The sequence below is a fragment of the Clostridioides sp. ZZV15-6388 genome, assembly GCF_020657755.1.
GTDB lineage: Bacteria > Bacillota > Clostridia > Peptostreptococcales > Peptostreptococcaceae > Clostridioides.
The window spans coordinates 1-53,003 of the sequence record NZ_JAGWCU010000026.1; the positions used below are offsets into that span (position 1 = coordinate 1).

General features: G+C 28.8%; 90 protein-coding genes and 2 pseudogenes. 10 read left to right on the forward strand and 82 right to left on the reverse strand.

The features are described from left to right. Positions 1-221 precede the first annotated feature (221 nt). From KGF48_RS14335 to KGF48_RS14350, 4 genes are all read right to left on the reverse strand, one after another. The gene (locus KGF48_RS14335) at positions 222-608 is read right to left on the reverse strand and encodes a BlaI/MecI/CopY family transcriptional regulator (protein ID WP_227850515.1); all 387 of its coding nucleotides are present in this window, start codon (positions 606-608) and stop codon (positions 222-224) included. A 40-nt stretch (positions 609-648) separates the two neighbouring features. Continuing rightward, entirely contained in the window at positions 649-1,026 is a 378-nt protein-coding gene (locus tag KGF48_RS14340; protein ID WP_227850516.1) for a BlaI/MecI/CopY family transcriptional regulator, read from the reverse strand. A gap of 516 nt (positions 1,027-1,542) precedes the next feature. After that, the gene (locus KGF48_RS14345) at positions 1,543-1,719 is read right to left on the reverse strand and encodes a hypothetical protein (protein ID WP_227850517.1); all 177 of its coding nucleotides are present in this window, start codon (positions 1,717-1,719) and stop codon (positions 1,543-1,545) included. Between the two features lie 117 nt (positions 1,720-1,836). Further along, positions 1,837-2,043: a helix-turn-helix domain-containing protein gene (locus tag KGF48_RS14350; RefSeq protein WP_227850518.1), complete on the reverse strand. Its 207-nt coding sequence runs from the start codon at positions 2,041-2,043 to the stop codon at positions 1,837-1,839. Between the two features lie 182 nt (positions 2,044-2,225). Here KGF48_RS14350 and KGF48_RS14355 point away from each other — a divergent pair, with 182 nt between their 5' ends. Both KGF48_RS14355 and KGF48_RS14360 read left to right on the forward strand, forming a co-directional pair. Further along, complete coding sequence (locus KGF48_RS14355) at positions 2,226-2,648, forward strand: hypothetical protein (protein ID WP_227868173.1); 423 nt, start codon at positions 2,226-2,228, stop codon at positions 2,646-2,648. 12 nt (positions 2,649-2,660) lie between these two features. Next, positions 2,661-2,861 carry a hypothetical protein gene (locus tag KGF48_RS14360; protein WP_227868174.1) on the forward strand — a complete coding sequence of 67 codons (201 nt, stop codon included), beginning with the start codon at positions 2,661-2,663 and terminating at the stop codon, positions 2,859-2,861. Positions 2,862-3,231: 370 nt separating this feature from the next. On the opposite strand, the gene KGF48_RS14365 is transcribed toward KGF48_RS14360, so the two are convergent. Next, on the reverse strand, positions 3,232-4,914 hold the full coding sequence (locus KGF48_RS14365; protein WP_022618988.1) for an AIPR family protein: 1,683 nt from the start codon (positions 4,912-4,914) through the stop codon (positions 3,232-3,234). A 247-nt stretch (positions 4,915-5,161) separates the two neighbouring features. Here KGF48_RS14365 and KGF48_RS14370 point away from each other — a divergent pair, with 247 nt between their 5' ends. Beyond that, on the forward strand, positions 5,162-5,671 hold the full coding sequence (locus tag KGF48_RS14370; RefSeq protein WP_227868175.1) for a hypothetical protein: 510 nt from the start codon (positions 5,162-5,164) through the stop codon (positions 5,669-5,671). 40 nt (positions 5,672-5,711) lie between these two features. Here the strand turns inward: KGF48_RS14370 and KGF48_RS14375 are convergent, their stop codons facing one another. The 68 genes and pseudogenes from KGF48_RS14375 to KGF48_RS14700 all read right to left on the reverse strand — a co-directional run bounded on the left by KGF48_RS14375 (position 5,712) and on the right by KGF48_RS14700 (position 45,404). After that, positions 5,712-6,470 carry a peptidoglycan recognition family protein gene (locus tag KGF48_RS14375; RefSeq protein ID WP_227868176.1) on the reverse strand — a complete coding sequence of 253 codons (759 nt, stop codon included), beginning with the start codon at positions 6,468-6,470 and terminating at the stop codon, positions 5,712-5,714. After that, positions 6,470-6,727, reverse strand: coding sequence for a phage holin family protein (locus tag KGF48_RS14380; RefSeq protein ID WP_021425741.1), 258 nt, complete (start codon positions 6,725-6,727; stop codon positions 6,470-6,472). Before KGF48_RS14380 ends, KGF48_RS14375 begins: the two co-directional genes overlap by 1 nt. Before the next feature lie 19 nt (positions 6,728-6,746). Then, the gene (locus KGF48_RS14385) at positions 6,747-6,977 is read right to left on the reverse strand and encodes a hemolysin XhlA family protein (protein WP_021425760.1); all 231 of its coding nucleotides are present in this window, start codon (positions 6,975-6,977) and stop codon (positions 6,747-6,749) included. 67 nt (positions 6,978-7,044) lie between these two features. Further along, a complete protein-coding gene (locus KGF48_RS14390; protein ID WP_021425785.1) occupies positions 7,045-7,602 on the reverse strand; it encodes a hypothetical protein in 558 nt (185 codons plus the stop codon). A 177-nt stretch (positions 7,603-7,779) separates the two neighbouring features. Beyond that, entirely contained in the window at positions 7,780-7,962 is a 183-nt protein-coding gene (locus KGF48_RS14395; protein ID WP_021425742.1) for a hypothetical protein, read from the reverse strand. After that, positions 7,962-8,255, reverse strand: coding sequence for a hypothetical protein (locus KGF48_RS14400; protein WP_021425770.1), 294 nt, complete (start codon positions 8,253-8,255; stop codon positions 7,962-7,964). Before KGF48_RS14400 ends, KGF48_RS14395 begins: the two co-directional genes overlap by 1 nt. Before the next feature lie 13 nt (positions 8,256-8,268). Further along, positions 8,269-9,981, reverse strand: a complete 1,713-nt coding sequence (locus KGF48_RS14405; RefSeq protein WP_227868177.1) for a glycine rich domain-containing protein — start codon at positions 9,979-9,981, stop codon at positions 8,269-8,271. A 17-nt stretch (positions 9,982-9,998) separates the two neighbouring features. Beyond that, positions 9,999-10,778 carry a phage tail protein gene (locus tag KGF48_RS14410; RefSeq protein ID WP_227868178.1) on the reverse strand — a complete coding sequence of 260 codons (780 nt, stop codon included), beginning with the start codon at positions 10,776-10,778 and terminating at the stop codon, positions 9,999-10,001. Position 10,779: 1 nt separating this feature from the next. Next, positions 10,780-11,397: a putative phage tail protein gene (locus tag KGF48_RS14415; protein WP_227854890.1), complete on the reverse strand. Its 618-nt coding sequence runs from the start codon at positions 11,395-11,397 to the stop codon at positions 10,780-10,782. Then, the gene (locus tag KGF48_RS14420) at positions 11,397-12,446 is read right to left on the reverse strand and encodes a baseplate J/gp47 family protein (protein ID WP_227854889.1); all 1,050 of its coding nucleotides are present in this window, start codon (positions 12,444-12,446) and stop codon (positions 11,397-11,399) included. Before KGF48_RS14420 ends, KGF48_RS14415 begins: the two co-directional genes overlap by 1 nt. Further along, entirely contained in the window at positions 12,439-12,867 is a 429-nt protein-coding gene (locus tag KGF48_RS14425) for a DUF2634 domain-containing protein (RefSeq protein ID WP_077710344.1), read from the reverse strand. Before KGF48_RS14425 ends, KGF48_RS14420 begins: the two co-directional genes overlap by 8 nt. Then, positions 12,867-13,193 (reverse strand): DUF2577 family protein, encoded by a 327-nt coding sequence (locus KGF48_RS14430; RefSeq protein ID WP_077710345.1) that lies wholly within the window; start codon positions 13,191-13,193, stop codon positions 12,867-12,869. Before KGF48_RS14430 ends, KGF48_RS14425 begins: the two co-directional genes overlap by 1 nt. A 13-nt stretch (positions 13,194-13,206) precedes the next feature. Beyond that, positions 13,207-14,706: an NlpC/P60 family protein gene (locus KGF48_RS14435; RefSeq protein ID WP_227854888.1), complete on the reverse strand. Its 1,500-nt coding sequence runs from the start codon at positions 14,704-14,706 to the stop codon at positions 13,207-13,209. A 258-nt stretch (positions 14,707-14,964) separates the two neighbouring features. Next, a complete protein-coding gene (locus KGF48_RS14440; RefSeq protein ID WP_227854887.1) occupies positions 14,965-15,207 on the reverse strand; it encodes a hypothetical protein in 243 nt (80 codons plus the stop codon). A gap of 21 nt (positions 15,208-15,228) precedes the next feature. Next, on the reverse strand, positions 15,229-15,510 hold the full coding sequence (locus KGF48_RS14445; protein ID WP_227854886.1) for a hypothetical protein: 282 nt from the start codon (positions 15,508-15,510) through the stop codon (positions 15,229-15,231). 5 nt (positions 15,511-15,515) lie between these two features. Further along, entirely contained in the window at positions 15,516-16,151 is a 636-nt protein-coding gene (locus KGF48_RS14450; protein WP_227868179.1) for a LysM peptidoglycan-binding domain-containing protein, read from the reverse strand. 11 nt (positions 16,152-16,162) lie between these two features. Further along, positions 16,163-16,363: a hypothetical protein gene (locus KGF48_RS14455; protein WP_227868180.1), complete on the reverse strand. Its 201-nt coding sequence runs from the start codon at positions 16,361-16,363 to the stop codon at positions 16,163-16,165. 51 nt (positions 16,364-16,414) lie between these two features. Then, positions 16,415-17,215 carry an SHOCT domain-containing protein gene (locus tag KGF48_RS14460; RefSeq protein WP_077710280.1) on the reverse strand — a complete coding sequence of 267 codons (801 nt, stop codon included), beginning with the start codon at positions 17,213-17,215 and terminating at the stop codon, positions 16,415-16,417. Between the two features lie 74 nt (positions 17,216-17,289). Further along, positions 17,290-20,124 carry a phage tail tape measure protein gene (locus KGF48_RS14465; RefSeq protein ID WP_227868181.1) on the reverse strand — a complete coding sequence of 945 codons (2,835 nt, stop codon included), beginning with the start codon at positions 20,122-20,124 and terminating at the stop codon, positions 17,290-17,292. A 3-nt stretch (positions 20,125-20,127) separates the two neighbouring features. Next, the gene (locus tag KGF48_RS14470) at positions 20,128-20,274 is read right to left on the reverse strand and encodes a hypothetical protein (RefSeq protein ID WP_227868182.1); all 147 of its coding nucleotides are present in this window, start codon (positions 20,272-20,274) and stop codon (positions 20,128-20,130) included. A 26-nt stretch (positions 20,275-20,300) separates the two neighbouring features. Continuing rightward, positions 20,301-20,771, reverse strand: coding sequence for a phage tail assembly chaperone (locus KGF48_RS14475; RefSeq protein WP_227437430.1), 471 nt, complete (start codon positions 20,769-20,771; stop codon positions 20,301-20,303). A 31-nt stretch (positions 20,772-20,802) separates the two neighbouring features. Further along, positions 20,803-21,234: a phage tail tube protein gene (locus KGF48_RS14480; RefSeq protein WP_227868183.1), complete on the reverse strand. Its 432-nt coding sequence runs from the start codon at positions 21,232-21,234 to the stop codon at positions 20,803-20,805. A gap of 14 nt (positions 21,235-21,248) precedes the next feature. After that, the gene (locus KGF48_RS14485) at positions 21,249-22,319 is read right to left on the reverse strand and encodes a phage tail sheath subtilisin-like domain-containing protein (protein ID WP_227868184.1); all 1,071 of its coding nucleotides are present in this window, start codon (positions 22,317-22,319) and stop codon (positions 21,249-21,251) included. Continuing rightward, positions 22,320-22,772 carry a DUF6838 family protein gene (locus KGF48_RS14490; RefSeq protein ID WP_227868185.1) on the reverse strand — a complete coding sequence of 151 codons (453 nt, stop codon included), beginning with the start codon at positions 22,770-22,772 and terminating at the stop codon, positions 22,320-22,322. It abuts the gene before it with no gap. 10 nt (positions 22,773-22,782) lie between these two features. Continuing rightward, positions 22,783-23,193 carry an HK97 gp10 family phage protein gene (locus KGF48_RS14495; protein ID WP_083289659.1) on the reverse strand — a complete coding sequence of 137 codons (411 nt, stop codon included), beginning with the start codon at positions 23,191-23,193 and terminating at the stop codon, positions 22,783-22,785. Further along, positions 23,194-23,544, reverse strand: coding sequence for a hypothetical protein (locus tag KGF48_RS14500; RefSeq protein WP_227854878.1), 351 nt, complete (start codon positions 23,542-23,544; stop codon positions 23,194-23,196). A 1-nt stretch (position 23,545) separates the two neighbouring features. Next, on the reverse strand, positions 23,546-23,890 hold the full coding sequence (locus KGF48_RS14505) for a phage head-tail connector protein (protein WP_227832191.1): 345 nt from the start codon (positions 23,888-23,890) through the stop codon (positions 23,546-23,548). Between the two features lie 28 nt (positions 23,891-23,918). Continuing rightward, the gene (locus tag KGF48_RS14510) at positions 23,919-24,140 is read right to left on the reverse strand and encodes a Rho termination factor N-terminal domain-containing protein (RefSeq protein ID WP_227854877.1); all 222 of its coding nucleotides are present in this window, start codon (positions 24,138-24,140) and stop codon (positions 23,919-23,921) included. Between the two features lie 13 nt (positions 24,141-24,153). Further along, the gene (locus tag KGF48_RS14515; RefSeq protein ID WP_227868186.1) at positions 24,154-25,092 is read right to left on the reverse strand and encodes a hypothetical protein; all 939 of its coding nucleotides are present in this window, start codon (positions 25,090-25,092) and stop codon (positions 24,154-24,156) included. A 22-nt stretch (positions 25,093-25,114) separates the two neighbouring features. Further along, positions 25,115-25,714, reverse strand: a complete 600-nt coding sequence (locus KGF48_RS14520) for a phage scaffolding protein (RefSeq protein WP_227854875.1) — start codon at positions 25,712-25,714, stop codon at positions 25,115-25,117. A 117-nt stretch (positions 25,715-25,831) separates the two neighbouring features. Continuing rightward, on the reverse strand, positions 25,832-26,023 hold the full coding sequence (locus KGF48_RS14525; protein WP_074068367.1) for a hypothetical protein: 192 nt from the start codon (positions 26,021-26,023) through the stop codon (positions 25,832-25,834). 35 nt (positions 26,024-26,058) lie between these two features. Continuing rightward, positions 26,059-26,841, reverse strand: coding sequence for a hypothetical protein (locus KGF48_RS14530; RefSeq protein WP_227868187.1), 783 nt, complete (start codon positions 26,839-26,841; stop codon positions 26,059-26,061). Continuing rightward, the gene (locus KGF48_RS20370; RefSeq protein WP_255642526.1) at positions 26,842-26,976 is read right to left on the reverse strand and encodes a hypothetical protein; all 135 of its coding nucleotides are present in this window, start codon (positions 26,974-26,976) and stop codon (positions 26,842-26,844) included. Positions 26,977-27,088: 112 nt separating this feature from the next. Further along, entirely contained in the window at positions 27,089-27,286 is a 198-nt protein-coding gene (locus tag KGF48_RS14535; protein ID WP_227868188.1) for a hypothetical protein, read from the reverse strand. Further along, on the reverse strand, positions 27,279-28,697 hold the full coding sequence (locus KGF48_RS14540; protein ID WP_227868189.1) for a polymorphic toxin type 50 domain-containing protein: 1,419 nt from the start codon (positions 28,695-28,697) through the stop codon (positions 27,279-27,281). The genes KGF48_RS14535 and KGF48_RS14540 overlap by 8 nt, the downstream gene beginning before the upstream one ends. A gap of 12 nt (positions 28,698-28,709) precedes the next feature. Then, complete coding sequence (locus KGF48_RS14545; RefSeq protein WP_227868190.1) at positions 28,710-30,062, reverse strand: phage portal protein; 1,353 nt, start codon at positions 30,060-30,062, stop codon at positions 28,710-28,712. Positions 30,063-30,081: 19 nt separating this feature from the next. Next, positions 30,082-30,312: a hypothetical protein gene (locus KGF48_RS20725; protein WP_227868210.1), complete on the reverse strand. Its 231-nt coding sequence runs from the start codon at positions 30,310-30,312 to the stop codon at positions 30,082-30,084. Then, the gene (locus tag KGF48_RS20730; RefSeq protein WP_413894813.1) at positions 30,203-30,868 is read right to left on the reverse strand and encodes an HNH endonuclease signature motif containing protein; all 666 of its coding nucleotides are present in this window, start codon (positions 30,866-30,868) and stop codon (positions 30,203-30,205) included. Before KGF48_RS20730 ends, KGF48_RS20725 begins: the two co-directional genes overlap by 110 nt. A gap of 278 nt (positions 30,869-31,146) precedes the next feature. After that, positions 31,147-32,478: pseudogene (gene terL / locus KGF48_RS14560) on the reverse strand (phage terminase large subunit); the annotation flags it as partial. Continuing rightward, complete coding sequence (terS, locus tag KGF48_RS14565) at positions 32,471-33,199, reverse strand: phage terminase small subunit (protein ID WP_227868191.1); 729 nt, start codon at positions 33,197-33,199, stop codon at positions 32,471-32,473. The pseudogene terL and the gene terS, both read right to left, overlap by 8 nt. A gap of 63 nt (positions 33,200-33,262) precedes the next feature. After that, positions 33,263-33,874, reverse strand: a complete 612-nt coding sequence (locus tag KGF48_RS14570) for a queuosine precursor transporter (protein WP_227868192.1) — start codon at positions 33,872-33,874, stop codon at positions 33,263-33,265. Next, the gene (locus tag KGF48_RS14575; RefSeq protein WP_227867114.1) at positions 33,871-34,638 is read right to left on the reverse strand and encodes a hypothetical protein; all 768 of its coding nucleotides are present in this window, start codon (positions 34,636-34,638) and stop codon (positions 33,871-33,873) included. Before KGF48_RS14575 ends, KGF48_RS14570 begins: the two co-directional genes overlap by 4 nt. Positions 34,639-34,640: 2 nt before the next feature. Next, positions 34,641-35,132 carry a ParB N-terminal domain-containing protein gene (locus KGF48_RS14580; protein ID WP_227867113.1) on the reverse strand — a complete coding sequence of 164 codons (492 nt, stop codon included), beginning with the start codon at positions 35,130-35,132 and terminating at the stop codon, positions 34,641-34,643. A 47-nt stretch (positions 35,133-35,179) separates the two neighbouring features. Next, positions 35,180-35,377: a hypothetical protein gene (locus KGF48_RS14585; RefSeq protein WP_227867112.1), complete on the reverse strand. Its 198-nt coding sequence runs from the start codon at positions 35,375-35,377 to the stop codon at positions 35,180-35,182. 404 nt (positions 35,378-35,781) lie between these two features. Then, positions 35,782-36,288 carry a hypothetical protein gene (locus tag KGF48_RS14590; protein WP_227868193.1) on the reverse strand — a complete coding sequence of 169 codons (507 nt, stop codon included), beginning with the start codon at positions 36,286-36,288 and terminating at the stop codon, positions 35,782-35,784. A 153-nt stretch (positions 36,289-36,441) separates the two neighbouring features. Next, the gene (locus tag KGF48_RS14595; RefSeq protein ID WP_227868194.1) at positions 36,442-37,278 is read right to left on the reverse strand and encodes an ORF6C domain-containing protein; all 837 of its coding nucleotides are present in this window, start codon (positions 37,276-37,278) and stop codon (positions 36,442-36,444) included. 101 nt (positions 37,279-37,379) lie between these two features. Continuing rightward, a complete protein-coding gene (locus KGF48_RS14600; protein ID WP_227868195.1) occupies positions 37,380-37,787 on the reverse strand; it encodes a RusA family crossover junction endodeoxyribonuclease in 408 nt (135 codons plus the stop codon). Positions 37,788-37,923: 136 nt separating this feature from the next. Then, positions 37,924-38,154, reverse strand: coding sequence for an ASCH/PUA domain-containing protein (locus KGF48_RS14605; RefSeq protein ID WP_227868196.1), 231 nt, complete (start codon positions 38,152-38,154; stop codon positions 37,924-37,926). 21 nt (positions 38,155-38,175) lie between these two features. After that, complete coding sequence (locus tag KGF48_RS14610) at positions 38,176-38,370, reverse strand: hypothetical protein (protein WP_227868197.1); 195 nt, start codon at positions 38,368-38,370, stop codon at positions 38,176-38,178. A 70-nt stretch (positions 38,371-38,440) separates the two neighbouring features. Then, positions 38,441-38,836, reverse strand: a complete 396-nt coding sequence (locus KGF48_RS14615; protein ID WP_227868198.1) for a hypothetical protein — start codon at positions 38,834-38,836, stop codon at positions 38,441-38,443. 2 nt (positions 38,837-38,838) lie between these two features. Then, positions 38,839-39,558 carry a phosphoadenosine phosphosulfate reductase family protein gene (locus KGF48_RS14620; protein WP_227868199.1) on the reverse strand — a complete coding sequence of 240 codons (720 nt, stop codon included), beginning with the start codon at positions 39,556-39,558 and terminating at the stop codon, positions 38,839-38,841. Between the two features lie 4 nt (positions 39,559-39,562). Then, positions 39,563-39,802 carry a hypothetical protein gene (locus KGF48_RS14625; protein ID WP_227868200.1) on the reverse strand — a complete coding sequence of 80 codons (240 nt, stop codon included), beginning with the start codon at positions 39,800-39,802 and terminating at the stop codon, positions 39,563-39,565. Between the two features lie 109 nt (positions 39,803-39,911). Next, positions 39,912-40,088, reverse strand: a complete 177-nt coding sequence (locus KGF48_RS14630; RefSeq protein WP_227868201.1) for a hypothetical protein — start codon at positions 40,086-40,088, stop codon at positions 39,912-39,914. After that, positions 40,081-40,206, reverse strand: coding sequence for a hypothetical protein (locus tag KGF48_RS20380; protein ID WP_255642527.1), 126 nt, complete (start codon positions 40,204-40,206; stop codon positions 40,081-40,083). Before KGF48_RS20380 ends, KGF48_RS14630 begins: the two co-directional genes overlap by 8 nt. Beyond that, positions 40,190-40,639 (reverse strand): hypothetical protein, encoded by a 450-nt coding sequence (locus tag KGF48_RS14635; RefSeq protein ID WP_227868202.1) that lies wholly within the window; start codon positions 40,637-40,639, stop codon positions 40,190-40,192. The genes KGF48_RS20380 and KGF48_RS14635 overlap by 17 nt, the downstream gene beginning before the upstream one ends. Continuing rightward, positions 40,636-40,773, reverse strand: a complete 138-nt coding sequence (locus tag KGF48_RS14640) for a hypothetical protein (protein ID WP_194150845.1) — start codon at positions 40,771-40,773, stop codon at positions 40,636-40,638. Before KGF48_RS14640 ends, KGF48_RS14635 begins: the two co-directional genes overlap by 4 nt. Further along, entirely contained in the window at positions 40,742-41,098 is a 357-nt protein-coding gene (locus KGF48_RS14645) for a hypothetical protein (RefSeq protein ID WP_227841839.1), read from the reverse strand. Before KGF48_RS14645 ends, KGF48_RS14640 begins: the two co-directional genes overlap by 32 nt. Before the next feature lie 3 nt (positions 41,099-41,101). Next, positions 41,102-41,452 (reverse strand): hypothetical protein, encoded by a 351-nt coding sequence (locus KGF48_RS14650; protein ID WP_227868203.1) that lies wholly within the window; start codon positions 41,450-41,452, stop codon positions 41,102-41,104. Between the two features lie 11 nt (positions 41,453-41,463). Beyond that, on the reverse strand, positions 41,464-41,721 hold the full coding sequence (locus KGF48_RS14655; RefSeq protein ID WP_227868204.1) for a hypothetical protein: 258 nt from the start codon (positions 41,719-41,721) through the stop codon (positions 41,464-41,466). Positions 41,722-41,792: 71 nt separating this feature from the next. Further along, on the reverse strand, positions 41,793-42,047 hold the full coding sequence (locus KGF48_RS14660; protein ID WP_077745234.1) for a hypothetical protein: 255 nt from the start codon (positions 42,045-42,047) through the stop codon (positions 41,793-41,795). Positions 42,048-42,121: 74 nt separating this feature from the next. Further along, positions 42,122-42,529: a single-stranded DNA-binding protein gene (locus KGF48_RS14665; protein ID WP_077745233.1), complete on the reverse strand. Its 408-nt coding sequence runs from the start codon at positions 42,527-42,529 to the stop codon at positions 42,122-42,124. Between the two features lie 16 nt (positions 42,530-42,545). Beyond that, on the reverse strand, positions 42,546-42,719 hold the full coding sequence (locus KGF48_RS14670; RefSeq protein ID WP_021369343.1) for a hypothetical protein: 174 nt from the start codon (positions 42,717-42,719) through the stop codon (positions 42,546-42,548). Positions 42,720-42,778: 59 nt separating this feature from the next. Continuing rightward, positions 42,779-43,729 carry a DnaD domain protein gene (locus tag KGF48_RS14675; RefSeq protein ID WP_227868205.1) on the reverse strand — a complete coding sequence of 317 codons (951 nt, stop codon included), beginning with the start codon at positions 43,727-43,729 and terminating at the stop codon, positions 42,779-42,781. An 8-nt stretch (positions 43,730-43,737) separates the two neighbouring features. Next, entirely contained in the window at positions 43,738-44,337 is a 600-nt protein-coding gene (locus KGF48_RS14680; RefSeq protein WP_227842010.1) for an ERF family protein, read from the reverse strand. Then, complete coding sequence (locus KGF48_RS14685) at positions 44,330-44,611, reverse strand: hypothetical protein (RefSeq protein ID WP_227868206.1); 282 nt, start codon at positions 44,609-44,611, stop codon at positions 44,330-44,332. Before KGF48_RS14685 ends, KGF48_RS14680 begins: the two co-directional genes overlap by 8 nt. An 81-nt stretch (positions 44,612-44,692) precedes the next feature. Continuing rightward, on the reverse strand, positions 44,693-45,007 hold the full coding sequence (locus KGF48_RS14690; protein WP_227864938.1) for a hypothetical protein: 315 nt from the start codon (positions 45,005-45,007) through the stop codon (positions 44,693-44,695). A gap of 11 nt (positions 45,008-45,018) precedes the next feature. Next, positions 45,019-45,246: a hypothetical protein gene (locus KGF48_RS14695; RefSeq protein ID WP_227854850.1), complete on the reverse strand. Its 228-nt coding sequence runs from the start codon at positions 45,244-45,246 to the stop codon at positions 45,019-45,021. Next, positions 45,246-45,404, reverse strand: a complete 159-nt coding sequence (locus KGF48_RS14700; RefSeq protein ID WP_227850566.1) for an Arc family DNA-binding protein — start codon at positions 45,402-45,404, stop codon at positions 45,246-45,248. The genes KGF48_RS14695 and KGF48_RS14700 overlap by 1 nt, the downstream gene beginning before the upstream one ends. A 143-nt stretch (positions 45,405-45,547) precedes the next feature. On the opposite strand from KGF48_RS14700, the gene KGF48_RS14705 reads away from it, so the two are divergent. Further along, positions 45,548-45,718 (forward strand): hypothetical protein, encoded by a 171-nt coding sequence (locus KGF48_RS14705; protein WP_021362432.1) that lies wholly within the window; start codon positions 45,548-45,550, stop codon positions 45,716-45,718. A 140-nt stretch (positions 45,719-45,858) separates the two neighbouring features. Here the strand turns inward: KGF48_RS14705 and KGF48_RS14710 are convergent, their stop codons facing one another. From KGF48_RS14710 to KGF48_RS14720, 3 genes are all read right to left on the reverse strand, one after another. After that, complete coding sequence (locus KGF48_RS14710; protein ID WP_227850567.1) at positions 45,859-46,047, reverse strand: hypothetical protein; 189 nt, start codon at positions 46,045-46,047, stop codon at positions 45,859-45,861. Between the two features lie 101 nt (positions 46,048-46,148). Then, a complete protein-coding gene (locus KGF48_RS14715) occupies positions 46,149-46,478 on the reverse strand; it encodes a helix-turn-helix domain-containing protein (protein WP_227868207.1) in 330 nt (109 codons plus the stop codon). A 136-nt stretch (positions 46,479-46,614) separates the two neighbouring features. After that, complete coding sequence (locus KGF48_RS14720; protein ID WP_227868208.1) at positions 46,615-46,812, reverse strand: helix-turn-helix domain-containing protein; 198 nt, start codon at positions 46,810-46,812, stop codon at positions 46,615-46,617. Positions 46,813-46,885: 73 nt separating this feature from the next. On the opposite strand from KGF48_RS14720, the gene KGF48_RS14725 reads away from it, so the two are divergent. Next, positions 46,886-47,239 (forward strand): hypothetical protein, encoded by a 354-nt coding sequence (locus KGF48_RS14725; protein WP_021385584.1) that lies wholly within the window; start codon positions 46,886-46,888, stop codon positions 47,237-47,239. 141 nt (positions 47,240-47,380) lie between these two features. Here the strand turns inward: KGF48_RS14725 and KGF48_RS14730 are convergent, their stop codons facing one another. Together KGF48_RS14730 and KGF48_RS14735 are read right to left on the reverse strand one after the other, a co-directional pair. Beyond that, positions 47,381-48,133 carry a BRO family protein gene (locus tag KGF48_RS14730; RefSeq protein ID WP_227841849.1) on the reverse strand — a complete coding sequence of 251 codons (753 nt, stop codon included), beginning with the start codon at positions 48,131-48,133 and terminating at the stop codon, positions 47,381-47,383. Further along, positions 48,126-48,305 (reverse strand): hypothetical protein, encoded by a 180-nt coding sequence (locus KGF48_RS14735; protein ID WP_227841850.1) that lies wholly within the window; start codon positions 48,303-48,305, stop codon positions 48,126-48,128. Before KGF48_RS14735 ends, KGF48_RS14730 begins: the two co-directional genes overlap by 8 nt. Positions 48,306-48,440: 135 nt before the next feature. Here KGF48_RS14735 and KGF48_RS14740 point away from each other — a divergent pair, with 135 nt between their 5' ends. Next, positions 48,441-48,620 carry an Arc family DNA-binding protein gene (locus KGF48_RS14740; RefSeq protein ID WP_227868209.1) on the forward strand — a complete coding sequence of 60 codons (180 nt, stop codon included), beginning with the start codon at positions 48,441-48,443 and terminating at the stop codon, positions 48,618-48,620. 3 nt (positions 48,621-48,623) lie between these two features. Here the strand turns inward: KGF48_RS14740 and KGF48_RS20385 are convergent, their stop codons facing one another. From KGF48_RS20385 to KGF48_RS14750, 3 genes are all read right to left on the reverse strand, one after another. Then, complete coding sequence (locus tag KGF48_RS20385) at positions 48,624-48,752, reverse strand: hypothetical protein (RefSeq protein ID WP_255613034.1); 129 nt, start codon at positions 48,750-48,752, stop codon at positions 48,624-48,626. 61 nt (positions 48,753-48,813) lie between these two features. Further along, positions 48,814-49,602 (reverse strand): ORF6N domain-containing protein, encoded by a 789-nt coding sequence (locus KGF48_RS14745; RefSeq protein WP_227838823.1) that lies wholly within the window; start codon positions 49,600-49,602, stop codon positions 48,814-48,816. A 37-nt stretch (positions 49,603-49,639) separates the two neighbouring features. Continuing rightward, positions 49,640-49,843, reverse strand: coding sequence for a helix-turn-helix domain-containing protein (locus KGF48_RS14750; protein ID WP_021423652.1), 204 nt, complete (start codon positions 49,841-49,843; stop codon positions 49,640-49,642). Between the two features lie 165 nt (positions 49,844-50,008). On the opposite strand from KGF48_RS14750, the gene KGF48_RS14755 reads away from it, so the two are divergent. Continuing rightward, entirely contained in the window at positions 50,009-50,383 is a 375-nt protein-coding gene (locus KGF48_RS14755; RefSeq protein ID WP_227850569.1) for a helix-turn-helix domain-containing protein, read from the forward strand. Between the two features lie 34 nt (positions 50,384-50,417). Here KGF48_RS14755 and KGF48_RS20390 read toward each other — a convergent pair whose 3' ends face one another. After that, a complete protein-coding gene (locus tag KGF48_RS20390; RefSeq protein ID WP_255287830.1) occupies positions 50,418-50,546 on the reverse strand; it encodes a hypothetical protein in 129 nt (42 codons plus the stop codon). Between the two features lie 610 nt (positions 50,547-51,156). On the opposite strand from KGF48_RS20390, the pseudogene KGF48_RS20735 reads away from it, so the two are divergent. The 3 genes and pseudogenes from KGF48_RS20735 to KGF48_RS14770 all read left to right on the forward strand — a co-directional run. Beyond that, positions 51,157-51,222: pseudogene (locus KGF48_RS20735) on the forward strand (hypothetical protein); the annotation flags it as partial. Positions 51,223-51,260: 38 nt separating this feature from the next. Beyond that, positions 51,261-51,662 (forward strand): type II toxin-antitoxin system HicB family antitoxin, encoded by a 402-nt coding sequence (locus KGF48_RS14765; RefSeq protein ID WP_074179295.1) that lies wholly within the window; start codon positions 51,261-51,263, stop codon positions 51,660-51,662. Between the two features lie 59 nt (positions 51,663-51,721). Then, a complete protein-coding gene (locus KGF48_RS14770; protein ID WP_227850570.1) occupies positions 51,722-52,840 on the forward strand; it encodes a site-specific integrase in 1,119 nt (372 codons plus the stop codon). Positions 52,841-53,003 lie beyond the last annotated feature (163 nt).

Below are 53,003 nucleotides of genomic sequence, written 5' to 3' on the forward strand. Positions count from 1 at the left end.
TATTTATTATTCCTTATTAGAATAATATCTTTTTTATTTTTATATACTTAATCGTTGATATTTCAGTACTTTAAAATAGAACATTAGCACTTATGTCAGTAAAATGTCAGTAAAATATTTTATCCACAAATTTTACATAAGTTTTCCACAACTTATCCACAAATTTATCCACAGAAATAAAAAGGTAGCTACTAATATAAGTGCTACCTTTTTATCTATTCCTATTCCTCATCATCTTGCCAACTTCTCACCCACTCCTCAAGTGCATCTAATTTGTCATTACTTATTTCTTCTCTACTATGTAGTTTTGAAATTAGATTAGAAATAGGATTATTATGTAAACCTCCAAAGAGTTTTTTAGTTTCTGATTTTAAATATTCTTTTTCTTTTATTAATATTGTATAATGTGTGTGCTTGCCTATTTTTTGAGAAGCTAAAAAACCTCTTTTAGTTAATCTTGATAAAAGTGTTAGTGTTGTAGTTTGTTTCCATCCATACTCTTGCTCCATCCAATCTGCAACATCTTTTGATATTACAGTTTTATATCCAGAATTCCACATATATTTCATAATCTTGAATTCTGAATCCGGCAATTTTTTATTTAACATAATATATCCCTTCTTTCTATTAAGCATGTAAAATTATTTTTTATAAATCTTGCATACTTTCTATAAACGCTTTTATTTCTTCTTCTGTCATTTCGTCTTTTCTATGTATAGTAGTAAATGTTCGTATAAAAAAGTTATCATACTCACTAATCTCTCTTTCTTCTTTTATAGCATTTAAATACTCTTTTTTAGTTACTAATAATTCATAATTAAAATTAAAACTTTCTATCTTCCTTTGCAATATTTTCATTTTCACTAATCTTTTTAGGAGAAGTTTTGTAGTACTTTTCCTCCAACCATATTTTTCTTTCATTACTACTATTATTTCTTTAGATAGAACAGACTTTTCCCTCCACATATATTCCATCAGCATTAATTCCCCTCTGCGTAGTTTGCTAACTACTTCTTGTTGCTCCATTTTATGTCACTCCCTCAAATTCAATTTAGCTTAGATTAATAATAGGAGCTTTTTAACACAAAAACTACAGGTAAAATTTACCATATATTCTACTGTTTTAGTTTGTTTTTATATATAAAAAAGATTATTCATATCCATAAATTTATTCAATTTTCAAACAATCTTGTTGAATAATAATTAATTACATTGTATTATTTTAGTTGTAGAATAAAACTAAATCAGCAGAATTAAAGAAACTTAGTTATGCAAAACTATAAGGATTAGCACTTATAAAATATCTTATAAGTTATGTCATCCAGTTGCCAAAAACATCTACTCTTTTTGTTTTTGTGAAAGTTTTTTAGGTAGGTAATAATATGTATACTTAGAGATAAAATATATCTCTAATATTCATAGTTTTATTTTTTCTTAAAATGCGATATAATAAAGATGTAAATTCGTATCAAAAACAAAAAAGAAACTACAATCTATTGCTCTAGAGCGAAGTTTCAAATTCAAAATAATTTAAGTAATGATTTATTCATTGAAATCGTCTTGATTGCAGTCAGGACGATTTCTTAGTTTATGTAAAGATTCTTTTAATCTATTTATAGAATCTAATAATCTTGTTATAGACTTTACTATTGTTGTAATAGATTTTATTACAATAGTAATATAATACGCTATAACAAGTATAAACATAAGTGTTTTCATATACTCACCCCCTTTCATACGAAGGTGATTTCTGAAAACTTTCGCCCTTAGATTGTAGCCTCTTGCAAGATTATTCTTGCATTTTAATTATAACATAATTTTACAATTATCAAATATCTATTCTCTGTCTTTTTTAATCTCAACTACATCATTTGGAGTACACTCAAAAGCTAAACATATCTTTTCAATTACTACTAATGAAACATACTCATTTTTACTTAATTTTGAAAGAGTTCCATTGCTTATATTAGCTCTTTTTTTAAATTCCATTTTTTTAATATCTTTATCAAACATCATTCTCCATAAAGGTTTATATGACACCATCTTATCACCTCTCTTAATTAAATGATAACATTAATATTTCTATAATGTCAAAATAAATTTCTATTTTATTAGAATTTTTTATTGACATATGCTCTATTTTATATTATATTTATAATAAATTAGAAATTATTTCTATTATATTAGAAATTATTCTAACAATAAAATTAAAGGAGTGTATCAAAATGATAAAATTTGAAGTAGGTAAAACTTATTTTGCAAAAAGTGTGTGCGACCATAACTGTGTTTATACTATAGAGGTTATTAAAAGAACTGATAAAACTATAACTTATAAAGAAGATGATACTGTTAGATGTGCTAAAATCCGTTTCAGTGATGATTATGAATACATAAGAGTAGGCAATCATAGCATGGCACCTAATTTCAGTGCTAAAGACTTAGTTGCAGGAGATAAAGAAAATGTATCTACCACAGAAAAATACTTCGTGATAAATCGCTACTATGATAATGGTAAAACTATTGCTTTTATAGAAATGAATAGCACTAAATATAAGACTGAATATATTAGAAACTTCGACCAATACGTAGATGAATTTTCTACATTAGAAGAAGCAGAAGAATGCTTACAAGAATATCTTAGTGCTTAAGGGGTGGTATAAATGTGTTTTAAAACTTATATACTGAAAAGAGCATTAAATAACAAACAACTAGAGATAACTCGAAGTTTTGACTTAGATAATCTGATTTATACTGCAACAGAAATATTGAAAGAGAATGAGATTGACTTGATAATTACAGATGAAAAAAACAATGTTGTTTGGAGAAGTGAAAAAAGCACTCCCCAGCAAGAGAATGCTTAGTTATAACTATAGAAGTGTATTGGCAGTACACTTCTATTTTTTTATTATATCATTAATTTTGTGTATGAAAAAGAGCTATTTAAATCAATTTTAAGGTGTGTTGAGTAAGGTTCTTGATAGTTTATATGCTAATGAATTTCAAAAAAATAAGCACTCCTTATAAAAAGAGTGCTTTGGTGTATGTTAATGTATATATCTAATACAATTATAACATGTCTTATGTTTTGGTATGATAATTTTCATTCGTTTTATTATTGCAACTTCTACTATAGTTTTCATATTTTAACATCAACTAAATGAATCTAATTAAGATTACTAGTTAATAGCCTTTTTGATTTCTTCATCTTCTAGTTTACAATCTAAAACTTTATTATTTAGGTTCAACAATAGAGTCTAGATAATCCTTAAATTTCTTCTGTATTAACTTTCTAGAATTACTAACAGAAGATTGATGTTTGTTTAATGCATCCTCAAGGATATCAATAGATTCATTTATATCACATCCATATTTTTCAAACATATAAATTATGTAAAATGTTTTTTGATCATAATATTCAATATGTTCTTTTTTGTCTTTATATATCTTTTCAATTTCAAAATAAAGATTACTATATCTTATTGCATTTTCTAATGTGAAATTTTCTCCTCTAAAAATTTCATCATAATATTCTTGAAATAACTTTTTCTTTTGGTTAGACGCTCTATCAGGATATCCATTAACCGAATATAGTATTTGAGCTAATCTTTCTTTTGATATTCTATTTTCATATGTATAATCATCATCTCCAATCATACCTGCTTTTCTAACATATAATATTCCATTTGCTTTGAAATATTCTTCAATTTGAATTTGTATGCTATCTACTGATTTCAAATCGGCTGGTGAAATTGAATTTTGACTATTCGTATACTCTGCTATTTCATTTTTTAATTCGCTATCATCCTCTATTTTAAATATTCTTACTAGAATAGAAGCTTCTCTCAATTTGATAAACTTCAAATCATCTTTTTCATTTTTAAAGAACTCATATATAGACCTTAATGTTTGTCCCCCATTAACAATTTGAAAACTTTCTATTTCAAATAGATATTTCATCCCACTATTTTTAGAATCACAACTTATATTTTTTGCAGTTACTGTTATACCATTATTAAACATAAAAAACTCTTTATGTTTGCTTTTTAATGTTTGTTCTATCTTTACATTATATTCAGTTTCTCCTAAATATCCTCTAACATTGTCGTATAGCAATGAATAGTCTAATTTCTTTTTATCAATTGAATAATCATTTTCTATAGAATAATTATCTCTGAGTTCTTGATCTGATAGTGTTATCCTTATTAAATCAAACAAAGACAATCTTACAATATAAGATTTTCTACTAGATTTCTTGTCTTTTTCATAACACAAAAAATCGTCCCCTGAAATCATAAATTTACAATTTTGATTCTCCTTCTTTACATTGAAAAAACCCATAATATCATCTAAAGAAATGTTAACTACTTTCATTCCATAGTTCTCTTCTAGAGTATTAATATATACATTAGAATTATTAGCATAACCTTTTGCTTCATTAGATACCATATACAATTTAATATTATATATATAATTACTATCCAATAATTCTCTTATTTTTTCTATACGAAATCTTACTTTATCGTCTAAATCACATAGCCTCTGATTATTTTGTATATACTGTAGAAACTTCATGCTAACAGATAAATCATTTTCACTTTTAGTCTTATCTTCATTAAACTTTTCTCTAAATTTAAAATTAAATAATTGTATTTCATCATCTGTTATATGTACTGCATCTATACCAAGATCATTTATTATTTCTCCATTTACAATTTTGTTATAATCAGTATCAATTATTATATCTTTTATATCATCAATATCTCTTAATCCAGTTATGTTTTCTAATATTAAATGATAAAATCCTAGCCTGGTTTTTTCACTTTCTTTTAACGAATCTACTTTTTTTATGCCTATATACTCAAACATTTTTCTACTGTATGTATTTACAATTTTAAAATCATTTATATTTGCCATAAATTCTCCTCTCAATTAACTCCCACTATTTACAACAATATTAAGTATAAGAATTTTATATACTAATAAGTTTTTTAGATCTAACTTCATTATTTTGAACTAAATATCAAATAACCTATAATAAAATTATATAGTTATATTTTATTGATATCAATTTTCTTTGATCTATTTCTACAAAAATCGTTCGACAAAATAATGAAAAAAATTTGATTATATGATATATAGAATATATTGGAGGTGACGAATTATGAATATATTAAAAAAATGGTTTAACTTAAAGAAAGAAAAAAAGGAAAAAGAATACTATTTAAAAAATTCTAACGATATGGATAACTTCAAAGCAGAGTATGAAAAAATTTTTAATTATTATAATTCAATGGAAAATACCATAAATGTTGAATTGGAACAATTAAGACTTGATATATTAATTAAAAAGCAGTCTAATCCTATATTCAGTATAGCTTCTACTTTTTTTGCTGCTATTTTATCATGCTTTTTTACTTTGGCACTTACTTCGTTTTCAGATTACTTTGAGAATATTTTAAAATTGTCTTTGAATTTGAAGCCAACAGTTATAAATGTAATACTTATAATACTTTGTCTTATTCCAGTTCTAATTAGTATATATTTTATAATTAAATTTATTATAGACATTAGTAATATGGGACTAGATATGGAGAAAAAAATCGAATTCTCACTTATTGCTCAACAAGTTCTTAATGATATGAAAATGGAACAATCAAAAAAAAAATGGTAACTATTTTTAGTTACCATTTCATTGAACAAACACCCCCTTCTTATTTATCTATAAAATCTAATGCTTTATAAAGTGTATCAAATCTATCATTACCTTTTATCATTGTGTATTTTTCTTTAGTAATAGAACTTATCTTATTGCATGCCCCTCCCCCTACGACATAAAGATTTTGCGTCTGACCAGGTACATAATCTTTTATATCACATACTCTACATTCTTCTTTCTTATAATTCCAACCAATAACCTCAGCTGATATTCTGTCAACCTCTCCATCATAGACTATTGTGTATTTTATCATACTATTCACACCCCCATCATTTTTTATCTTATCTTTAAAATCTACCCATAATTTTGGATTATCAAGCATCTTACGAGGACAATATTTTCTCTTAGCATCATAATGTCTAATTACTTTATCTGCACTAATATTTAAATCTTTCATGAGTTTTCTAGTTAAGTCTATTGCATTTTGTCTTGCTTTTGTGTAATTACCATCACGATTTACACATATTTCTATATTAATACTATTGTAGTTTGTAACTCCTGCAACTAATGCAGTTCCATAACTCTTGCCAACCGCCCAAGCACCATCCTTGTGGTCTAGTGTTTGATATATCATTTTATCATCAACATAATAGTGTACACTTGCTTCTAAGTTACCATTATTAAGTGCTTGTGCATGTCTTTTGGCATCTGCTCCCTTGTCCTCGTTATCAGTTTCATGGATTACTATAAACTTTGCATTGTTTTTGCTTGGATAACATTTTTTCTTTGTTAACATTTTTATTATATCTACCATTATTTATTTTCCTCCTTCAACTGTTTGTAAGTTTGATTTATACCTATTGATATACCCCAACAAATTACACCTTGTAAGACTGCATCAGCATTTAATCCCAACATCCATATTGAGAAACCTATACCAAGTATCAATAAGACTACTGGAATATACTTATTATCTAACTGATTATACTTCTTACAACCAACCCCTAAAACATAAAGAGCAGCAACTAAAATTAGTAACTGCTCTGGTATGAAACTTATTAAGTTATCCATCTTTTGTCCTCCTAATTAATTAAAATATTCCTCTCTGTATTGCAAATATAAAGAATCCTATTAGTGTTGTAATCATTGTTCCAATCAACCACTTGAGCATACTTGTAAGTGAGTTTAAGTTCTCACACAATGCTTTTAATTCTGCTTTAGATTCTATATTTGCTACCTTTAATTCGTCTATTTCATCATTATGTTTATTTATTGTTACCTCATGTCGTTTCAAATTATCTTTGAAAAGTTCTTCATTCATGAAAACCTCCTAATTAATTGAAATAAAAAAGAATTAAGTTAAAATAAACCTAATTCTTCAAAACTTTTTATAAATTACTTAAATTTGTATTGTTTCCGTCTTTTAATTCTTCAATTTTTAAATCAACTAACTTTAATATAATTTTATATTCTTCTATACTGTTAGTATAATAAGTACAAATAGATAGAGAAATAGTTTTTATCACAAGATAAATAAGAAATAAAACTACAATTGTACATAAAGCCATATAGAGAACTGTTTCTATACTTTTATTTTCAAATATAGTTTCTAATTTTTTATTGATTAGCATAATCCCAAAAACAACAGCTCCAATTGGCAAAAATTTTGAAATAATACTATCAAATATATTTGCGGATAATGTGTTTTCTCTTGACATAATTTTTAGTTCATATTTAAGTCTTATAATTTTTAACTGAAGTATATTTTCTTCGTTTGTATTTATAATATTTAATCCATCCTCTATAAGTTTAAACTCTTCCTTTATCTTTTCTACCCTATTATCTTCTAATTTTATAACTCCATTAGGATATAAATTCTTAATCATATTCCAAATATACTTAACTATATACCTAATACCATTTGCTATATACCGAATTATATTCATAGTATAATTTCTCCTTAACATTTTTATGAATCTTAAGAAAATACTACAATATAAAAGTTTTAAAATCAATAAAATTTCTGAACTATATAGAATAAATTTATTATTTTTCGTATCTGTCATTTTTTATATATTATAATCACTCATTTAATACTGTTTTTTGTATTAAAAAAGAACCACCTATATAGTTAGTTCTACTCCTTCTACTACTCCGCTTTCTCTAATTATATAATCCTCTACAGCTTTTCTGTAATCTGTATTAGTCACGTCATCTAATTCAAACTCTCGATTTTTCAAAGGGTTTAATCCTTTATTTAGGATTCTCTCTGCTAATATTCTTACTACAACATTATTTATATTCATTATAAAATTCCTCCTACTTTCTCATTTTCATTTAGTAATAATTGATTTTCTAACTCTTGTATTCTTTTTTCTTCTTCACTTAAATAGATTGGAATTTCTTTTAAAATAAGTTCTTTTGTTGTTGAGTTTATAGATTCTATATACTGTTTACTATAGTCTATACTTCCATATTCAACATCTAAGAAACTTAACTCTGTTATGCTGTCATGTGGTAATACATCACCTGTTGCTTCTCCAGTTTGTAAAAGTATTTTACCAGTTTGGTCATAAATAATTCTATTTGCTCTATTCATTTAGTCACCTCATTTATTTAAATTTTATCGCATGCCATTTATATGCTCTAAAATTATTTAGAGTGTTTAATGCAGGTACTCTAACTCCAGTATTATCCATCGAAACATGTTTTTTGCCAAGGGTATATAAACTTCCTCGTAAATTAAAAGATTTATCACTATAATTCTTGCCAAAAGCAATATTAACTACAAATCCCGTGTTATTAGAAACTAAAAAAGTATTTTTAATTGCAAAAACAAAATATTTATAAAAAGCATCCGAATGTGGCTCATATTCACATTCAGCAAAAAATATATCAGGAATAAATCCAATTCCATTTAGTTCAAGCCAATATGGATTCTCTTCTTTAATGGTATGAGAAGTATTAGGGTCATATACACATGCAATTAAGGAAGAATTTTCTCTAGCATAAGTAGTCCCATTAGCATATTTATATTTAGAGTTTAACTGACTTATAGTATTATTAGCTTGCATCAACTGGTTCATCAAATCCTGTAAACTAGCATCTCCACTATCAAATGATGCTTTTATTTTCTCTGATAACTCTACTAGTGTATTATTTAAAGATGAATCTATATTCTTTAATGCTAAAGTATTTATAATACTTGTTTTACCACTTTTAAATGTATTTTTAATTTCTATCCATTTGTTTGTAACTTCATCTGTTGTAGAACCACTTGGAAGAGGTGCAATTCCTTTGCTTATACTTAGTACCTTTTCTACTGTAGCATTATTACTGTCTGTAACAACTATTTTAAGAGTGTGTAGTGCATTATCTTCTAATGTATAGTTAATTGTTTTCTCTTCTGTTAAGTCTGTTGTTATAGTTTCTTTTAATACATCATCTATAAAGTATTCTATTTTAGTTAATAGTGTAGGGTCTGTGTGGTCAGCTTTAAACGTTGCTTGTGTGGAGTTATAAGAGGATACGGTTAAAAAAGGTAATGCTTGTAGTAATGTTATTAGGGCATAACCATAAGCACCACTAGTATTTCCACCTGGTGTCATAACTATGTTATCAAAATAATATTCAGATGTTGGTGTGTAGCCAACAGGCTTATAACTATTTTTTGTTAATATATAGCCACTTCCTCCACCAGCTGCACCACCACCATTCATACCCGCACCACCAAACCAACCACCTCCACCACCTTCACCAAACGAATCTTTAACAGAACCTCCTTTTCCAAAACTTCCGTTTTCTGTGTTTACACGACCAATACCACCTTGAAATTGAGTACCGCCAGGACGATGTCTGTCGTTAGCACTATATCCAGCACCTCCTTCTAATCCTCCTCCTGCACCACCAGTATAAGAATATGAACCTCCTCCGCCACCTGCAACAATTATTCTAGATAAAAGACTTTGCTCATTATCCCAAGCACCTCCAACAAGTCTTATATCCGTAGCACCACCACCGTACATAGAATAATAAGTACCCATAACCTGTTGATTTAAGTAACCTTTACCACCACCATTAAAACAACTTTTAGTGTTATTATTCGTAGATGAAGAAGCATAACCACTTTCGCCGACATAAATATATAATGTAGTTTGTTTTTTTAATGTAATTTCACCTTTAGAATATCCGCCTTTAGCATCAGTATACCAAGAAGAATTGTTGATACCTCCAGAAGAACCCCAACATTCAAATTTATATTTACCGGGTTTCAATGTAACATTTTGTGGTGAACCATTATAACCAAAATTCCATACTGTTTGCATTTTCTCACTCTCCTCTCTTATATAGGCAACATATCATTTTGTATAGATATATTAACCTCGTTAAAATTTTCTATCTTTCTAACAACTTCATCAATCGCCCCTTGTACATTTGTAGCAGTAAGTTTACTTGTAGCATTATTATAACTTGTTTTTTCTGCTGTTGTTTCTATACTATCTACACTAGTTTTTACCTCATTCAATGCACCAACAAGACTAGTTTTATCTGTTGTAGTAAGTTGTGTTGTATCCCCTATTTTTCCATTTAACTCTGTTTTAGCAGTTTCTATGTTGCTTGTTAATTCTGTTTTGGTTGTATCAATTTTAGTGTCTAACTCTTGTATGTCTTTTAAAGTTGCTAAAATTACTGTTGGGTCTACTTTCAAATTTACACTTGAAGTATTAGAAACTACTAAAATAATTTTTATAACTAAGTCTTTTACACTCCCTGAGTCAGCAGTTGGTTTGTATGTTTCTGGATATTTAGATACTGCAATTAGTTGTTCTTTTGAATCAAATATCCCTACTTCTCTTATCATAAAGCCACCCACACTACCTGGGATTACAGTTTCTATTACTATCCAGTTTGGATTTTCTTCGTCTATCTTTACATTATTTATAGAACCTTCCCAAACTACGTTTTTTAGAGAAGTTTGTTCTTCCGTTGGATTATATTCTGCCCCTGCTCCGTCACCAAGCTGTAATTTAACTAAATCTACTTTATTGCCTAAAGCTGTCGCATTTGCAATAGATGCCTTTCCTATCGTTGTCAAAAGTGTATAATATTTTTGTTCTGCCAACCTATACCACCTCCTGTCTAGGATATAATGTTACTTTTTCCATACTTCTATCATTACCTGTAGCTATTGTTAATTCTCCAAAACTTTCAAAGTTTGTTGGAGTATATGGATATATAGTAACTGTTTCACCTGTATTCATTGTAGAACCTGTAAACATAGAGTTTTGGTTAAATAAAACCATCTCAAACCTATGTTCTAAATGTGCAGGTTTTATTTCTTCTATTTTCTTGTCTAATTCTAAAATAGTGTTATAACTACAATTATTTGTTATAAAGCTAAGTGTAAAACTAAATAGATTACTAAATACTTCTACATCAACATTAGTCTTTGTATAAGCCTCTCCTATAGCTTTTATAACTTCTATAGTAGTTGTACCCTTACCACGCATTTTCGCTTTTATATTACTTCTTCTATCTTCTATACTTAAATCAAATCTATTTTTAATAGATAAAATATTTTCCCAGTAATCAAGTCCCCAGGTGGCTGTATCAACAAAGAATTGGTCAAAAGTATCGTCATACGTTTCTCTAAGCGTCTCCAGTTCTATGTCATAAGCTTCTTGTATTTTTCTAGTAATATCATTGTTATAAAAAGAAGGTAGCTTATCAATTAATTTCATTAAACCACCTCGCTAAATTCTAAAGTTGTCACACTTGGTACTTTGTCCTCTTCAAATACTATATTTTCAGCTTTATTATTTAAAATTAAGTTGCTAAAGTCATGTAGACCTTCAATAGATGCAAGTATTGCACTTACTTTAGTGTAAATTATTTCTTTATTAACATTTATTAAATAGCCATTAATGCTTTCTAAAAAACTTTCTTTTACAAAATCTAGTGTGTATCCTGCTTCTAGTTTTATAGTTGCACTTATGCTTATATTAAGTGGCGAAGGTGTTGCGACTGTTAATGTACATCCTATTGGCATTTCTGCCTCGATATGTTCTCTACATCTCTCGATTATTTCTGCGTCTACTGCTTGATTATTTTGACCAAATAAAAGAACTTTAACTGTCCCAGCACCATTCCATCTTGGATATACCTTTGCATTATATACACCTTCAACTTCTAAAGCCCACGCTTCATAATGTGCCTTATTTCCACTTGTAGCTTGATTTTTCTGTATTTTATAGAATCTCTCTTTTAATTCCTCATCTGTTTCTATTTCTGTACCACCTTGAAATGCTAAATTATTATAAATTCTTGTTACTCCAGCTATTTCGTCTTGTAACTTAAATTCAGTACTTGCAGGCATATTATATCTAATACCAATTTCTAAAGCCTGTACAGGGCTTGTATTTTGTTCGATTTCCGAACTAATTTCTATATCTTTGATTACTACAAATAATAACTCATTGTAAGAAATTATTGTTCCGTTTGGAATAATTGTTCCAGTTTTTCCTTCAAATATTACCTCACCTATTGCCTCTGTTCCAAGTTTTCTATATACTCCAAACTCATTTACTCTCTTATCAAGAAAATCATCGAAGTTATCTTCTATAAAAGCTTTCTTATGAAGATATGAAAGTTCTATATAGAATTTTGCTAATTCACTATTAACAGGAGATATCATATCACTTAAAAAAGAGCCTTCGCCCTTATAAACATTTAGGTCTATATTGGATAGAGTTCTGTTTTTAACAACATCATATGTTTGACTACTATACATTAACTTCCACCTCCCCATAAATCGTTGAAATTTGTATATCTACACTTAGTAAATCATCTATGAATTTTGTATTTGCAACACTAACATCTAATATATATGGATTAACTAATAAAGACTCTTTTATATATCTACTAGCTTCACTTTCTGTAAGACCTTTACTATATTTCTGCCCTATTAGTTCAGATAATTCAGTTCCATAGCCCCAGCTATAAATTTCATGTTCATACCTATTGGTTTTAATACATTTGTACACCCAAACTTTAATAGCTTCATTTCCTTCAACAATCTTAAAATCTCCATTTTCTAAAACAGGCTCATCTTTTTCAAAATTCCAAGCCACTTCACGAAAAATCGGTAATTCTTCAGTTTTAGGTAAGATATAATCCTCTGGAACACCTATAAAAGGAAATATTGTACTCATTATAAGCTCACCAACTTACTTACAACAGCAAATTTATCACCTATTTTAAACATTATAACCATGTTATCTTCCTCAAAGGTATCTATAAATGGATTTTTTACTTTATGTTGGTGTTCTTGATTCGTTTCTGTGTTAAATGTTTCTATCTGTCTATCAAGCATCCAACTATCTATCAAAATATCTTCTTTTTCTAATATGATGCTATTTGTCTCTATTTTTAAATCTGGTAATTTACTTTTAATTTTTCCAATAAAAAAAGAAGGTTGATTGTGATATTTTCCTTCTTCTCTTATTATTCCTATAAATTCATTTATTGGATTAGCCACTATATCACCATCCTTATAATACTCTCCTTGCTGTATTAAAATCTTTTCTACTGCTTAATTTTCGTATTCTAACATTTTTTCCGGTTTCTGGAGCCTCAATAAACTCTCCGTTTCCAATATAAAGTGCAACATGGCTTATAGGATTTTTAAAGAATATTAAATCTCCCGCTTGTAGATTATTTTTTTCTACTTTTTTACCTTTTGTTGCTTGCTGTCTTGATGTTCTTGGCAGATTAACATTAACTTTCTTAAAGCAATATACCATTAACCCCGAACAGTCAAAATTACTAGGTCCATTTCCACCCCATTTATAAGGCTTCCCTAGGTGTTTTTTAGCTTCTGCTATTACTGTACCTGCTTTTCCTGTCGCATTTGTATATCCTGTGCCATCTCCAATTATTATGCTTCCTTTTCTTCTTCCAAAATCATAACATTCTTTTTCGCTAGACATTAGTATATCTATTTTATATACTCCATTAACTACTTTAATGACTCCTCCTCTATCCGTTACTGTATAGGTTTTACCATCTATTTTTGTCCCTGCACATTTTGCTTGAATTTTTGTCTTAAATTTAAGTTGGCTAGGTGCAGCACAAGTGTTATTACTTGGTACAAGCTTTTTATTGTCCATTGCTTGATAATAACCGCCTTGAAGCGGGTCATTTGAAGGATAATAAGCTGTAAATTCTGCTTTTACTTCTTTTCCATTCAAAGTACCTTCGCCACTACTAAAATCTGAACTTTCTTCCTTTTGCTCGTCTTGTCCTGCTGTCTTTTCATCCATAATATTTTGGAAGTTTAAATCTAAGTCTATCTCATAATTTCCGTTGCTATCCCAATTATGTTTATCTGTGTCTATATAAAATAATCCAACTAAACCAGTATAAGAATCTTTTACTTTTACCCCTCTACCAGTTATACAACTTACGTCACCATATCCTTTCAGATTGCAAGTCTGCTCTATTCCTTTAAATTCGCTTTCTATATCTACAGTACTATTTTCTTGTTGCTGTATAACTTTTTGCATGATTACTCCAACATCTTTAAAGATTTTATCGTCTACCTTTTCACTAATCTTATTACCATACTGGTCTACAACTAATACCTTGTTTTTTACATTCTCCATACTTTCTGAGAAGCTTGTGTTAATAAGATTAGCCCCTTCTTCAAACATAACATTTAGTGTAATAGTCCCTTTTTCAATGACATTAAATTTATCTATATTAGCTTCTATCATGTACTTTTTCTTAGTTGTCTTACTAGCTTCTGTATATGCACTCATTATAGTGTCATAACCAGTTACACCAATAAACATCTTAGTGTATTTAACATTAGTCTTAGGTATGTTTCCGACTGCAAGTTTATTGTCATTAAATACTTGTTTCGCAATGTCTTCAACTAACTTGTCTTTAAAGTTATATGACACTTCGCTTTGAGTAAGTAAAAACCCCATATCTTTAGATACAAAACTAATACTATTGTTGCTAGAGTCTTTAGACCTATTAATTATCATTCCTCGATAGATTTCTTTCTCATCTACGTAGAAACAAACTGTACTAGCTATAGGTATATTAATTTGCTGAAAGTTAACATCAGAAGCTGACTGTACTATAGAAAACTCTAATGTCCTTGATGGGGACTTATAATCACCTGACCAAGTTACCTTTTCTACTATGTCAGTTATATTATAGATAGCTCCATTTTTTATATGGACCTGTAATTTTATATTATTAATCTAAATCACCTTCTTGTCTTTTCGATTTATAAGTGATTAATTTATGTTAAAACCTTTAAATGGAGATAATTTTAAATCAGTCAATTTACTTAACTTTAAAAAAGTATCCCAAAAATCTGATTCTCTATTATCTCCAAAACATTTATCTAAGTATTTGCAATCTGTACAAGGGAAATCTAAGTCTTTTTCATTGTGCATGAAGCTTTTTATAGCTCCAATTTGTATAAACTTACCTATGCAATACAAGTCTTTTTCTGAAAGTTTTATTTCTTCTTGCATAATAACACCTCTTTCACATTTCTAATCTGTAAAACCTGTACCTGGACATATTCTTACTCCTGTAATTTTTGATAATTTTGTGAATGTGTCCCAGTGCGCATAACCATATCCACTTTTAAAACATTCTCTTTCATACTTGCAAGTTTGGCAAGGGTCTAATATATCATGTTCTTCTCTAAAACATCTCTTTATAACGTTTATTTGAATATGTTTTGCCATACAATATAAGTCTTTTTCTGTTAAATCCTCTTTCGTTAGACCATAGTTTTCTGGTATTATTCTTACTTTCTGCAACTCTATCACCTCGCTTAAGGAATTGTTAACACCCAACCGTCCTTTATTAAGTCAGGATTTTTAATTAACTTTTTATTAGCATCATAAATTTTCTTCCACAAATCCCCATTTCCATAATATTTTTTTGCAAGTGACCAAAGACTATCTCCTTTACCTACCTTATGAGTTTTTTGTTTATTTTTAACTTCAAATCCTTTTGTAAGCGGTACATCTTTTGATGATGATAAATCTGTATTTGTACTAACTTTAGGTATCTGTATTCTTTTATATTCTTTTAAACTTAATGTAAAATACACATCCCCTGTACAATCTTTTTCTTCATATTGAAAATCTGTTATAATACATTCAAAATTTATATTCGTTTCTGTAATTGTAAATCTTAATATAAAACCTTCATTCATCCATCTTTGAATTTTATTTACACAGTCATATGGTGATGGGAAGCCTGTATAATCACAGTAACTAGCTTCATTCTTAGGAAAGAAACTAGATATTTCTGTAGTTCTTAAGCCTACACCTCCAAACACTGCAATTTCCCCTGTTTTCAAGACATTTGAGGTATTTACTATTGCTTTACTGTTTATTTCAAAAGAAGATGGAAAAACAGGAAATCTAAAGGTGTCATTTGCTTGTCTAATCCATATTTCCAATTACATCACCTCTATATCTTTTCTAAAGATATTAAAAACTTAGCTTCATCAATTATAGTTTTTTCAAAAGCTTTATCCAAATTTTCATACCTAGAAATATCTTCTTCGTGGTTTGAATACTCATGTATATCTTCAATTAAATCTTCTTTTGCTTGTATTAAAAAACTTAATCGTTTTAATGAGTTAATAAACTCTATATCTTTGCCTATCATAATCACCTCATAATAAAAAGCACTTACATGTTTGCAAGTGCTTTCTGTATATTATAAATTTAATAATTCTTTTTTCTTAGCATTAAATTCTTCTTCTGTTATTGCTCCCATGTCCAACAATTCCTTTAATGTTTTTATTTGCTCTAATGAACTATTACTTTCTGTATTTTTTTCTATACTATTTTCATTATTTCCATTTTGAATTATAGATAACATAGATAATATTTGTTGTGCAGAATCATATGCATTTTTATATATAAAAGAATCTGTTTTTGTTTGTGTTGTAATCAAATTGATATATACATTTGGATAATTTAAGTTATTAAGTGTTATTTTTATTTTGAGACTATTTACAACTGTCTTTGTCTTCTTTTTCCCTGTTACACCTCCAACTACAGCTCCTACTCCTCCAAATAACACTCCCCCTGCTATTGCTTTGCCTAAACCACCTTTTATTATACTTTCTTCATCTTCTACTAGTTCATATTCTACAATCTCATCAAAAGAAAAAATTTTAGGGTTTATTTTTTTCCCTATAGAACCATCTGGTATTAGACATTTTCTTTGTACTTCATCAATTTCTAAATAAACAGATACTTGTTTTGTAGTGTTGAAGTTATCTAACTCATCTAGATTATTACCTCTTTTTTCAAGAAGACCTAGAATGTCCTCCTTTGTAACTTCTTTATTTTTTTTATTTAAAAATGCTGAACCAAAAGCAGGATTAAGGACATACTCTATTCCTGTACATCTTTGCAAACATTTTTTACATACATATCCATCTTTAATTTTCAGATTTTTAGTTTTTTCTCCACATATTACACAATTTTCTTTAGAACTAAATAATGCCATATATTTATCCCCCTAAAATATAATGATATACTACGATTATAGCACATACTCACATATTTTAGAGTTCTATGTTTCTATACACCACCTGCTAAATTTAACTTTATTTCATTAACTAACATCTTAGTTAATTTAGTCATATCAGCTTCTTCTTTAACTGTAACACCACCCCAATTTATATTTATGGTAATATTATTACTTTCTTTATTATTAGTAGTTTTACTATCAGTTTTATTGATGGTATTTTGCTGAGTTCTTTGTGTTATAGCTTCTTTATACTTACTTGTATAGTCACTTTCTTCAATTTCTTGTGGTTTATACATTCTCTGAGTTAAATTACTAACTACATTGTCAATATTGCTCTTCAAACTTGGTAATTCTACTTTTATACCTTCCCAAATTCCTAAAGGAAGGAATCTACCTACTAAATCTCTTAATTTCCAAGAAGGGGAATGTACTCCAAATCCATTTTTAAATCCATCTATTACACCCTTTGCAAAATCATTTACTTTTCCTTTTAACCAGTCACCAGCTCCAGTTATACCATTCCACAACCCTTTAACAACATTTTTCCCTATGTCCAAAACTTTTTTAGGTAGTGATTTTAAAGTGTCCACCACTGTGTCAACTAACTTTTTAGCTCCTTCTCTGCCCTTAGTAGCCATTTGACTTCCCCAACTTGCTACTTTTTGTACTGTGCTTACTAGCCAAGTCCAGATACGGCTAGGCAAAGTTTGGAAAAATACTACTATATTGTTAATAATCATTCTAGCGTAGATTTGAGCATATGCTATCATAGCCATACCCCATTGACCTATTTTTTGTACTGTGCTTACTAGCCAAGTCCAAATTTTATTAGGTAATTGTGCAAAAAATGTGCCTATATTATTAATCCATATAGGCACATTTGTAACTAGGTAAGTCCAAACAGAAATACCCCAAGATATTATTTTCCCTAATGCAAATCCTAATCCATAACCAATTTTTGCAGGTAATTGTCCAAACCACACTCCAATGCTATTAATCCACATTGGAATTGTTTGCGTGAAGAAAGCTACAATAGCATTCCAGCCATTTATAAATGCTTGTTTTATATTATTCCACATTTCTCCAAACCATTGTCCTGCATTTGAAAAACTGGTACATAAATCATTCCAAGCTTGTGGAATAGTTTGTGTAAAGAAATTACATATACCACCCCAAACTTTTGTGGCTGTTTCTTTTATATTATTCCAAGCATTTATAACAAAATCTCTAAAACCCTTGTTTGTATTCCACAAGACTACAAGACCTGCAACTAATGCGACTATAGCAATTATAGCAACACCAACTGGTCCTCCTAGTGTAGCTAAAGTAGCACTCCAAACTTGTGTTACACCTTGAGCTATAGTCATCTCTCCAGTTAAAACTCCAACTAAAACTTGAAATCCACTTAATACTGTGCCTGCTTCTGCCATGCCAACCATGTAAACCCGCACTGCCAATTTAGCCGCAACCCAAGCTTTTTTTAATGCTACAATACTTTTAACTGCACTAGTCATAATGGAAGCTGTTTTTATACTAACAAAAATACTAGCGATAGTAGGTCCATTTTTAAGAACCCAACTAAGACTCTTAATCATAGTTGGCAATGCCTTTGTCGCAACTTTTATAATCGTAGATGTTAAATCCCCAAAAGATTGTGCAATTTGAGAAACACCCGCTTTAAGTGACCCACTTGAAAATTGTTTATCTAAGTCACTTAAACATTTTATTCCTGTTTCAGTAGCATTTTTAAGAGGTTCTTTTAGTTTACTATATATCTCTATACCTAGATTTTTAAAACTTTCTTTTAATATTCCCACCTTAGATTCTAATGTATTAGACATCTTTGCATATGCACTTCCAACAACATCAGCTTGAGTGGACATAGCTTTTAAATTGTTCGTATATTGTTCTGAATTTTGACCACTAAGTGCAAGTGCAGCTTTTCCTGCTTCAAGGCTTCCAAACATATCTATTAAAGACTTTTTGTTCTTTTTAGCACTATTATCCATTAAATCAAGCACTGTGTTAAGTGGAACTCCTGCTTGCATCAAATCTTTGAAAGATTTACCAGCATATTTAGTTCCTTTTGCTGCTTCTAAAAGTGCTTTATTCCCAATTGTGCCACTCTTTCCAAGTTCAGCAATTAACCCATTTAGTTGTGTGACAGCTTCGGCTGTTGGTGTTCCTTGTGCTGTCATATTGGCAAGTGATGCTCCTACTTGCTCAAAAGAAACACTCATAGCCGAAGAAGTTGGTGTTACGCCCGCAAGTGCGCTTCCTAGCTCATTTACAGTAGTAATACCTTTATTTTGTGTCTGCATCATAATTTTGTGAACTCTATCAGTTTCAGATACATCCATCTTGTAAGCATTTAATACTTTTGCTGTTGCTGTTAAAGCTGTATCTATATCTGTAAATCCTGCTTTAGATAATTTAGCATTTTTAGTCATAAAGTCCATTGCTGAACCCATATCTTTTGTCACAGGAATACCTGAAGATAAAGCATTATATAAACTTTCGCCAATAGAAGATGCCGCAATTCCTGTATTTTTAGATAACTCTAATACTTTATTATTCAAGTTTTCTGTATCTACTTTAGTGTCTCCAAACATTGTCGAAGTTTTTGTCATTGCAGTTTCAAATTCTGCACCTGCTTTAGATGCAGAAACTAATCCTGCTCCTATTCCAGTCACAATCCCTACTCCTGCTATTTTAGCTGCATTGCTTACTTTTCTAAATTGTTCTTGTAATCTTTCTTGTGCTTGTGATGTAGAATTTGTTTGACTTTGAAGGGCTCTAGTAGCATCTCTAACTTGTCTTAGCGTCCTACTAGCTTCATCTCGCATTCTTATAACAGCTTCTAAAGCTCTACTACCTGCTGACATACTCTACAGCCCCTTTCCAAAACTCTCTATTTCTTCTATTTTTTCTTCTATTTCTTGGTGCATAAAAGCTTTAACTATGTGTTTTTCTCCATATTTAACTCTATAAAAAACAGATGGCATCATTCCTTTGTACTTAAATAATAAGTACATTAAATTAACTTCACCATCTGTTTTTATTAGTTTTTTATTTTTTCTTCTATTCTTTTATCTTTTTCAGAATTAGATTCGCTATATCCGTTTAACTCACATATTTTGTTATATAAATCATTTATTTCACCTGCTAACAACATTTTTCTTAACAACTCTCTTGGTGTTGGAGATTTAAAATGCTTTAATAATTCTTTATCTTTAAATGTTTTGCAAGAAGCTAATATAATATTTGTTTTCATTTTAAAATTATCTAAATCCTTTAACGAACCATTCTCTATTTTCAGTCCACTTGACTGTAATTCGTCAAAAGTTTCGGGTTCTAATGCTGTGCATTCAAAAGGTAACTCTATACCTACTTTTTTACAAAATATTTTATATGTCATGCTTGGCATTTTAATTTCGCCTGCATCCATTTTGAGTAATAATTCTACTATATTTTTTACTTCTGTTACTTCTTTTTTATCTACTATTTCCTTTTCTAATTTATTTTCGCTCATATTAATTCTCCTTTTTATTATTAATTATTTTTTATGCTGCATCTAATATCTCAAAATCTTCAAAAGTGAAAGATGCTTCAATTTCTCCTTCTTTCCCATTTTCCCAATCTATAATTGACAACCCATCAAAGGAAACTCCTGTTAAGGAAATTCTTTCCACTCCTTTAGCATCAGGGTCAGCTAGTTTACTTATAATAGTAAATTTAGGCTCTCTACCTTCTTTTATAATTTGAGTTATATACTTTAACATGTTTGAATCTACATGATATAGAGTTATAGAGCCTTCCGCACTAGCACCTATCACTTTTTGACCTTTTATCATTTTTCTAGGTCTAACTATTTCAGCTTTATCTAGTTTTATTTCAGCTTTCAATGCTTTACACTCTGCTATTTGTATCTCATTTAACCAACATTCTCCGAATGTTCCATTTATTACGTTTTTACTTTCAAAACTTGTAGCCATATTTTCACCTCTTTCTACATTTGAACTCTTATATTTATATCTTCCATTGCATCAACTAGTTTTAGATTTATTAGGTAAAATCCGTTTGAGCCAGTATTAGCTTCTTTTATTTCATTCTCTTTCATTTTACTAACATCTACTTTTTTGCTTTCTAAGTATTCTTTTTGCTTTTCTATATCAATTTCGACTGTAAAATTAGAGTCAATTAATTCTTGTTTTGCTAATTCAGTTAAATAAGATTGCACCGCAACAATAAATAAACATTTGTTGTCATAAGTGTTTGGACATTTACGCAAATACTTTTCTACATAAATATTTTTTATATCTTTGCTTATTAAATCTTTTATATCAACAAGTTTGATTTTTTGAAACATTTCTCCTTTTTCTGCTGTTAGAGTTGTAAGAGAATTTACACCTCTAGCAACCCTTATAGCCCCTGACAATCTTCTTAGTATTAATTCTCCCGATTGTACTTTAGCGTCTGCACTAGCTTTGTCTATCTTTGTAATAGATTCAACTTCATCAAGAGGTGCATAAGTAATTGACTGCGTACTTGGAGTAGATGCTATAAGAGAAGCGATACGTGGTGTATATTTCTCTGCTGTTATTTCCTCCCCACTAATTGTTACATTTTCAGTAAAATTTATGACTGCTTCATTATCAGCTTTAATATTTGCTAATACTGCCTTAGCTTCTGTACTTTCTTCTTCTCTTATCTTCTTTATCCAAGTTACAATTTTTGTTTTTTCTGCTTCTTCTGACTCGGGCATACATAAGTAATTAAATTCTACAGATTCTAATTCTTCTAGTATATCCTCAACTTTTCCATCCTCTGTGAAAGTACTTATAATAACTTTACTTGGTCTTAACACCTTCTCATTATCAGTAGCCCCTACAAATCCATATTTAACATATTTTTTATTATCATCACTTAATGAAGTTGGTATATCATCTTCGCTTGTAAGCTCTTTATACATCTTTGTTGTATCTTTCAATATAATTGCTACTATTCCAGCTCTGGAACGCTGTATAAAGCTCGTAGCCAGTTCTTTAAATTCTATATTTATATTAACTAATCCAGCCATTTAATCACTCCTTTCTTTAAATCTCATATTTAGTTCTTCCATTAATTCGTGTTTTTCTTCTTCAAAATAAATTTGTTCATGATAATTTATAGATATAAGAAATTGAACATAATTTCCTATTTCATCTTTTTCTATACTTCCATTTTTCTTACTGAAAGTTAAATATCTATCTTTTATTTTTATATTTCTAGTGAATATGTTCTCTAATTTATTTAAAATATCAAATAAATGTGTTTTTTTCTTTTTCAAATTAGGTAAATATTTTATATCAACTAAAAAGCTTTTTATATCAGTTCTTTTAGTCGCTATTTGTGTTTCTTCAGGTATTATCTGCACAAAAAAATAAGGCTCTTTATTGTCTTTTATGTTATATTCTCCTGCAACTATAGTTTCTTCAAAATTATTATCTATAGTTTTAGTAAATGAATCTAGTATTTCATTATAACTTAGCAACACACCACCTCTAGTTCCAAAAATCTATTATTATCTGATTTAATTCATCATCAATTATACTACTCATTTCATCAACGCTTCTTGCCAACATAAATACACCTGGTACAAAGCTAATTCCGTTAGGCTTAGGTCTATAGTTTTCGCTAGTTCCTGTTCCTTGCCTAGTTCTATGACCATATTCTAAATGATAAATGTATTCAACATTATTTGATACTACACCCTCAAATAGATTAAGCTCTTTATACTTCCAGCTCTTTCTAGCTGTTCCTCCATCAACTTTAGCAACTGGTGTTTTAGGTTTTACTTTTCTAAGCAGTTTATTACCTATATTGTTCTTAGCTCTTCTTAAGTTCTTTGACATTTCCCTTCCTTCTCTTTCTAAATCTCTTATTAATGTGTCTAGACTGTTAAATTCTATCATTTAATATCTTTCCTTTAGGGTCAAATTGACTTGTAAGTGGCTTGAATAAGGAAATGGTTTAGATGCAATAAAAGTTTCTACATTTCCATTTTCTAAAGTTATATCAAGTATATCTCCAACTATCAAATCTACTTCGGGTCTGCAATATAATTCAAACGCTGAAATAGAATTTGTTATATCTGTATCCACGATATTAGGTATATTTCCATTTAAGCCACAAGGCACACCTTCTGCAATTACAACATTCTCGTTAAAATCTGTAACTCCTGTGTCTTCATTTTTAATACTTATACATCTTCTTATTGTCATTTTACAAAAGTAAGTCAATGCTAATATATCTGCTTCTGCCATGTTACCACTTCACTTTTCTAAAATTATTTAAAATATTCTTATCCTTTTGAGATAGTTTTATTTCCATTAATTCATCTGTTGTTTTAGCTGTTGCAACATTATAATTTACAGAATAACCACCACGAGAAATTGAGCTGATTTTTCCATTATCAGCACTACTAACTAATACAGTCTCTTTTAACTTAACAATAACTTTATCCTCTACAATACCTTCAAGAGTAGAATTAAGTGTTTCTATATTGCAGTATGCAAGAACTAGAGTAGTGTATTTTTTAATGTACAACTCTATTAAACTATCATAAGTATCATCTTTTAAATTTAAAATTAATTTTATATTATCTAGCATTTAATCACCTCAAAATAAAATAGAGAAACTAAATACTATTTAATTTCTCTATTAATTCATCTTTTTTTAGTTTTGAATAACCTTCTATGCCATTTTCTTTTGCTATGTTTCTTAATTCTTCAAGAGTTAAATTTTCTGTATTAATACTTTTCTTATCTTCTAGTAACTTAAATCCATCATACATTAACTTTTCTTTTTCAGATGTATCATTAACTATTCTTTCTATGTTATCTCTTATTAATCTATACATAATTTATCTCCTTTTAGGCTGTTGGTTTAGCATCCTTAAAGTTAGCATATACTAAATTAGAATTTAGATTAGTAACCCATAACTCGTGGTATCTTCTATAATCCATAGCCCAAGAATTACCACCTTGATAAGTTAAAGGGTCAAATATTCTCATTTGGTCTTGCTTTGTAACAGCGATAGGTACATCTCTTCCTGCTATTATAAAATTACAATCTAATGCTTTGCTACCTTTTACATATCCACCTTGCTTTTGACCTTCTGATTTTCCATCATATAATGTTATTGATGAATACATTCTATTCTGAGGAGTCGCTATAAGCGGACAAAAATCTATTGTTGGTACTTTTGTAGTTATTCCACCTTTGCTAAAATCAATAGCCATTAATTTTTCTAATGTTTTTTCTTCAACTGCTGTTAATGTATCATAAGTTAAATGAATTACAAGTTCACCAGTATATCCCGTTTCCCTTATTGTTGTTATTCCTTTTTTTATTTTACTTATAACAGTATCTTTATGTGGTGTATATCCATATTCTACATTAGTATCATTTTCTACATTCATAGCTACAGTAGCTAGTTTACTTAATCTATAAGCATCAACTTCTGGAATTACTTTTGTCCTTTGGAATTTTCCCATAATTTCACTTGCAGTTAATGTGAAATTAGTTTCATCAACATCGTTTGGGTCTATTGTAAATTTTCTTCCTCTATCTTGTGTCATTGTTTTTGTTTCATAACTAAACTTTATATCTCCATTTGCATATCCATCTGATGAACCTCTGTTATAATCCCCTAGTCCATCAACTTCTAGAGAAGGTATTTTTATTTCCTTACCTCCATTATATATCGCTTTTCCCGCATTAGCATCCATCCACCCTGTTAGAAGTGTTTGTATTGCTGAATCATCAAGTGCTTGCTGTATAATTGGTGCATATTCTATTGTATTTGCCATTTTAACATCTCCTTTATTTTAATTATATTTGTCCTTTTACTGCTGCTTTTATTTGTTCTGCTGTAATTTCTGATGAAGCTTCTCCACTACCACCTGGTACATACTTGTAAAAAGATTGTGCATTTGTTTGTTTAGTAGTTTCAGTAGTGCTAGTTTCAAACAAATCTTTGTAACTCTCTTGTAGTGTTTTTAACTGTTCTTCTATACCTGCTACCTTCCCATCTTCTCCTACAGTTATCTTTTCTAAATCAAACTTATTTGTTAATAAATCAACGTGTTTGGCTTTGTTAGTTAACAAGGTTTTCTCAACAGCACTTAATTTTCTTGTCTTTAAACTTTCATTTTGCATTTTCTCAACTTCTATCTTATGATTTTCTTCTATTTTTTTTATTTGTGCTTGATGTTCTGTTTTTATCTTTTCTAAATCTTCTTGAGTCATTTTACTATTAAAGCTTTCAATAGCTTTGTTAGCTTCTTTCAATTGTTCATTTGCTTTGTTAAAAGTTTCTTTAGGTACTGCATACTTGGGAAATTCAGTATTAACACTTTTTAATATTTCATCAACATCAATTTTATTTTCTTCGATTTTAATACTTTCTAATATTTTTCTTAACCATTCCATTTAATCATCATCCCTTCTTATTTCTCCATAGATTTTTATAGTTGCCCTCCAACTGTGAGAGTTTCTTTGTTCTTTATGCTCTACAACTTTTTTAAAAAGAGCAAAATAAAAAAGTCTTTATAGACTTTTACGTTTTCTTAGTTCATCATTTAATTTTTTCAAAAGTTCATTAGAAACTTTATTTATAGCTACTTCATATTCTTTTTTTAAACTTTTCAGATATATTTTTAAAACTATATCACTTACTAAACTGATAATAAGTATTACATTTACAACAATACTTACTATTTGTAGTATCAGCCAACTCATTTAACTCACCTCATTTTTACAAAATAAAGAAGTTATTATATATAATCAATTTCTTCATTTTCAATATAATCACTAATTGTTATAGATTGAACATTAGACATTTTAAGCATAACCAACCTTTCTTCATCTTCAAAAGCCTTCAAGCAATCTATATCTGATTCAGAAAAATAAGTAGTTAGTTTATCAGCTATACATTCTTCAATTATGCCAGACATACAATCGCCATTTTCAAAACGTATGTCATATTTTTTGAACTTTTTATCCTTTTTTGAAACTATAAGTTTTTGTGATTTTACTTCCTTTACCTTTTCTCTACCAAATATTTCATTAATTTTTTGCTCTAATTTGTCTGCTGCTTTATTAAATATCTCAATTTCTTTTGTGGCACTTTTTATATTTTCTTCAAAATCTGTTGTGTCTAGCTCCAACTTAGCTGAAAGTTCTAATTTACTTTTCTTGTCCTTTTCTTCATCAACACATCTATGCCTTTGTTCTAAATTTTCAGCATAGTTTCTTGTATTTTCAACAGTTGCAGTATATTCAACTTTTTGATATATATCATCAAATAATTCAAAGTTGCAAGAGCTTATTTCTCCATGTGAATTTCTGATTATATAATCATCAAGCTCTCCTCTCCACAATCCTCTTTTCTGAGTTTTTATTATCAAAATCGGTTTTTTAATATATTCACCCTCCTGAACATATTCAGTTGAAATAATTTTGTTTTCAACTGCTTCTGATACCCATTTTGGTATTTCTTCTTCGTCTCCAAATCTAAAAACTTCTACTACATCTGATTTCTTCACAAACTTAGCCATTTATTCATCCTCCTCAATTCCTATAAGTCTAATTTTATTTTCACTATTCTTTAATTTTATCTCCTTGCATACCATATCCCTTGGATACTGCAAATCCTCAATGATAGCAAATTTTATTTCTTTTTCATCTTTCATTCTATTTAATAACTCTTTTTTTGTTTTATACAGAATTTAGTCATATCTTAAACCGCCTAGTAACAAATTTGCATAATAAAAGCACTTACTATTTAAACTTAGCAAGTGCTTTCTATATAATTTCTATACTTTTTATTTCATCTTCTTGAAAAGATATTAAACAATCCTCTTGTTTTAAACCAATTTCTTCTATTTCATTATCACTGTCTATAGCTGGTGTATAAGTTTTTACATAACCAATCCATTCTTTATTGTCTATATCTATAATTTTAACCTTCTCATCCATATAATTAATTAAATTTTTACTCATCCTTTTCAACTCCTTTCATTGTTGGCACTATATGAGTACCATTTTTACTATAGTGTATATAAAACTTATTAGTTTCCGTTTCTTTTCCTGTTAGATTGCTTATATTTACACCTATATTTTTTTCACATGTTATTAATTCTTTATTTTTAAACTTACCATTTCTATCAAGCTCCAATATTCCTGTGCCTGCATATTTGTTAATAAGTTCTTGAACTTCTTCTTTTGATACAGTTAAGTAGCTCCTACCTTCTGTATAATTATTATGGTCCTTAAAATGCTTTCCTTGTTTACCATTATGAATATTTAGATTATATTTGCCATCTTTTATATCTTTCCTTATATTATTTATTATAACATTATTTTTATTTTCCTTCTCTCTATTTATTGCAACTTCAACGTGTTTTTTATACCATTCATTATATGATAAATTAGAAGGAACTTCGTATGTCTTGCCTTTTGGCAGTCGTGCTGTCCTTGTTCCCACTTTTTCATCCTCGAAATATGGAATAGTTGTACACCTGCAACGTGGATGCATTGGAGGATAATTTTCTCCTTCTTTAGCATCTTTAACTAAATATACTTTCATGTCTATATTTCTGCATCTTTTGCAAGTATTACCTTGCAATGTAGCTAAAAATTGATATTTATCTACTCCTTGACTTTTATACGCTTTTTTATCAGCTTCTGACATAAAATGAGAATGTTCCGTTTGTACTAATCTTATTGCATTTTCATAACTAGAATCCATTTTTTGCGATACTCTATTAGCAATCTTTTTCAAACTTTCTCCTCTTATAACCATTTGAGTAATTTCTTCTTTGATAACTTCACTTAATAAATCTCTGTTTTTCCATATCCTTTGAGAAAAGTTTTTACCACTCCAAGGATATGTAATTATATCCTTTAAAGCTTCTCTATCAAGCTTAGTGAAGCTTACCTCAACACCAACGTGTTTTTGAGTTTCATATATACTCTTATAGTAACTATCTTTCACAGATTCTTCTAATAGCTTTTCTACTCTATTATTTTGAATGTCGAATGTATTATTTATCTCTTTAGATATTTGGTAGAATAGTTCTTCTAACCTGTTTATTCTGCTTTTCATAGCTAATGTATTAAGCTCTAACAGTAATCTTTCATCACTTGTTTGTTCTATTAATTTAATATATTGTTTGATGTCCATGCGCCATGTGTTAAATTCATTATTAGTTAAATATTTTTGTGTTTCTGCATATGTTAATTTATTCTGTTCAGCATATTTATAAAATAAATTAGCAATTTCTTTCTCTATATTTTTCATTGCAATTTTATATTGTTTATCTAGTTCCTTTAATACCTCTTCTTCTTCTTTCAATCTTGCATTTAATCTTTGCTTTTCTCTTTCTTTCCAGTACTCAATATTATTATTCAAATAACTTCACCTCTATTCAGCAAAGTTATAATCATCAGACACTTTTGAAGCTTGTATTTTCTTTTCTTCTCTTAAAAGTAAAGCAGCTTCTTCGGGGTCATCAACCCAAGGGTGATGCCTTAAAATAATTTTGGTTGGTATTATTCCAACTGACTTAGTCGCTATATCTGCATCCTCTAAATCATTAGACATCATGTTTCTTGTATAAGTCTGTTGTATTTTTTTATAGTCTGTAATTCCTAAAAAATATAGTATAGCCTTAATCAGCTTATCAAAAGAGGTTCTAAACTCAGTTTCAAGTAATCCACTTTTTAGTTCTAGCTTTCTATAAAAGAATTTAAGTGCTACACCACTTGCATTACCAAAGTTTTCAGTATCCTGTTGTAACCCTTGACCACTTTCATATATTTGTTTTTTAAGTATCTCTAATATCACCTTTCGAGCTTCAACAGGTATCTCTATTTGCATAGTTTTAAGACCACCACTATCGCCTTCGCTGTCTGTTTCAGTTTTTATTGCTTTATATCTCTTCAATTCATTTAAAAATTGTGCTGTATCCTCTCCACCATAATTTTCTAAGATGTATATTATTTGCTGTATATCCTCTAAATCATTTGCAAATCCACTCATTATCTTATCGTATAAATCCAACACTGATTTATATTTTGATAAGTCGCTTTGTTTTTTTATGTTGTTAGCAAATTCAACAAAAGGAACTGAATTAAATCTATGTTGTACTGTTATATGCTCTATTTGAGAACCGCAACATGTTACTCCAAAAAATTTATATTTATCTAATATTTTATCTGTCCAAAATTCAACATAAGTATATGCCTGCTTTTGTATTTGATTTTCTACATCTTCTAACTGGACATAATATCTTATTACAGCCTCTAACTCTCTTTCAATCCCATTTTTATAAATTGGTATGATTTCTTCTGTATTAACTACACCATATTTAAATTTTTGGCTGATTACCTGTTCCCTGCTATATTCTTCATCTATCCAATAATGAAGCCATGCAGTACCACAATTTGATGCTTCTATTGCTAAATTCTTAGCTTTTCTAGTAAACTCATTCCCTAAAACATCTGTTACCTTCTCATTCAATTCTTTGTCATTGTCAATGTCAAAAAGAACTGGATAGGTGAACATATAAGAAGCTTTCTCATCTACGAGTATTTCATGAAAGTTGTGACTGATTCTATTGTCAGCGTTCCTAAGAGGATTCTCATCTCTGTTTTGTACAACTACACCCTTTTTCAATATATCATTTTCATTATAATAATATGATTTAGCCTGTAATATCTCTTGCCTTCTAGCTATATCAGCACTTATTATTGCTCTTATTTTTTCTAACTCCACATCACCACCACCTATATTTCTACTTAAATACTGATAATCCTTGACCTTTTAATGCCTTTTCTGCAACTCCTGTTATAGCATCACAATTAGACACCAAAAAACCATGAGCATAGTACACATGGTTTCCTTCAACAGTTAAATTATAAACTTTTACTTTTTTGCTTTCTATTAATGTGGTTGAGTCTGTTTGAGCACGACTTTGAACATGTTTGTCTTTCTTTGGAAGATGCCTTGTATTTTGTTCCAACAAATTCTGTTCCACATATAATACATTTTGATGTATATTTAATTCGTCTGTTTTTACCTCTCCATCTTTCTCCACATTTATCTGAACAGAATTGAGATGTTTGTACTTTGCTTTCAAAATAGCTCCCACATTCTTTACACTTACATTTATATATTTTAAGATTTTTTGAAATCTGTTTTGCATGCTCTGAGTGCCATTTTCTACCCTCTTCACTTTTATGCCATTCGGTAGCTTTTTCTCTTGCCTTATCAAGGTTGTTAATAGTTGCTTTGTAAAATTCTTCATCTTCAAGATTTTTCTTTGCATGTAGCGATAAGTGTTGTTTATACGGAATACATTCCAAGTTGTCAATGTTGTTATTAAGAGGATTAAAATCTTTATGATGAATATGATAGCCTTCTGGAACTTCCCTTTTATTATTAAACTCCCAAATTGCCACATGAAGTCCTTTAGCATGTTTTCTTTTTTCATTTTTACTTGACTGACTAAGATAATACTTCTTTTGTCCCATAAGTCTATATTCTTCTCCATTGAATATAACAGTTTCTTGTACTTCCATAACATCAACTCCTTTAGTGATATTATACTAGTTTCTGATATACCTGTCAATTTATCAAGACTTATAAAACCATTGATATAACTAAATACCTTATGATTTCTAGTAGCTTTTAGCCCTAATTTATTTATAGTTTCTTTTTCCCCTGTGCATCCTGACCATAATACTTTTCTAAGACCGAATGGAGTAAATACATATTCCCCTTCTTTTATTTTCTCTATAGATTTATTACCAAACAATGTTGATATTTGTGTTCCTTCTTCAAAACACGCATCATCATGTTTGTTCTTACCTTCCCTCTGATAAGATGTCATAGCCTTATAAAACTCTTGCCACTTATCTCGCCAATTAGTTGGAAAATATATATGTTCCATTACCCATGAGCTATTAGATAAAATTCTAGCATTTTTATTTTTAGACTGATGAAACCACTTTATTGTTGTTTTATTGCTGTTAAATTTCTCTTTCAACAACCTTTGAACACTTCTTGCAAAAGCTCTACCACCATTATTTGACTCTATATCAGCTTTGTTAACTTCATTATCATAGAACATCTTAGCTGTTTTATACTCTGTTATTTCCATACTTTCCTTAGTGTATAAAACATCTAGTATATAAGCTTCTTTGTTATACACTCCATAAACTATAGAACATAAGTAATCTGCTCCCTCGTCTGCTGTATCTGTATAAGCTTTAATAGATGTAAATAGTATATTCCCTTTTTCATTAGCAGGAAGCTTGTCATATGTCTTAAATTTAGTATATAGACATCCTTTAAGGTCGATAGGTTCTTGCTGATAGTTGGCACTTGCAATGTCTTCACCCATTGCTCTTACTTTTGATTTATAACTATTTAGAGATAATACTTCTTCACAAAGCATGTTACCATCTTCCTGTAACGCTTTCATATTAATATGTCTTACTTTCTTACCTTCTTCTTTGTAATGTTCTAATGCTCTACCAGCTAAGTCCTTACTAGACCATCTAGTCATTATAATTATTATTTTCCCGCCTTCTTCAAGTCTTGATAACATAGTATTAGTAAACCAATCCCAGTGTTTTTCAAGAACATTCTCATTATAAGCTTCCTCTGCATTTTTAATAACATCATCTATCAAAAGTATTGTTGCCCCAAAACCTGTAGCAGTACCAGTCGGAGAAGTTGCTAGGTAATTATTGTATCCATTTTCTAAGCTCCATAAATTCATAGCACTGTCGCCATATTTTATATGAACATCCGGAAAAATATCATTAAAAACAGGTTTGTAAATATCCGCTTTTACTTCTTGAATTGCATTCCTAACGTTTTTAGAAAACATGGTAGATAATGTTTCATTGTATGAGCCTGTCATTATTTTTTCTTCTTGATTTCTGCCTAGTACCCACTCAACAAATAATCCTGCTGTTCTACTTTTTCCATGACGAGGTGGTAAATTCAATATTAATATTTCGTCATTACTTTCATAAAACTTTTGGAAGTCATTACATAAGTTAACTAGATATTGTCTATCTTTTTTATAAAAGTTTGGAGCTCTTAAATTACAATAAAAAAAGAAGTCCTGCCTTGCAAGTTCCTTCTTAGCTTCTAGTGCTATTAACTTATTATCAATCATCTAAACTCGCCAACCTTTTTAATTCTTCTAAAGATAATTCTTTAAACATATTTTCACTTTCATTTTGACCTAGATTATTATTTTCTAATTCAAATTTCTTTCTATCTATCTTCATTTTCTCTAATGTTTCAATACACTTTCTTTTTTTGTCTTGTATTTTAGTTAGTTCAGCTTCTAATTTCTGTATAACCTCAAAAGTGGAAACACCTCTAGTCTCCATTTCTTCTTGAACTTGACCATTTTTTAATACATTGCCTTTAATTTCTAACCTTCTTTTGTTAACACTTTCAAGGCTTATACCATCCGTTTTTTCAGTGTATTCTTTTATTCTAGACATATGCCTATGTTCTCTTATAGTAAGCAAATCTATTTCTAATTCTAAATCATATATTTTATCATTACTCTTGTTTTTTATTAACTCTAACTCCTTGTCAGTTAAAGTGTCAAAATAAATTTGTTCAAAGATACCGTGTTTAAAATTATTTTTATTCCTCAAAGGAGCACCATGTCCTTTTGCATTAGAATTGTTAGGCTGACCACCTCTTTTTGCCGAACGCTCGTTATTATTTTCCGAACGTTCACTATCCCAATTATAAGTTTTCTTCCACCTTCTTACTGTTCCATCTGGTATATCTAATTTTTTAGCAATCTCAACTAATTTCAGACCTTTTAAATATAATTTTCTTGCTTCTTTTTCTTTCTTATTTGGTGCTCTAGCCACATCACCACCTCATTGTTTCTATATTCGTTTGAATCATATTTTTTATTTATGAAGCTTGTTTATCTATTTTGTTTCTTCTCTTGTCAGTAAATAGAAGAATGGTGTATCTAATAAAGCTAAGAAGAACTTAACAACATATTGACTCATTATCATAGTTATTAAGCTTGGTACAGTACCCCAAAATCCAATCGTAATGAAAATAGCTGTATCAATTAGTTGACTCAACATAGTACTAGCATTGTTTCTTAACCACTTATGTTTTCCTCCAAACCTCTCTTTGAGTTTATGAAATATAAATACATCATTGCTTTGAGCTAATATATAAGCTGTTAAACTAGCTAATACAAACCTTACATTCTGCCCTAACACTACTTTTAGATTGCTTGAATACTCTGTTGCAAAACTCGCACTTGGAAGGGCTATAGCTATTGTAATTAATAAAAGACTGAATAACTGCATTAAAATACCTCTTTTGACTGTTCTGTTAGCTTCTTCTTTACCCCATATTTCTCCAATGACATCTGTACATAGAAAAGTAATGGGATATGCTACTACTGCGGCAGGAACAATTAATCCAAATATGCTGATTACTTTCCCTGCTATAACATTTGAAATCACTAGACTTGTTACAAATACACAATTTAATAATGTTAAATTTCTTTCTGTCTTTTTCAATATCTCACTCCATTCATATATTTTTGATATTTAACCCACTCACACATGCTGTGCGCTACTAACTTTTTTAAATCGGTTTTCTTATTACCTTCTTTTTCTAACCTTCTTATATGTATATCTCCATCTTTAAATGTATATAATTGTTGTCCGATACTTGCTCCTACAGTCCAACTACTGCTGTCAACGCTATAAAACTTGAATGACTTTAATATCTTTGTTTTAGTAAACCCTAACCCATGTACTTTCACACCTTTTTGATAAGCATACTCAACCATTTTTTGTATTAAAGGATACTCCTGTTTTTTTATATCATTTATTGCGAATCCACCAACTGCAATATATTCATACTCTTTACATAGTTTTTTCCAATACTCCACACCTCTTGACTTATGCCAAACTGGTATACATTGTCTGTTTACCTTATCCTCTATTTTTTTAGTCCACTTCTCTACCTGCTCCAGACCAAAAATTGCATCTACATCTACTTCAAAGAAATATTTTATATTATAGTCCTTGATAAATTTTATATATCTATCAATATAGTTTTCCATTTCTTCTTTTGAGATTTCTGTACCATTCATAAAAGAAAAAGCCCCCGAATCTAATAAGAAATTCTCATTTCCTACTATACTCATAGCTTCCAAACACGCTTTTTCTTTATTAAAAAAAGTTTCAAGTATATAAAGTGGCTTACACTTCTCTATTGTTTTTTCTTTTAATTCTTTATTCATTCCACTTTTTGTTGCTGCTAAAAATACCCTCATTTTTATATTTCAAACTCCTCATTGCAGTGTGGACATTTCACCATTTTACCTTTTTTCTCTTTTCCTTCTAATTCTTCATCTAATATAAAATCTTCATCACTTATACTTAAATCTTCAAAATCATTAATATTAAAATTGAACTCTTTCATATCAATATTAACTATGTCAGATAATTCATCAACTAATTTATTATAATCCCAACTAGCATATTCATTAGTCTTGTTATCTATTAACCTGTAAGCTTTTATTTGCTCTTCTGTTAGATTCTTTAGAACTATGCAAGGTACTTGTTTAAGTTCTAATTGTTTAGACGCTTCATACCTCGTATGACCTGCTATTATTATGTTATCTTCATCAACTAAAATTGGGTTCGTAAATCCAAATTCATCAATTGATTTAATAACCTTTTCTATTGCTTCATCATTGCGTCTAGGGTTATTTTCATAAGGTTTTATATCTTCTAAATTAAGATAAACTACTTCTCTTTTGTTCAATTTAAGACCTCCTGTTCTAGATTTTTGTATAAAAAAAGACCTAGAAATTAATCTAAGCCTTTACTTTCCATATTTACTACATATCTTGCTGCAAGTACAACTCCTCTTATTAATAATTCTTCATTAGTAATACCTTCATTCATCCATTTTTTAATGTGTTCAACCGCATATTCTAAAAATTCATCATCTGCTTTTATATTAAATTCATCTAATTCTTTTATTATCTTTTCTCTTAAATCATTCATATTATCATACTCCTGTAAAAAAATAAAAGACTAAGCTTACCCGAACTCAGCCTTTTTATGGGGGAGGTATATATTATGTTGCAAGTTCTAAGAATCGAACTTAGATTAAACACCAGTACCTGCATGTTGAGTGAGGTTACCAAGCCCCACTCCTTTAGACATTTGAATTAAATTCCGTTTTAATCCAGCATATCTACATATAGTGTATTAATACCTTTTGAACATAGTTAGAATTGAACTAACAGCGTCCTCACGCTCTGCCTAGTCTGTTCGTAGTGACTAGGGCAATCCCTTAACCCTAGCCAATTTTAAGTTTTGAGAGGGAAATTTTTATTTCCACAATACTATTATCTCATGTCTAAAATTAAAAAAACGGCACATTTTCGGCAATTAAAATCTATAACCTAATTTAGTTTGTAATCTAACAGTTCAAAAAGAGGTTCTTGCTCTATTAATGCTTTCTTCCCAAACAGTGCTATTGATATTGAATTTATAGCTTGATTAGCTCTCTCTCTTAGTTGTCTTTCTTCTAAATACACCTTATCAACTATTAAACTCCATTCTAAGCCCTCAATATATTTATAAGTTATAATTTGCTTGTGTATAGGTTTTAAATTCCTTATAGCTAAATCTATCGTAGATTTAATTATTTCCGCTTCATATAACTCTATTTCCTTTTCAGTTATTAAGTCTGATACATTAACAATAGCATCTTCAATCATATTACTAGTTTTGTTTGTTTTTCCTGTTTTGACACCATCATAACTTATCCCTTTCATTAAATCTCCAACTGAATTATTTTTCAACATTTGTATTTCATTTTTCAATTTTATTATATTTGTACTTAATTGCTTATAATTAGAAAGTTGTTTCTTAGTTGCATTAAAAAACTCTTTTTTAGTTTTAGACATACTCACACACTCCTATCAATTATTTGTGTTATAATAATATTTGTATATAAAAGCTTTATATTTTTGACAAGTGGAGTGTGAAAGCACCCCTTTTTCTTTTTTAATTAACTATTGAAGGTTTTACCTTTTAAAAGATAAAAGTCAATTCATTCTTTAACTCACTATTGATAATTGACTATTTAAAAGTCTTATTTCATCCTCAAACACTATAGGTAACTTATAATTGTTTACAATCTCTAATACTTTATCTAACTGGCAACGCTTTATAGCCTTATAACTTTCTACTCCAAACTCTCGTTTAATCTGATGATATATATCGCTGTATACTTTACCTCTTAAAGATTTATTTTTATAAGCCTTACTTCCATGCCCACCAAGTGATTTTGTTGCTACCCTCTTAACCTCTTTAACAATACACTCACACTCAACGTTAAAAAGTGGTGCATCATCCATAAAGTTCTCTAATTTCTCATTAACACTCTCTATTTTAGTTTCTAAGACTTCTTGTTTCTTATCTAGCATAAATATAGCCTGTAACTCCTTTGATGCACTTAAAAGAGGATTATTTAATTCTTTTCTCATAGAAAAATATCCATCAACTATTTTCTCGTATTGTTCCCAAGCTATATCATCCTCCAATATTTTAAGTAGTTTTGAATAGCCTCTTTCAGATAGCAAATATATGTTATTTGCATTTGCATAAGATTGATTAGAGTAACCCATTTCCAAACTAAGTGATTTTAAATAACTTGGTCGCTCTGAACGACTCACTTTTATATCTAAAATATCTATACCATCTTTAAATCTTTTTATATTATTATTTATAAGCTCATTTACATGTTTAAGTTCTCTATTATGTATCTTAGCTATATCCTTTACTGACATTGATTTCTTATCTTCTCCAAATCCACCCTCAATATCATGAAATTTCATTCCCTCGATTTCTAAAGTTCCAAGTACAGTTATTTCTTTATTTATATTTTCATTCATAATCTATCTCTCCTTTGTCATTTGATATATTCTTTATTTAGCTTTTTCACATTTTTATGAAAAACTAAGGACCTAATCTAACAAACGGATTTTTTCATTGGTTAGATAACATCTTCTAATATAACCTCAACCCTGGGATTATCACTATAGTATTTACTAGCTACAACCTCAACAATCTGTGTATCATCCTTATAAGCTATCTCATTGAGTGAATCAGCTATAACCTTGACTACATTATCAATATCGGGTTTCTTGCTAGGTCTTAACACATTATTTCTTTTCTGCTCTTTAACTTTTTTACTGTTACTTTTAGCTATAGAATAGTAACATCTTAAAGTCATTTTTATATAACCTTCAAAGTAATGTTTAACTTTAGATTGATATAGCCATTTTATTAACTCCTCATAACTCTTAGTCTTATTAGGTGTATAGGTCCTTTTAGTAGCCAAATTAAATCTAGGTCTTTCTTTACCAACCGGTTCTCCATCTATTACAAGAAAAACTTTCATTTTTTCACCTTCTTAGCCTTCTTTCTACATTCTTTACAACAATAAACATCCTTAGATTTTTCATCAAGATAAAATAATTTCCCACACCAACTGCATCTTCTTCGTTTCATAAACTCACTTCCTAGTCACAAAACATTTATTTTATTCCTAAAACAACATACCCATCTTGCAGATAATCGTTGTTATCAAGTACATAAGTAATTTCTTTGCGTGTCTCAAGACCTGTATATTTTTCTCCATCAAACTCCTGTAGCACCAACAAGTCACCTTTTTTAAAATTTCTATCATTCTTCCTAACCTCAAAATTTTTGTTCCCATTTACAACTTCTTTAAAATATTGAGGTAGTATTTTTAATTCATGTATCATAAGCTCACACCCTTTTAAAAATTAATCTATTTCAATTTCGACTATAGCTCTGCTTAAAAGCTTCACATTGTAATTTTCTTTTATATTTTCTTCATTTTCTTTAAAAGCTCTTGCTTCTTCTAAATCAGTAAATATAGAGCTGTATATGTTCCCTTTTTCCCATTCTCTTGTTGTCTGCCAAGTCACTTTGAACTCTGTAATAACTATATTGACCACTCCTTTTTATAAGTCAAAGTAAGTCTATAACATTCTAGTTTCATTCATAAACTTACCTTGACCAATTATTTTATTTATTTTTTCTTCTTTCATAAAAATCTTTATTAATCCATGAAGTTAAATTTTCAAAATAAAATGCTTCTCCACAAATCGGACATACTGGTAACATTTTTTTACCCCTGTAACTACTTTCAAGTCTTTTAAATACCATTAAGTGTGGTTTATAACTGGCTATTTCTTTTCTCTGTTTTAATAATGTGTTTACTTGCCCATTTACTCTTTCAAAATTCATTGCTAGTTCATATAGTGCATCATATGGTTCTACTCTAAATCCACATTCTGAACAATGAACAGATTTATTGACTGTATCTACTATAAATTCTCTATTCTTACACTTACATTTCTTATCATTATTTCTATTAATTCTTAATATATCAATTTCGATAACATTATCTGGTAAATCCATTTCTAAATCACTCCTTTATTAAAGAAATTTATTTGTCTTTCATTTTCTATATCTTCATTTTTAAATCGCTTTTCCAAGTCATGTACTGTAGTTCCATCAGCTTTAAAAGTCGTTGGGCTATCTTTGTCTAGTTTAAGCATACCCCCCCACAAATCTGGATAATATCTTCTTAGAGTTCTAAGGCTCTCTAAGCTTTGTTTAGGGCATAAGTAGCAACCAGTCCTCTTGAATCTATGATGAATCTCATAATAGAAACCTTTTTCTTCCAAATACTTCAAGCAATCTTTTTCAGTCATTTTTGCTTCAAATAATGGTGCTATACAGTTTTTTTCTAATCTTTTGTATCTATTAGGTTCATCAAAAGCAATTCCAATGTACCTCTTATGCTCTCCTAATTTATTAAAATATTTATTAGCAGGAGCAATCTTTAATCTACTATTACACCATGCCCCTAGAGTATATGGAAAACCCCATATCTGCCCCTTACGCTTGCCTTTTTCATTTACTGTATAAAAGTATTCTTCAAAGGTTTTTTCTGCTTTAATTCTTGTTATTTTAAAGTTTATTCTTTTCTCAAAATCATCTATTATGTCATAGATTTCTTTAAATTCTAATCCTGTGTCTATGAAAACAATCTCATTTAATGGAAGCTTTTTTTCTAATATTAGAAGGAGCATTGCAGCAGAATCTTTTCCTCCACTAAAACTTGCGATATACTTCATAAAATCACTCCTTGCATTTTCTAAATGATTCAACCACCATTTCAGTCTCTCCACAAGTATCTTCTACAAAGTCTATTTGTCTCCCATTAAATTCTTTTATATAATCTGCTATATCATATATTCTTTGGCATTTATGTTCTATACAATCGCAAACATCTTTTATATTTGTTTGTTTTGGTATTTCAACTATAACCTCATGTTCCAAAGTCACTTTTTCCTCAAATTTAATTTTATATTTTTTCATTTTAAATACTCCTTTATTTCATTTTTGAGAGTCACAAAACACTTCAACAATAATTTATATTAAAATACATTTTGCAACTCTCTAAACTGTTTTAATTAGATATTTTCACTTATATTTCTTCTAATATTTCCTCGAGCTTATTTTTTAATAAATCATATTTTTCTTTAGTTTCTAAATCTAATATTCTAACTCTTCCTTGCTCTGCTATAATAGCTATATTTGAACTTTCACATATCATCTGTATATAATTTACAGAAGCATTTATCATTTCTAATCTATCATTCATTCTTAAACCCTCCCATATTATCACAATTTTCACACTCTTTTAGATTCAATCTATACTCATAAACTCTACCAGTTATAAAACTAATTCCTATCAGTAGCACACTAGCCAAGATGTTCATTTTGCAACATCTCCTTATACTCCAAAAACTCTTTTCTAATTTCTTCCAAATTCTCACATTCATTACCAACTACTATATATTCTTTGCTATTCATTATAGTTGCTTTACTTGTAAGTTCCTCCCATTTACCTTCAAATTGCTTTAAATAATGCCATTCAATGTACAATTCAAGAGCATAATTCTGTTGTTTTACAATTCCATATTCATATTTATTTTTAGTATCATAAGGTTCTTTCAATATATCTCCCTCATAAATTTCTTTATTATTTCCAGACCAACGTTTAGAGAAGATTCCAACATTGGATACCTTCTGCCATTTACAATCTTCTGTCAACATAACTAAACATTCGAGTACATTACTCATCATTATCGTATTTGAATAAATCCATTTCTCATTTTCAAAATCATAACCTCTGTATTTAATTAGACTCATTTAATCATCCCCTCATATTCGTACCTACTCAATATTTTTATAGCTATATCAATAGCTTTATTAACAGAACACTTTTTCTTATTTAATATCTTTTCAGCTAACTTAATTACTTGTTCCACATTTGCCAATACCATCTGTCACCTCTTGAATATATCTAGCTTTCCATCCATTTTTAGAAACCTTACCTGTTCTTGCTAAATGAGCAATATAAACATCTGTAAAATATACGTATTTACTTGCTTCAACAGCAGTATTAAATACTTTAGTTTCTCCAGTCACAATATTAAAACACTCTACTTTTTTACCTTTTCTTCCTTGCCCCTCATCATTTACACGCAAATCAATTACATTTGCTTTTTTATTTCTATCCCTTACTTTTCTTAGATTAAATTCAAACATATCTTCTATATCCTTAGTTCTTTCTAAAAATGTTCCAGCATCTACCCAAATTTTAGCCATATTCTACCACTCCAAATCTTTAAATATTATTTCATAGCTGCACTCACCAGCTTCAATAAATATACCTCTACTATCTTGATAAATATTTTCTACTCCAATAATTCTTAATTCTGAATTCTCAAAGAATAATTTACACATATTGCCTTCTCTTAAATCTCCAAAATCTATAAGACATTCTTTACCTGTTAAAAATGAAAATTCTTCTTCTCCTGTTTCAAAGTTAAAAACACTTACTAATTCCATAACTCTTAATCCTATTCCGCAAATCTTACAATATCTTGCATCTTCACTTATATCTTCATTTCTGCATTGATAACAAACATTAATCTTATTTTTTCTTATCGTCTCTAACATTTCAGCTCTCCTCATTTTGAAATACCTAACATTTTATATTGCATTATTTTTGCTACAACTGCTGATAAATGCAATATCTTAAGCCACAACATTTCTCTTTGTAGATACTCCCATCCAGATACTATTTCAAAAGTCCCTTCATATTTTACTCGCTCAAACGGATTGTCTATTTCTGTACTCTCGAACGTTACTTCTTCAGTTCTTGTACCATTTATCTCAAAACTTCCCTTATCAAATTCTAAGAAGGCTTTCTCACACTCATATTTCACTCTTAGACCTCCAATATTTTAACTTCTAGGAAGTTAATAGTTATATTAACTCCCTAATAATTTTTGTATTTTTAATCACAGAAAGTTCTACTGCAATGTGGGCATCCAGTTATAAGTTCTTTACCAGCTATATTAGCATATCCTTTAGATTTTCTAGTTTCTTTAAAAAACCTTATCTCATAGTTTTGATAAATATTTCTTCCACATCTACAGCAAATCCCATCCTTTGGCGCAAAATGAGGGCAATCTTTTTTCTTTGCAAATCCTTTTTGTAACTTTATACATTTTGCTATTTCTTTATCCGTTATTTTTACTAATTCATTCATATTATTTACCTCCAATATTTTTTAACTTCTAGGAAGTAATATTGTATAGTTACTCCCTAGACTATTTAACTTAATTAAAAAGGTATATCATCATCGTCTATCGCTTGAAAACCTTGTGGGTCTAATCCTGGTGGTACATATTCTTGTTTAGCATTATTATCATTTTTACTAGAAAGTAGTTCTAAAGCATTTACATTAACCTTAGTAATAGATTTCCAGCAACCATTTTCATCTTTGTAATTATCTATATTTAATTCTCCAAAAGCGTATATCTGTTTACCTTTTGTAAGATACTGTACAAGATTTTCCACATGTTTTCCTAACTGTTCACAAGGTATAAAATCAACTTTCTTTTTTCCTTCTCTATCTTTGTATTTTCTATCTACCGCTACCCTAAATAAAATTTTAGGTGTACCCGAGTTTGGAAGATATTTCAGCTCAGCATCTGCAGCCAATCTCCCAACTAAAGTTATTGTATTCATTTTAATAGCCCCCTTTTTATTTTTCTTCCTGCTCTTCTGTGTACTCAACAAAGTAAGTGTAAGTTGTCTTGCTATTTTGTTTCTCCTTACCTATTCTCACTGTATATCCAGCCTTACCAAGTAATTTCAATAATTCTAATCTATCTTGAATATCTAAACTCCCACATTTCTGTGCATATATTCTTGCCATTTTATACCTCCCCTTTCTAGGAAGTGATAATATAGTATTTACTTCCTAGAAGTTTAATTTTATTTAAATTTAACCTTTTGACTTTTCTTAATTATGTCATCTAGTTCGTCAGGTGAATATTGAGTAAATGTTTCATTGAAGTTATGAAACTTATTTTTACTCACATTAGGAGTATTCACAACTTTATTATTAGACTGCTTCTTCTCCTGTTTACTCTTTTTTTTCTTCTCAAACTCATTTTGATACTCTGTAAGTTCTAAACTGGTTTTTACACCTGCTTCTATCCAATTATTTAATATTGTTTTGATATACTTATAATTCTTAACTCCACTGCCTACAGCTTCATCAACAGCTCTTATGATAACCTCAGCTTCCATTCCATCGTCTAAATAAGTCATTAACTGAAGAAAGTTATTTGGAGTAATTACACCTATATAAGATTCATAATATTTTTTTATGTAGACAGTTTTATTTTTTTCAGATTGTTCATCAATAACAGTAGTAGTAATATCATTTTCTTTTAAACCTATTTTCTTTTTAATACTATTTTCTTTTATGTTGCCGATTTCCCGACCCCGGTTTTGCCGGCTTCCGGTTTCACCGACTTCGGTTTTACCAGCTTCCGGTTTTACCGGAGTCGGGAAATCGGAACACGGTTGAGATTCAGTCGTTTCAACACTTTCAGAATTTACATTTTGAGGTGTATCAAAAATATCATATCTATAACCTTTCATTTGACCTTTTTCATTCTTTATTTGTGTCCTAGTAACAAAACCTTCTTGTATAAGTTCTTTTAAGGCATTGCTTACCTTTGTCTTGCTATCTTTTCTATAGCTTATTAATGATTTTGCATAAACTTTATGACTACCCGACCTTTGAAACCTTAACATTTGAGTGACTACCCCTATAGCTGAATAAGAAAGATTTTCATTGTCGAGTATTGTATTAGGTACTCTTGTAAATGGGTCATCAAAATTTATATGAAAGTATGTTTCGTTGTTAAAATTCAATATATCACCTACTCTTGATTTTGCTTTTCATAAGCATTACAAATTGTGTCATACTCTTGTTTTGTTAAATCTTTTATCTCTTTTCCAAATCTCTTAAATACTTTTTCTTTTAAACTTTCTTTATCAACATTTGCATTACTTGCTATTGCATATAACCTGCTTAACTGTTTGTCGGTTAATATTCTATTACCTTGCTGGGTATTATTAGAATTATTTTTAACTTCATTTTTTCCACTTACTGCGTCAAAACTATCATTCTCAGTTATGTTAAGTAACTGAATGTACAAATATCTAGTCTGATAGGTTTCTATCCCTCCTAGTGCTTGTAATTCATTAGAACCTTTAAGTTGCAAGTCTCGCATTGGAGAAGTGAATACAATCTGTTCTGTGGGGTTTTCTCCATTTATTAATGTTAGTGTTGCGTAGTCATTTGTAAAGGTTATTATAGGGCATAATTTAACTTCTTCAAGTAGTTCAGTTGCTTGTGGTAAAAAGTCTGCTAACTCAAAATATTTAAAGTTAGAGTACTTATTCTCTCCGCTTTTCTTTAATTTCAATTTACTTAATTTGACTCTAACATCCATTAATTTAATGTAAATATTATTCACTTCCAACAAGTTCACCCTCCATTTCCCTTATATTTCTTTTTAAAACTCCTTCCCATCCATCTATATAATCTCCATATAATCCATCTGATTTTTGTTCTTCTAAATCTTTTTTAAACTGCTCTATTGTCCAATTTTCTTTATGCCTTTTTATACAATATTCTAATCCTGCAATACTTCCTAAAGCTTGCTCTGCTTCGATTCCTTCAAATCTAGTAAACTTTAATAAAAATAATCTATCTTCTAAATCCTTAATTATTTCATTTCTAGTTTTCATTTCTTCCCCCTTATGCTATAATATATAATTATTAAATTTATTTTTTGTTTTTTGATTAGAGCCTCAACCTAGGCTCTTTTCTTATATCTGAACATCTATAGGTATATCTCTTTCAAGTTCTTCTGAAATTAATTGAAATATCTTGTAATCCTCACTTTCTTCATATTCTTTTATTTCAATCTCTGCATTTATACCGCCTAGAATATTTTCAACAGCATACTTTACTCTTTGCCATGCAACTATTTCTCCTAGATATTCTCTCATGTGCATATCATCTATTAAATCTCTCTCCTTACTTCTAAGTTCCTCATAAAGCTTACTATTTTTGCTTATCTCTAATTCAGCTAAATCTAATTGGTTTTGCACCATTTTTTTTACTTTTTTTAAACTTTCCATAACAAAGCCTCCTAGTTTAAATTTTCAACTTCATAATCATTATCTTTAATATCTTCTGTTGTTAATGCTTGATACTCCATGCAACCTCTTTCTTTGTCATAGTATGCTAAATTTAACTCATTTTCTGTTGCTACTACTACAATGCAGTTAATTTCAAACTTAAATCTTTTACAATTTACTTTTACTGCATTCCCTACTTTAATTGTTTGTAAATCAAATTTTTTTGCTAATCCAACCATTATTCAACCTCCTTATTTTCTATTTCTTTTATGTAATCCCAAAGTATGTGTAATATAAGCGAATTCATGGAACTACCTTCTATTGATGCTCTATCTTTCATTTTTTCAAGCAATGGTGCTGGTAATCTAAATGTAAATCTAACTCTTTCATTTGTCATATATTTGACGTCAACTCCCTTCTTGTTTTAATAATACCACGTCATATATTTGACGTCAAGCATTTTTGTTGACTTTTCTTTTATATTATTTTATTATTAAAGTGTCATAAAGACGTCAAATTTAATGTAAGGAATGATAAAATATGTCTAATAAAGATATTTATACTCGTGAAGAAGATAAGAGATTTACACTAAGGATTAATAAACTTCTTTTTGAGAAAATTGAACAACTTGCACAAAAAGATAAACGTTCTATAGGTAGAGAAATTGAATTTATTCTTGAGAAATATTTTGAAGATAATCCTTTAGAATAAAAACTATCATATCTTTTAATGTATATCCTTTAACTTTTGCCTGTTTTAGAAGCTTGTCTTTAAGTTCTCTAGGCAGGCGTATTGTTGTTTGTTCTATTTGCATCTAATCACCTTTCTCTTTAATTACTTATAGATTAAACTCATTTTATTTTTAAATATGCTGGTAAATACAAGTTAACTAAATCTATATCTCTTGTTAATGCACTTCTTTTAACTTTCTTATCTCTATTAAACTTCTTGTTACTTTTCTGCTCATCATAGTATGTAATCTTATACAACTCTTTGTTTTTCTCTACCTTATAAACTTTGTTTTTATAGATTATTTTCATGATGTTATCCCCTCGTTGTATTTTCTAAGACCGTCAAAACTTGCTTTCTTATTATATTGCTTACAGAACTGTACATAAGCTATTAGCACCTTTACACTCAACTAAATCACCCCCTTTCTCTTTTTTAATACATCTTTATCTTTCATTGCATTTTTCATAATAAATTCTTCGAATGATATTCTATCAATCATGTATTTTCTTCCCATTTTAAAAACAATAAAATCCTTTGTTTTCATAGTTTCTCTTGCCATATTTCTAGCTGTTACATCAGATACTTTTAAGTAATCACAAAATTCTTCTATAGTCATTAACTCCATTCTTTTAATTCCTTCTCTATCTAAAAACATCTTGATGATGTCTGTTGTATCATCTCTTCGCATTAGCTCTTGCACTAAGTCTCTTGTATCTATGAATTGTAATGCTACACTCATTTTTATCTCACCCTTTCTGTACATGTAAACTATTTAAAGAAAATCTTGCTAAACTCTATTCCTAAAAAATAGAAAACTACAATTAAAATTAATCTAAGTAATAATGCTTTTTCTTTATTCTTTATTTTTACCACTCCTATCTTCCAACTAATTCATCTAATGTAATGTCTAAATAGTCAGCTATTTTTATTAAAGTATTTATGGTTGGATTTTTCTTTTCATTTCTTAAAATCTTATAGAATCCACTTTCGTTTATGCCTAATTCCTTTGCTAATTTATAAGGTTTTATATTTCTTTTTCTTAGTATTTGACTTATATTGTCGCCTATTAACACTTAATCACCTCTGTTCTACATGGTATAATATAAATGTGGAATATATTCCATACACTTGAAAGGTGGTAATATTATGGATAAAATTACTTATGAAATATTAAGGTTATTAAATGAAAAAGGTTCTCTTAATGCATATCAATTTGAAATTTTATTAAATGTAAAAGGTGTTGATAATTATCAACCTCGCTTGAAATATCTCTATGATAATAAATTTATTTCTATTGCTCATGCTTTTAAAAATTCTGATGAATTTGAATTTAGATACGATTCATATTTTGAAATTACTCTTGAAGGTAAAGCTTTTATAGAAAATGAAATGAAAAATAATAAAAAGTTTAAGATTCAATCAATTTACATTCCTATTTTAGTAGCTTTTATAACTTCTCTTTTTACTAATTTGATAGCTTTATGGCTATTAAAACAATAGTTATGTTTGTTAATAGAGAAACTAATAAACTTAATACAATTGAAAAGATTATAGGTTTCTCTTCTTGAAATTTCTTTAATTTCAAATCTAATCATTCCTTTCAAAATATTCTGTATTTAATTTTCAAAGTGCTAGTTTTATCTAGTTATCAAAACTACTTAAAGCTTTTTTTATAATAGGTATCACATTTTCATAATATCTAAAAGTTGTAACTTGTTTATTTGAATGTTTAGCCTTATCCCAAACCTTAATGCCATATTCATCTGTTTTCAAATTATAAGCATTTGCTAGACTTCCAACTTTATTAGCTGAAACTCCTAATATTTTACCTATTTCTGTAGCTGAATAAGTTTTTTCGTTTGCTACAGGTAATGGTATTAATGCTTCTCCATACAGTTGTTCTGTTGCTTTAGAATACATAATCTGTTTATACTCTTTTATGTCTACATTTTCTGCTATCTCTAGATATATCTTTGCTTCCCTTGCCCTTGCATTTTTTAATCTAGCTTGAGCATTCATGTATTTTATTTCTGATTCATCTTTAGTATCCTTAGTTTTTCTACTATTGTATGTGCCTGTTTTACGAATAGATGGTAATACTTCATCAAATACCCAACTCTCAAATTTTTCTGCATTTGGTAATTCACTATTAGAAATAAGCCTATACATATCGCCTTCCGGTATAATATTTACCTTCAAAACTTTAGAATTACTTTGTGGATGAGGTATGTCGCATTTCGCTACCCACTTACAATGTTTCTTAACTGCATCTCTAGTGTTAGAGTAACCAAGAGCTTTTGCTATATCTGTTGCTACAAAATACGGTTTACCATCAATTTCAATAGTTCTTATCTCACCAAAATTGTAATTTTTAAATATTTGTAGATTATTCATACTTTCCATCCTCCTTATGACTATTTTTATATTCAGATAAATCAAACTCTTTCCATAAAATATCTATTATAAATGAGTTTTTAGTTAATCCTAAGTATTTTGATTTTCTTGTTATTTCTTCATTTAATTTTTCAGGCATCCTAACAGTTATTCTCTTTTTATTTGAGTTCATTTTGCCGTCAACTCCTTTCTTGTTTTAATAATAACACGCCGTCTTTATGCCGTCAATATAATTTATAGATTTTCTACAAATTATTTTTATGATATAATAATGACATCATTTAGACTTTAAAAAGGAGGTATTATTATGTCATCTGTGTTACCTAAATACACTTTAAGGATAAATAGAATTTTGCTTGAAAAAATTAAATATATCGCTGAAAGCGAAGGTCGCTCTGCTAATAAAGAAATCGAACAACTAATTAAAAAACATGTTGAAAATTATGAACAAATAAAAGGAGAAATAAAAGTCAATATTGAAGAATAACATTTATAAAGCTTTGCTAATCACTGACAGTATGTACTCATTTACTGACATACCTCTTTGATTAGCTTTTTCTTTGCATTTAACATATAATTCTTCTGTAATACTTAGAGTATATTTCTTTTTACTATTCAATCTATCTCACCTCTTTTTGAATATTCTGTATTTAGTTTTCAAAGCGCTAATTTTATTTGACCTAATTCTTGCTTAAATCTGATATTCCATATTTTAGAGCCATATCTTTTATAATAGATACGTAACCCTCTATGAGTTTTTTATCATCTTGTATTACATCTAAATTATTCACTTTCTCTCTTTTAGATTCAGATACCCCTTCTTCTGCCATCTTTCTTCTTTTATTGATTAATCTTCTATGCAAATCAACTCCAAATCTCTTATTTAATAATTCATAACTTTCTGTTCTAAGCATATTTATATGTTCAAAACCACCTTGTTTTTTTGCTATTCTTGCGATTAGTTGATGTGTATCTGTTCTCCAACTAGTTGAATCTAATGAAACTACATCTTTTATTGTTTCAACTTCTTCCTTTGCCTCTAATGCAATGTTATTAGCTCGGTTAACTTGTAGTCTTAAATCTTTCATTTCTTTTAAACTTTCTATTAAAACATCTTCTATACAAGATGGTTTCTGTTGCTTAACTTTGAAATATGTTTCCTCTAAATTATCAAACTGCTCCCAAGCTTTATCAGTATCCAATATTTTGCAGTGTCTGTTTGCTCCTCTTTCAGTCCAAAGATAAAGTTTGTTTACATTAGGTGCAATTCCTATATCATATGAATCGCGTTTAAATGTCCTTAAATCATCACCTTGCAGACAAAAATAATGTTTACCTTCAATAAATCTCTCTTTATTATTATTAAAATTGTTACTTATATTTCTAATTTCAGTTTCATAAACATCTGCTAGTTGCTGTGTAGTTAGAACTCTCTCATTATTTCTTTCTATTACTTGTAAGTTGTTCATTTTATAATCCTCCTCATAAAATTTCTATTTCAGAAATTTAATTTGTAAAAAAATTTTCTATATCACAATCAAGTATCTTAGATAATTTAGGTAACATATCAGCTCTAATTGAATATTGTCCTGTTTCGTATTTAAAATAAGTTGATGCGTTTTTAAAACCTAACTCTTTTGCAACATTTTGTAAAGATAAATTTAATGTATTTCTTCTTTTTTTTATAAAATCATGGTTTATCTTTTTCATACATTCACCTCAATTTCTATTTTAGCAATTTCTATATTTTAATAATATCATTTCTAAAATAGAAATTCAAGACTTTTTTATATTTATTTTAGAAATTTCTTATTTCTATTATAGAAAAATATGCTATTATATTTCCATAATAGAAAATTTTCGAGGTGATTATATATGGATGCAAGTCAAAGAATTAAATATCTTAGAGAAAATATGAGTATGTCACAAAAAGAATTGTCTGAAAAAGCAAATATAAATACAAGTGTTATGAATAGAATAGAATCTGGTGAAAGAGCAATAAGAGATGATGAGTTAATAATATTTGCTAAAATTTTTGATGTATCTACTGATTATATTCTTGGTTTATCAGATACAGAAAAACTAAATATTGACGAAAGTTATGAATTTATAGACAGTTTAAATAGTACAGACGACATAAAAGAGTTAATAAAGGTAGTTCTTAGCTTAGATGAAGAAACTAGAGATAAAATGTTAAAAATAGCAAAAGTATTTGTAACAGAAAAAAATATTGAACATAATGACAATTAAAACTGATAAATATAATATATTTGAAAGAGAGGAACTACACCTCTCTTTTTTCTTTCTCTTCTTTCAACATCTTTTCATACTTCTTAAATTCCTCTTCCTCAACTTCTTTAAAGTTTTTAAATAAATTCTCTATTTCCAATATTAATCTTTTTGTATACTGCACATATACCATCCCCCTATTATCAGAACTTACGTTCTTATTTTTAGTTAAAAACTCCCAATAAATTTTAATAAAACTTATGTAATTATACCCTTTCATTTCTAAAAATGTTTTCCGATTATTCAGAATTGTCTTTGATAATTATCTTACTTACATAATAATACTTTTGATTTGTTAATGCAATAAAAAAACCGTAATTGTAATAAAAAAATCGAATTTTGTAGAGACTTGGAAGTTTTTTCCATTTTGTATGTATTAATAATCGTGTTTTTTATTATATTTTTTTATATTTCCTTATTTATATAATTTTTTTTATAATGTATTATTATTTTATATTTTTTATTAAAAGTATATGTCGATTTAAGATATTATTCTATAGTATTGTTTTTTATTAATTTCATGTTTAAATTTATATTTTAATTTACCTTCCTCTATTTACACGTATCTAAATACGTGTTATAATATGATTGTAAGGAGGGAGTATGAAATCTTATTCTTCAAGAGAAATTTTAAAAATACTCAATGCAGATGGATGGTATGAAGTAAATTGTGTTGGTGACCAACACAATTTAAACATCCTACTAAAAAAGGTAAAGTTACTGTTCCTCACCCGAATAAAGATTTACCTCTTAGAACTGTAAAAAGTATTTTTAAACAAGCAGGGATTAATATTAGTTAATCCCTCTCTCCTTACAAAAACTTTAAGGAGTTGATAAAATGAAAAAAGATATATATGTATATCCAGCTATATTTAGCTATGATGAAGATGGTATTTCTGTAGAATTTCCCGATTTACCAGGTTGTTTTACATGTGGAGATACAACAGAAGAAGCCTTAAAAATGGCTAAAGAAGCTCTAGGACTACATCTGTATGGTATGGAAGAAGATAACGATACAATACCAAGTGCAACAACTATAGATAAATTAAACTTAGAGAAAAATCAAATACCTACTTTGATAGAAATATATATGCCGATTCACAGAAAAGCTATAGAAAATTACTCTGTTAAAAAGACTCTTACTATTCCGCAATGGCTTAACAGAGAAGCTGAGAAACATAAGGTTAATTTTTCTCAAATACTTCAAGAAGCTTTGAAAAAACATCTTAATATTCATTAGATATAATTAGAGCAGTATAACTGCTCTTTTATATAAAAACTTATAAAGGGAGTGTACATATGAACATCAAATCAGCTTTTATAAGAAAAAGAGGGGGGAAATTCTATGTATATGTGGAGTACATAGAAGAAACAACTGGTAAGATAAAACAAAAAAGTTATGGAAGCTATGAAAAGAAAAAGGATGCTGAAAAACATTTAATTGAAATAAAGTCAACTATAAACAATAATAAGTTTATTGCTCCAAGCAAGACAACTCTTGTAGAGAGGTGTTATAAATACATAATGTCAAATGAAAAAAAATGGTCTCCTTATACAACTGTAAATAGAAAATCGTGGGTTAAAAATTATATAGAGCCTTTTTTTAAAGATACAATCTTGATAGATGTAAACCCTAGCCTTCTTCAAATCTTTATAAATAAAAATTTTGACGGTTCTGCCTCAACAACCGCAAAAGTTAGATATAATTTTCTATCTTCTGTTTTAAAAGAGTCTTATAGACTAAAAGAAATATCTGAAAATCCTTGCGATTTTGTAAAATTACCAGCTCAAAACGTTACATCTGAAATTGAAATATATAATAGAGAAGAAACACTGTTGTTAATAGAGAAGTTGAAAGATAGTTTGATAGAGATACCCATTCTCTTAATGTTGCTGTTAGGTTTAAGAATCGGAGAGGTAGCTGGTCTTAGATGGTCTGATGTTGATTTAGATAATAGTATAATAAATATTAATCAAATTCTCATATATGCAAATAGTAAAATAACTTTTAAAGAACCAAAAACTGCAAAATCAAAAAGAACTTTATCAGCTCCAAAGGAATTAATTGAAAAATTAAAAATAGAAAAATTAAAACAGAACAAAATGAAATTGCAAGGCACACTTGAAAATGAAAATAATTTAGTGTGTTTAAATACAAATTTAAATCCATGGATACCAGCAACATTAAGTAAAACTTTTCATAACTTTATTAAAAGAAATAATTTAAGAAATATTAGAGTACATGATTTGAGACATACAAATGCAAGTTTGCTTTTGTTGGGGGGTACTAACATGAAAGTGGTTTCTGAAAGATTAGGTCATACAGATATAAAAATAACTATGAATAGATATTCTCATGTTTTAGAGGAAATGGACAAAGAAGCTTCTGATAATCTAAGTAAACTTCTATTTAAATAATGAAAACTGACTGTCAGTTAAATGTCAGTTAAACCTAAAAAAATAGGTTTTGTCAGTTAAATGTCAGTCAGTTATTTTATAATAACTTATTTTAAATATCGCTAAAACTGCACGTTTTAACACTTATTTATGTTTGTTTATACGTATTTATTATTCCTTATTA

Bases quoted from the DNA above. Each gene is read 5' to 3' on its own strand.
- KGF48_RS14335 (WP_227850515.1), bottom strand. From the start codon at position 608: ATGTTAAATAAAAAATTGCCGGATTCAGAATTCAAGATTATGAAATAT.
- KGF48_RS14340 (WP_227850516.1), bottom strand. From the start codon at position 1,026: ATGGAGCAACAAGAAGTAGTTAGCAAACTACGCAGAGGGGAATTAATG.
- KGF48_RS14345 (WP_227850517.1), bottom strand. From the start codon at position 1,719: ATGAAAACACTTATGTTTATACTTGTTATAGCGTATTATATTACTATT.
- KGF48_RS14350 (WP_227850518.1), bottom strand. From the start codon at position 2,043: ATGGTGTCATATAAACCTTTATGGAGAATGATGTTTGATAAAGATATT.
- KGF48_RS14355 (WP_227868173.1), top strand. From the start codon at position 2,226: ATGATAAAATTTGAAGTAGGTAAAACTTATTTTGCAAAAAGTGTGTGC.
- KGF48_RS14360 (WP_227868174.1), top strand. From the start codon at position 2,661: ATGTGTTTTAAAACTTATATACTGAAAAGAGCATTAAATAACAAACAA.
- KGF48_RS14365 (WP_022618988.1), bottom strand. From the start codon at position 4,914: ATGGCAAATATAAATGATTTTAAAATTGTAAATACATACAGTAGAAAA.
- KGF48_RS14370 (WP_227868175.1), top strand. From the start codon at position 5,162: ATGAATATATTAAAAAAATGGTTTAACTTAAAGAAAGAAAAAAAGGAA.
- KGF48_RS14375 (WP_227868176.1), bottom strand. From the start codon at position 6,470: ATGGTAGATATAATAAAAATGTTAACAAAGAAAAAATGTTATCCAAGC.
- KGF48_RS14380 (WP_021425741.1), bottom strand. From the start codon at position 6,727: ATGGATAACTTAATAAGTTTCATACCAGAGCAGTTACTAATTTTAGTT.
- KGF48_RS14385 (WP_021425760.1), bottom strand. From the start codon at position 6,977: ATGAATGAAGAACTTTTCAAAGATAATTTGAAACGACATGAGGTAACA.
- KGF48_RS14390 (WP_021425785.1), bottom strand. From the start codon at position 7,602: ATGAATATAATTCGGTATATAGCAAATGGTATTAGGTATATAGTTAAG.
- KGF48_RS14395 (WP_021425742.1), bottom strand. From the start codon at position 7,962: ATGAATATAAATAATGTTGTAGTAAGAATATTAGCAGAGAGAATCCTA.
- KGF48_RS14400 (WP_021425770.1), bottom strand. From the start codon at position 8,255: ATGAATAGAGCAAATAGAATTATTTATGACCAAACTGGTAAAATACTT.
- KGF48_RS14405 (WP_227868177.1), bottom strand. From the start codon at position 9,981: ATGCAAACAGTATGGAATTTTGGTTATAATGGTTCACCACAAAATGTT.
- KGF48_RS14415 (WP_227854890.1), bottom strand. From the start codon at position 11,397: ATGAAATTAATTGATAAGCTACCTTCTTTTTATAACAATGATATTACT.
- KGF48_RS14420 (WP_227854889.1), bottom strand. From the start codon at position 12,446: ATGTATAGTAGTCAAACATATGATGTTGTTAAAAACAGAACTCTATCC.
- KGF48_RS14425 (WP_077710344.1), bottom strand. From the start codon at position 12,867: ATGAGTACAATATTTCCTTTTATAGGTGTTCCAGAGGATTATATCTTA.
- KGF48_RS14435 (WP_227854888.1), bottom strand. From the start codon at position 14,706: ATGATAATTAATAGGTCTAAAGACTCTAGCAACAATAGTATTAGTTTT.
- KGF48_RS14440 (WP_227854887.1), bottom strand. From the start codon at position 15,207: ATGCAAGAAGAAATAAAACTTTCAGAAAAAGACTTGTATTGCATAGGT.
- KGF48_RS14455 (WP_227868180.1), bottom strand. From the start codon at position 16,363: ATGATAGGCAAAGATATAGAGTTTATTAACTCATTAAAACGATTAAGT.
- KGF48_RS14460 (WP_077710280.1), bottom strand. From the start codon at position 17,215: ATGGCATTATTTAGTTCTAAAGAAAATTGTGTAATATGTGGAGAAAAA.
- KGF48_RS14465 (WP_227868181.1), bottom strand. From the start codon at position 20,124: ATGTCAGCAGGTAGTAGAGCTTTAGAAGCTGTTATAAGAATGCGAGAT.
- KGF48_RS14470 (WP_227868182.1), bottom strand. From the start codon at position 20,274: ATGTACTTATTATTTAAGTACAAAGGAATGATGCCATCTGTTTTTTAT.
- KGF48_RS14475 (WP_227437430.1), bottom strand. From the start codon at position 20,771: ATGAGCGAAAATAAATTAGAAAAGGAAATAGTAGATAAAAAAGAAGTA.
- KGF48_RS14480 (WP_227868183.1), bottom strand. From the start codon at position 21,234: ATGGCTACAAGTTTTGAAAGTAAAAACGTAATAAATGGAACATTCGGA.
- KGF48_RS14485 (WP_227868184.1), bottom strand. From the start codon at position 22,319: ATGGCTGGATTAGTTAATATAAATATAGAATTTAAAGAACTGGCTACG.
- KGF48_RS14495 (WP_083289659.1), bottom strand. From the start codon at position 23,193: ATGATAGAATTTAACAGTCTAGACACATTAATAAGAGATTTAGAAAGA.
- KGF48_RS14500 (WP_227854878.1), bottom strand. From the start codon at position 23,544: ATGGCAGAAGCAGATATATTAGCATTGACTTACTTTTGTAAAATGACA.
- KGF48_RS14505 (WP_227832191.1), bottom strand. From the start codon at position 23,890: ATGCTAGATAATATAAAATTAATTTTAAATTTAAAAGATGATACTTAT.
- KGF48_RS14510 (WP_227854877.1), bottom strand. From the start codon at position 24,140: ATGTATAGATTAATAAGAGATAACATAGAAAGAATAGTTAATGATACA.
- KGF48_RS14515 (WP_227868186.1), bottom strand. From the start codon at position 25,092: ATGGCAAATACAATAGAATATGCACCAATTATACAGCAAGCACTTGAT.
- KGF48_RS14520 (WP_227854875.1), bottom strand. From the start codon at position 25,714: ATGGAATGGTTAAGAAAAATATTAGAAAGTATTAAAATCGAAGAAAAT.
- KGF48_RS14525 (WP_074068367.1), bottom strand. From the start codon at position 26,023: ATGAGTTGGCTGATACTACAAATAGTAAGTATTGTTGTAAATGTAATA.
- KGF48_RS14530 (WP_227868187.1), bottom strand. From the start codon at position 26,841: ATGGCTAAGTTTGTGAAGAAATCAGATGTAGTAGAAGTTTTTAGATTT.
- KGF48_RS20370 (WP_255642526.1), bottom strand. From the start codon at position 26,976: ATGAAAGATGAAAAAGAAATAAAATTTGCTATCATTGAGGATTTGCAG.
- KGF48_RS14535 (WP_227868188.1), bottom strand. From the start codon at position 27,286: ATGAGTAAAAATTTAATTAATTATATGGATGAGAAGGTTAAAATTATA.
- KGF48_RS20730 (WP_413894813.1), bottom strand. From the start codon at position 30,868: ATGGAAGTACAAGAAACTGTTATATTCAATGGAGAAGAATATAGACTT.
- KGF48_RS14575 (WP_227867114.1), bottom strand. From the start codon at position 34,638: ATGAGGGTATTTTTAGCAGCAACAAAAAGTGGAATGAATAAAGAATTA.
- KGF48_RS14585 (WP_227867112.1), bottom strand. From the start codon at position 35,377: ATGAATGATTTAAGAGAAAAGATAATAAAAGAATTAGATGAATTTAAT.
- KGF48_RS14590 (WP_227868193.1), bottom strand. From the start codon at position 36,288: ATGTCTAAAACTAAAAAAGAGTTTTTTAATGCAACTAAGAAACAACTT.
- KGF48_RS14595 (WP_227868194.1), bottom strand. From the start codon at position 37,278: ATGAATGAAAATATAAATAAAGAAATAACTGTACTTGGAACTTTAGAA.
- KGF48_RS14600 (WP_227868195.1), bottom strand. From the start codon at position 37,787: ATGAAAGTTTTTCTTGTAATAGATGGAGAACCGGTTGGTAAAGAAAGA.
- KGF48_RS14605 (WP_227868196.1), bottom strand. From the start codon at position 38,154: ATGATACATGAATTAAAAATACTACCTCAATATTTTAAAGAAGTTGTA.
- KGF48_RS14615 (WP_227868198.1), bottom strand. From the start codon at position 38,836: ATGGATTTACCAGATAATGTTATCGAAATTGATATATTAAGAATTAAT.
- KGF48_RS14620 (WP_227868199.1), bottom strand. From the start codon at position 39,558: ATGAAGTATATCGCAAGTTTTAGTGGAGGAAAAGATTCTGCTGCAATG.
- KGF48_RS14625 (WP_227868200.1), bottom strand. From the start codon at position 39,802: ATGAAAAAATATAAAATTAAATTTGAGGAAAAAGTGACTTTGGAACAT.
- KGF48_RS14630 (WP_227868201.1), bottom strand. From the start codon at position 40,088: ATGAATGATAGATTAGAAATGATAAATGCTTCTGTAAATTATATACAG.
- KGF48_RS20380 (WP_255642527.1), bottom strand. From the start codon at position 40,206: ATGAACATCTTGGCTAGTGTGCTACTGATAGGAATTAGTTTTATAACT.
- KGF48_RS14635 (WP_227868202.1), bottom strand. From the start codon at position 40,639: ATGAGTCTAATTAAATACAGAGGTTATGATTTTGAAAATGAGAAATGG.
- KGF48_RS14640 (WP_194150845.1), bottom strand. From the start codon at position 40,773: ATGGTATTGGCAAATGTGGAACAAGTAATTAAGTTAGCTGAAAAGATA.
- KGF48_RS14645 (WP_227841839.1), bottom strand. From the start codon at position 41,098: ATGGCTAAAATTTGGGTAGATGCTGGAACATTTTTAGAAAGAACTAAG.
- KGF48_RS14650 (WP_227868203.1), bottom strand. From the start codon at position 41,452: ATGTTAGAGACGATAAGAAAAAATAAGATTAATGTTTGTTATCAATGC.
- KGF48_RS14660 (WP_077745234.1), bottom strand. From the start codon at position 42,047: ATGAATGAATTAGTAAAAATAACGGATAAAGAAATAGCAAAATGTATA.
- KGF48_RS14665 (WP_077745233.1), bottom strand. From the start codon at position 42,529: ATGAATACAATAACTTTAGTTGGGAGATTGGCTGCAGATGCTGAGCTG.
- KGF48_RS14670 (WP_021369343.1), bottom strand. From the start codon at position 42,719: ATGGCAAGAATATATGCACAGAAATGTGGGAGTTTAGATATTCAAGAT.
- KGF48_RS14685 (WP_227868206.1), bottom strand. From the start codon at position 44,611: ATGAAAACTAGAAATGAAATAATTAAGGATTTAGAAGATAGATTATTT.
- KGF48_RS14690 (WP_227864938.1), bottom strand. From the start codon at position 45,007: ATGGAAAGTTTAAAAAAAGTAAAAAAAATGGTGCAAAACCAATTAGAT.
- KGF48_RS14695 (WP_227854850.1), bottom strand. From the start codon at position 45,246: ATGGTTGGATTAGCAAAAAAATTTGATTTACAAACAATTAAAGTAGGG.
- KGF48_RS14700 (WP_227850566.1), bottom strand. From the start codon at position 45,404: ATGACAAATGAAAGAGTTAGATTTACATTTAGATTACCAGCACCATTG.
- KGF48_RS14705 (WP_021362432.1), top strand. From the start codon at position 45,548: ATGTCTAATAAAGATATTTATACTCGTGAAGAAGATAAGAGATTTACA.
- KGF48_RS14710 (WP_227850567.1), bottom strand. From the start codon at position 46,047: ATGAAAATAATCTATAAAAACAAAGTTTATAAGGTAGAGAAAAACAAA.
- KGF48_RS14715 (WP_227868207.1), bottom strand. From the start codon at position 46,478: ATGAGTGTAGCATTACAATTCATAGATACAAGAGACTTAGTGCAAGAG.
- KGF48_RS14725 (WP_021385584.1), top strand. From the start codon at position 46,886: ATGGATAAAATTACTTATGAAATATTAAGGTTATTAAATGAAAAAGGT.
- KGF48_RS14730 (WP_227841849.1), bottom strand. From the start codon at position 48,133: ATGAATAATCTACAAATATTTAAAAATTACAATTTTGGTGAGATAAGA.
- KGF48_RS14735 (WP_227841850.1), bottom strand. From the start codon at position 48,305: ATGAACTCAAATAAAAAGAGAATAACTGTTAGGATGCCTGAAAAATTA.
- KGF48_RS14740 (WP_227868209.1), top strand. From the start codon at position 48,441: ATGTCATCTGTGTTACCTAAATACACTTTAAGGATAAATAGAATTTTG.
- KGF48_RS14745 (WP_227838823.1), bottom strand. From the start codon at position 49,602: ATGAACAACTTACAAGTAATAGAAAGAAATAATGAGAGAGTTCTAACT.
- KGF48_RS14750 (WP_021423652.1), bottom strand. From the start codon at position 49,843: ATGAAAAAGATAAACCATGATTTTATAAAAAAAAGAAGAAATACATTA.
- KGF48_RS14755 (WP_227850569.1), top strand. From the start codon at position 50,009: ATGGATGCAAGTCAAAGAATTAAATATCTTAGAGAAAATATGAGTATG.
- KGF48_RS14765 (WP_074179295.1), top strand. From the start codon at position 51,261: ATGAAAAAAGATATATATGTATATCCAGCTATATTTAGCTATGATGAA.
- KGF48_RS14770 (WP_227850570.1), top strand. From the start codon at position 51,722: ATGAACATCAAATCAGCTTTTATAAGAAAAAGAGGGGGGAAATTCTAT.